Genomic DNA, 54,320 nt, shown 5'->3' with positions numbered 1-54,320 from the left:
AGATGATAGGCCGTGACCCCCTTTTCGATTTCCGGATCGTAGGGCGTCATGGGCTGCAAGGCGGCGCAGGCCGTCGCCAGCATCACGGCGGCAAGTAACGACGCGAAACGGGCGGGATGGAAAAGTTTTTTCACAACGGCATAGTCGTGTATGTATTTCATCGTCTTCCCCAAAGGCAGCGCCGGGGATGCTAGGACTTATACCTTTATTTTGGAAAGAGGCTTCTTGCCGCTGGGCATAGGTCTTCCGCAGGCGCCGCCATGCTGGAAGGCGGGGCGGGGTTTCCTTATGTTTGCAAGGCTGTTGTCTCGACCTTTTTGGGGACGTCGCGGGCCATGTGCGGACGCATGCTTCTCACCACGCCGGTGGCGGAAATCCAGAAGGTCTTCGGCTTTCCGGAGCGCCCGAACCTGAAGCCGCGCTGGAACGTCGCCCCGACGCAGGACCTCCCCGCCGTGAAGCGGGAGGAGGACGGGCGGCATCTGGTGCTGCTGCGCTGGGGGCTGGTGCCCTTCTGGGCGGACGACCCGTCCATCGGGGCGCGGCTGATCAACGCGCGGGGCGAATCGGTGGCGGAAAAGCCCTCCTTCCGCGAGGCGTTCCGCAAGCGGCGCTGCCTCGTGCCGACCGACGGCTTCTACGAGTGGAAGGCGGAGGGCAAGCGCAAGCAGGGCTACGCCATCCGCCGCCGCGACCGCGCGCCCTTCGCCTTCGCCGGCCTGTGGGAGCGGTGGAATGGACCGAAGGGCGGCCCGGCCCCCGACGCGCCGCTGGAGACGCTGACCATCGTCACCACCACGGCCAACGCGGTGCTGAAGCCGCTGCACGACCGCATGCCGGTGATCCTGGACGAAGCCGACTGGGACCTCTGGCTTGACCCTGCGGCTCCGGCCCCCGTGCTGGAAGGGCTGCTGAAGCCGGCGCCCGACGACCTGCTGGAGGCCTACGCCGTCGGCCCGCGGGTCAACAATGTGCGCAACGACGACGAAGACTGCGCGGCCCCGCTCGATGCCACCCCGTCCCTGTTCTGAAGGCCCGTATATTAGAGCCTTCTGGTTCTCGGTGGTGGTGCTGGTCACCCTCACAACCGGAACGGCTTATGCCCAGGGTGGCAAGACCAAAGGAAAGGTCGCCAGCACGCCCAACGAAACGTTAAAAGGCAAAGGCGCCGCCGTTGAAGGCGATCTGCTGACCGTCAACGGCACCCCCGTCCGGCTGATGGGCATCGACGCCCCCGATCCGGGGCAGAAATGCCGGAACCGGTACGGCCACGAGCTGGACTGCTTCCGCATCGCCACGGCGGTGCTGGCCAGTCTGGTCAAGGACGAGGAGATCACGTGCACCATCGCCGACAAGGATCGCACCGGTCTGAAGATGGGCGAATGCCGTGTGCGCGGCGTCGATCTGGGGGCCGCGATGGTCGCGCGCGGCTGGGCCTTCTCCTACAGCAGCCTGTCCCCCACCTACGCCCGCAGCGAGGACTATGCGCAGAGCAAGCGGCTCGGCCTGTGGGCGGGCAAGGTGGAAAAGCCGTGGCAATGGCGGTCACGCCAGCAGCGCGAGCGGGCTCGCTGACCTCTACCGAGAGGGGAAGGGAGCCTCGGCTTTTTTTCGGTTCGTCCCCGCCTGGGGGCATGATAGTGTTTCAGTGTGTTAACGGTTGATTAAGCAAACAGGTCGGCCGGCGCGTGGGGCGCCGGGTCCCGGCCGGGTCCACCACACGGCGCGGAAGAACGGGTCATGCGAGTCTACGCACGCCAACTGTACGATCATCTGCCCTACCTGCGCCGCTACGCACGCGCGCTGACCGGATCGACCGACGCCGGCGACGATCTGGTGACGCGCTGCGTGGAGGTCGCGGTGATGGCGCCGTCGCGGTTCGGGCTTGAAAAAGGGGCGCGGATTCCGCTCTACGCGCTCCTGAATCTGCTGTTCGACGACGAGGGGGAAGGGCGCCCGGCGCCGTCGCCCCATCCCATCGAACGCGCGCTCGCCACCTTGCCGGAAGGCGAGCGGCGCATGTATCTGCTGATCACCCTGGAAGGGCTGTCGGTGCCGGAAGCGGCCCAGGTCCTGGAGATTTCGGCGGCGGACGCCGCGGAACGGCTGACCGTCGCGCGCGACAAGGTGCGCAGCGCCCTGACCCAGCGGGTGCTGGTGGTGGAGGACAACCCGGTCCTCGCCATGGAGATCGGCGAACTGGTCACCGACATGGGCCATGTCGTCTGCGGCACCGCCGGCAACGAGCGCGACGCGCTGGAACTGCTTGAGGCCGAGAAGCCGACGCTGGCCCTGCTCGACGTGCGGCTGGCCGACGGCGGCAGCGGGGTGGAGGTCGCCCGGCGGCTGCGCCAGAAGCGCGCCATGCGGACCATCTTCGTCACCGCCTACGACGGCGATCTTGAAGAGGCGGACGCCCGCCACCTCGGCCAGATCGTGCGCAAGCCCTTCACCAACGACGCGATCCGCGACGCCATTTCGCGCGCCGTGTTCATGCCGACGCCGGTCGCGCTGGCCTGACGGGCGTTCGCCCCGGACAAATTTGCCCCAAATAAAAGAGAGGGCGGCCTTTTGGCCGCCCTTTTTGTTTCTGCTGCCAGGATGGGAGGGGTCAGACCGTCGTGCGCCGGCCGACCACCATGCGGTAGATGGCAAGGATGATGATGGCGCCCACGATGGCGCCGATGAAGCCAGCCCCCTCGCCGGCCCGGTACCAGCCGACCGCCTCGCCCAGGTAGGTCGCGACGAAGGCACCGGCAATGCCAAGCAGCGTCGTGATGATGAAGCCGCCCGGATCGCGGCCCGGCATCAGGAACTTGGCGATGATGCCGGCAAGGAAGCCGATGATGATCGTCCAAAGGATACCCATAACCAATCTCTCCCTGCTGTTGCGGGACCCTCTTCCCACTGACCCATAACGCGCGTGGCGGCGAATGGTTCTGCCCGGAAGGGGGAACCTTTGCGGATGACCCCATGTTGTCCCGGCGCCCTTCGGGGCCCGAATCAAGGGAGAGCAGGAATGAAACGCAACCACGCCAAGGCCGTGGCCGCCGCCGTCGTGGCGCTGTCGGTTTCCGCAATCGGCGGCGCCGCCCTGGCGCAGACTGCCACCACCACCGCACCGGCCGGCGCCGCCAAGGGGATCGGCGACACCTCCTCCTCGCTGGGGGGCAAGGTGACGACTTTGGGTGAGACGTCGACCGCAGCCGGATTCGCGCAGCAGGCCGCCTCCGGCGGCATTTTCGAGGTCGAGTCCAGCCGACTGGCGATGGACCGCTCCAGCGTCGAGGGCGTGCGTGGTTTCGCCAACAAGATGGTCCAGGACCACACGCTGGGGAACCAGCAGCTGATGGCGCTGTCGCGCGCGAACGGCATCACGCCGGAACCGGTCCTGACCGGCCACCAGCAGCAGATGATGACGCAGATGCAGGGCCTGTCGGGGCGCGATTTCGACCGGCAATATCTGGTCAACCAGGTCCTGGCGCATCAGGAGACCATCCGCCAGTACGAGGCGGCGCGCACCTCCACCGATCCGGGCATGCAGCCCTTCCGGGAATTCGCGGCGCAGGCGCTGCCGATGCTGCAGCAGCACCTTCAGCAGGCCCAGGCGCTCGCCGGCTCCGGCGTGCCGACCGCACAGCAGTAAGGGGCCTCTCGGCCCCCTCTCCTCCGTGAGGGGAGAGGGGGGCAGGGATAAGCGGTTACCAGCGCAGCATGCGGATGTTCTCGGCGTAGCGCTCCGGGCCGCCGGTGAAGGTGGCGGTGCCGGCGACCAGCACGTCCGCGCCGGCCTCGATGGCGATGCGGGCGGTCTCGCCGTTGATGCCGCCGTCGACCTGGAGGTCGATGGGCTTGCCCAGCGCGTCGATGCGCCGGCGCAGTTCGCGGATCTTCGGAAGCTGGCCGTTGATGAAGCTCTGCCCGCCGAAGCCGGGGTTCACCGTCATCACAAGCACGAGGTCCAGATCCTCAAGCAGGTAATCCACGGCCTCCAGCGGGGTGGCCGGGTTCAGCGACAGGCCGGCCTTCTTGCCCAGCGACTTGATGAGCTGGATCGTGCGGTGGACGTGCGGGCCGGCTTCCGGATGGACGGTGATGATGTCGGCCCCGGCCTCGGCGAAGGCCGCGATGTAGGGGTCCACGGGGGAGATCATCAGGTGCACGTCGAAGGTCTTCGCCGTGTGCGGGCGCAGCGCCTTCACGACCGCCGGGCCGATGGTGATGTTCGGCACGAAATGGCCGTCCATCACGTCGATGTGGATGTAGTCGGCGCCCGCCGCATCGACGGCGCGCACTTCCTCGCCCAGCCGGGCGAAATCGGCGGAGAGGATGGACGGGGCGATCTTGACCGGGCGCATGGGCATAGTCCTTTGGGCATGCGGAAAGGCGCCTTCCCATAACACGGCTCGCCCCGTGCCCCCAACCCCTTGTCCGGTGCGGGCTTGCGGATTCTCAGCGTTCCGGCTGAGAGCGCAGGCGGGTCATGCCGGCGCCTTGCCCAGATAGGCGCGGCAGCCGTCCAGCGAGATCAGTTGCGGGTAGTCCAGCTCCGGCACGCGGATGCCCAGCGCGTTTTCCAGCTTCAGGACGAAGTTCAGGAAGTCCACGGAATCGAAGTCGAACTGGTCGCGGAACGGGCGGTCGGGAACCAGCGCCGAGAGGTCGGCGTCGGGCGCCACGCCGGACAGGGCGTCCAACACCGCCCGCTCGATCCGGTCGCCCTCGATCCGGTCTCCTCCGATCCGGGCCATGGTCTTTCCTCCATTCGCGCCGCCGCTTCCTCCGGCGGCGTGCGCAAGGCATCATGCAGACGGGAAACCTGACCAAGCCATGACGAAAACGCAAGAAAAGCGAGAGCCATGGCGGAGGAACGTCGCATGCCGGTTCGCGAGTTGGAGGCCCTGTTCCGTCCGAAGGGCGTCGCCGTGGTGGCGGACGGCGACCCGCCGCTGGCCCGCGTCGCCGCGCGCAACCTCGCCGCCGGCTACGGCGGGGTGGTGCAGCGGGTGGAGGCGGCGGCCCTGCCGACGCTCGCCTCCGTTCCGGAACTGGTGGTCATCGCCGCATCGGCGGAGCGGTTGCCCGCGCTGGTCGCGCAGGCCGGGCAGGGCGGGGCGAAGGCCGCGCTGCTGCTGGGCGCGCACGGCGACGGGCCGGACCTGCGCAGGGCCTTGAAGGAGGCGGCGCGCGCCCACGGCCTGCGCCTGCTGGGGCCGGCCAGCCTGGGCGTGGCGATGCCCGGCAAGCGCTTCTGCGCCGGCGCCTTCCACCGTCCGCCGCCGAGCGGGCGTGTGGCGCTGGTGACGCAGTCCGGCACGCTGGCCGGCGCGGTCATCGACTGGGCGCAACGGCGCGGAACCGGCTTTTCCCACGTCGCGGTGCTGGGCGACGCGGTGGACGTCGAGGCGGCCGACCTGCTGGACTATCTTGCCGCGCAGGTCGACTGCCACGCCATCCTGCTGGTGCTGGACCAAGTGGGGGAGGCGCGCCGATTCGTCTCGGCGGCGCGGGCGGCGGCCCGGATGAAGCCGGTGATCCTGCTCCGCACCGGCCGGGCCGACGGCGGCGACGGCGTTTTCGACGCGGCCATTCGTCGCGCCGGCCTGCTGCGCGTGTCGGCGCTGGAGGATCTGTTCGACGCGCTGGAGGTGCTGGGCGTGTCCCACCCGATCCGCGGCGACCGGCTGGCCATCGTCGCCAACGGGCGCGGGGTGGGGCAGCTCGCCGCCGACGCCGTTTCCGATGGGATTGCGGATGGGTTGGGCCGCCTTGCCGCCCCGGCGGGGCTGTCCAACCCGCTCGACCTCGGGGAGGAGGCGGAGGGCGTCGCCTACGCCGCCGCGCTGTCGCGCCTGCGCGCCGATCCGGCGGTGGACGCGGTGCTGCTTCTGCACGCACCGACCGCGCTCGTCCCGGCGGGCGAGGTGGCACGCACCATTGCCGCGAGCCTCGACGCCACCAGCCGCACGCCGGTCCTGACGAGCTGGCTGGGCGAGCGCGACGCCGACCACGCCACCGCCGAGCTGGCGCGCCACCACGTCCCCGTTTTCGACACGCCCGACCGGGCGGTGCGCGCCTTCCGCCATGCCCTGGCCTTCCGCCGCAATCAGGCGCTTCTGACCGAAACCCCGCCCTCGGTGCCGGAGGACTTCACGCCGGACGTGACCGAGGCCCGGCGGGTGATCGACGGCGTGGTGGCCGCTGGGCGCACCGCGCTCAGCGCCCCGGAGACGGTCGCCCTGCTCGCCGCCTACGGCCTGCCGGTTGGGGATGTGGCGAGCGTGGCCGGCCACGACCTCGCCGTCAGCCTGCGCGAGGACACACGGTTCGGGCCGGTGCTGACGGTCGGGCACCTCGCCGCGCGCCTGCCCGGCGAGAGCACGATGGCCTTGCCGCCCCTGACCATGACGCTCGCCCGCGAGGCGCTGTTGCGGGTTCCCGCCGTGCAGTTGGCGCAGGAGGAGGGGCTGGACGGCGCCAGTTTGGACGCCTCCGCCCTGACTCTGCTGAAAATTGCGCAGCTCGCCGCCGACGTGGAGGAGCTGGCGCATCTGACCCTGGCCCCCGTGCGGCTGAGCGCCGCCGGGCTGAGCATCGGCGGTGCCTCGGCCCGCCTGATCGAGGGTGGGCGGCCGCGCACGCCCTTCACGATCCGGCCCTACCCGAAGCATTTGGAACGGCCGCTGCCACTGGCGGACGGCCGGACGCTGCTGATCCGCCCCCTGGTGCCGGAGGACGAGCCGGCGCTGAAGGCCCTGTTCAAGCGCCTGACCTCCGCCGAAATCCGCCTGCGCTTCTTCACGCAGAAGCAGGAACTGAGCCACGGTATCGCCGCCCGCATGACGCAGCTCGACTACGACCGGGAAATGGGGCTCGCCGTGACCGACCCCGGCCGGGCGGGCGTGGCGGCGGTGCATGGGGTGGTGCATCTCGCCCGCGCCGCCGACGGGGAGCGGGCGGAGTTCGCCATCATGCTGGCGCACGACATGGCGGGGCTGGGGCTCGGCCCCGTGCTGATGCGCCGCATCATCGACCACGCCCGCACCGCCGGCCTGACGGAGATCTTCGGCGAGGTGCTGCACGAAAACCGCGCCATGCTGCGCCTGTGCGAAGCTTTTGGCTTCAAGCGCCACAGCTCCAGGGACGACCCCGGCGTCACCCATGTGGTGCTGACGCTATGAGCGGCCCTACAGGCGATCGGGCCGCCTATTGGGCCGCCGAGGCGGCGGCGCTGGCCGCGCCCTGGGGCGGGATCAACATGGCCTGGGTGGCGGTGGACCGGCATGTCGCAGCGGGGCGGGGGGACCGCCCGGCGCTGCGCTGGGCCGGGCGCGACGGCGCCACGACGACGCTGACCTACGCCGAGCTGTCCGACGCCAGCGGGCGCTTCGCGGCGCTGCTGCGCGGGATGGGCGTGCGGCGGGGGGAGGTGGTGGCGACTCTGCTGCCGCGCCTGCCCGCGCTGTATGTGGCGGCGCTCGGCGCGCTGAAGGCCGGCTGCCTCTATGCCCCGCTGTTCGCCGCCTTCGGGCCGGAGCCGGTGCGGCTGCGTCTGGCGCTGGCCAAGGCGCGGGTGGTGGTGACCACGCCGGCGCTGTGGGCGCGCAAGGCCCCGGCGGACCTGCCGCAGCCCTGCGACGTGGTGATGGTGGACGAGGGCTGGGACGCGCGCCTGTCCGCCCTGGAGCCGTTTACCTGCGCGCCCACCGTGCCGGACGATCCGGCGCTGCTGCATTTCACCAGCGGCACGACCGGCGCGCCGAAGGGGGCGCTGCACGGGCACGGCGCCATCGTCGCTCAGCACGCCACCGCGCGCGACGCGCTGGGCCTGCGCCCCGGTGACGTCTTCTGGTGCACGGCCGATCCGGGCTGGGTGACCGGCACGGTCTACGGCATCCTGGCGCCGCTGGCCGTCGGGGCAACGGTGGTCGCGGACGAGGGCGACTTCGACCCCGCGCGCTGGTGCGCGCTGCTGGAGCGGGAGCGCGTGGCCGTCTGGTACACCACACCGACCGCGATCCGCCTGTTGATGCGCGCCGGCACGGACCTTGTGCGGCGCTACGACCTGTCCAGCCTGCGCCACATCGCCAGCGTGGGGGAGCCGCTGGACGCCGAGGCCGTCACATGGGGACAGCGGGCCTTCGGCCATCCCGTCCACGACACTTGGTGGCAGACGGAGACGGGGGCGATCATGCTCGCCACCCTGCCGGGTCAGCCGGTGGTGCCGGGAACGCTGGGCTTTCCCGTTCCGGGCATCGAAGCCGATGTGAGGGCGGAGCCCGGCGCGGCCGGCGAGTTGGTGCTGCGCCCGCCCTGGCCGTCGCTGTTCCAGGGCTATCTGAACGACGAGGCGCACACGCGCGCCGCCTTCGCCCATGATCCTGATGGCGTCTGGTGCCGCAGCGGCGACCTTGCCCGGCGCGATCCGGACGGGCGCTTCACCTTCGTCGGGCGGGTGGACGACATCATCAAGACCTCCGGCCACCTCGTCGGGCCGTTCGAGGTGGAGAGCGTCCTTCTGGAACACCCCGCCGTCGCCGAAGCGGCGGTGATCGGCAAGCCCGACCCGACGGCGGGGGAGGTGGTGAAGGCCTTCGTTGCGCTGAAGCCCGGCTTTTCGGAGGGCGAAGCCCTGTCCCGCGACCTGATCGCCTACGCGCGCCGCCGCCTCGGCCCGGCTCTGGCGCCGCGCGAGATCGCCGTTGCCGACCGGTTTCCGCACACCCGCAGCGGCAAGATTCTGCGCCGGCTGCTGAAGGCCCGCGAGCTTGGGTTGCCGGAAGGCGATCTTTCAACCTTAGAGAATGGCGGGAGATAAGCCGCGCCGTTCCGGGTTAAGGTGGGGCAGTTCCCGGCGACGCGAGCTCCGCATGGCCTTCTTCGTTCCCCCGACGCCCCGCCGTCCTTACGGGCACCGCCTGTTCTTTCCCGCCGCCGCGCTCTACGCCGCCCTCAGCGTGCCCCTGTGGGTGGCGGGTTATTTCGGCTGGCTTGGCCTCGGCTGGACGCCGGCGCTGCACGCGCACGAAATGCTGCTGGGCTACGCGCTGGCGGTGGTCGGCGGATTCCTGCTGACGCGGCCGTCGAGGATGGCGCTGAATCTCGCCTTCGCGGCGTGGCTGGCGGGGCGGGTCGCGGTGCTGGGGGGCTTCCCGCTGGCCGTCGCGGCGCCGGTGGCCCTGGCCTACCCGGTGGCGCTGTTCGTGCTGGCCGGCGTGCCCTTCATCCGCGCCTCCAAGAGCAGCCACAACATCCTGTTCGGCCCGGTGATCGGCGCCTTCGCGCTGGCCGAGGCGCTGTCCTGGTGGGGCGGGGACGGCGGGCGGGCGGGGGCGCTGCTGGCGCTGCACCTCGTCGGCACCCTGATGCTGGTGATGGGCGGACGGATCATCCCGTCCGCCACCGTCCAGGAGGTGCGCGGCCAAGGCGGCGCGCCGGTCGAGCGCGTGCAGCCCCGCCTGGAATGGGCCGGCGTCGCCGGGGCCGTCCTGGCCGCGCTGACCGTCGCGGCGGGGGCCGTGTCCGGGCCGCTCGCCTGGATCGGGGCGGCGGGCGCCGCCGTGGCCGGGCTGACCGCCTGGGCGCGGCTGGCGCGCTGGCGTACCGACGCCGTGCTGAAGCGCCCGGACCTGTGGAGCCTGCATCTCGGCTACGGCTGGCTCGGGCTCGGCTGGCTGTTCCTGGGGATCGAGCGGCTGGACCCGCTGTCCGGCGGGGCCGGCTGGCATGTGATGGGGGCGGGGGCGCTCGGCACGCTGGCGGCCTCCATGATGGTGCGCGCGACCTTGCAGCGGGAAGCGCTTCCGCCCGCCTTTTCCCGCCCGGCCACCGTCGGCGTGGCGCTGGTCAGCCTTGCCGCCGCCCTGCGCGTCGCGGCGGCGAGCACCGCGCCGGAATGGCTGATGCCCGCCGCGGCCGCCGCCTGGTCGGCGGCGCATCTGCTGGTGCTCTACGTGCTGCTTCGCGTGCCGAAGCGGCTGTGGGTTTAGCCGTCAGTACGATTCTCAATAATCTCGACCTGCGACATCTTCAGCCGGTAGGCGGGGCCGCCCGGCTTGCCGTAGCCGGCGGTGGCGCGGAACCGTCGCCATTCGCCATCGGGGGAGGCGCCTGGAATTTCCCACATGCTGCCGTCATCGGTCGAGTTGGAGCCGCGATCGTTCCAGATTTCCCCGCCCAACTCCACGGTTTCGAGGCAGTCGGGGTGGAAGCATGCGTACTGCTGAACATACCACCCCGGCTTGGTTTCGCCGGTGCTTTTATCGAACATATCGCCGACAGCCATGTAGCCGTTGGGAGGCACCGCCCGGTAGAGCTGGAAGAAGGAGTTGCTAATCTTGTCGACGTCCCAGACGCGCTGGAACGTCTTGCATTCCACCAGCGGTGCCGGACCGTGCCAATTGGGGTGAGGGCGGACGACCAGTTCCTTGGACCTCTCCTTTTCGCTGCGGTGTCCCTTCACGGCCAGCATGCCCATCCAGAACCAACCCGGAGGCACCACGGTCCGGTAGACGCTCAGGTCCATCTTGGCGCCGCTTCCCTTGTCCGTGCTGGTCCAACCGACCGAGATCAGCATGCCCTCCAGCATGCAGTCTTTTCGCCTCGGTTCGCGCCAGGTTCGAATCATTGGAATCTTTCCACACGTAAAAATGGTTATTCCAGAATATCACTCTTACAAAACAAAGAAAGTGCATTTCGTCAGCCCCGCGTCGATGGCGCCCATAACCGAAAAATTCGCGGAAACGCTGCTCAGCGTTCGACCGACGCCAGATCGTTCCCGTCCCAGTTCCCGCTGCGGAAGAAGGCCTCGATCCGCTCCATCCACGGGGCGATGTCGATGCCGTTGGACTCCAGCCAGCCCCGGTCGAAATAGGTCCCGGCGTAGCGTTCGCCCGGATCGCAGATCAGCGTCACGACGCTGCCCTGGCGTCCCTCGCGCACCATCTCGGCGATCAGTTGGAGCGCGCCGACGAGGTTGGTGCCCGTGGAGCCGCCGCAGGACCGCCCCAGCCGTTCGCGCAGCACCCAGACGGCGGCGACGCTGGCCGCGTCGGGCACCTTGATCATGCGGTCGATCACGCCGGGCTGGAAGGAGGGCTCGACGCGCGGGCGGCCGATGCCCTCGATGCGCGAGCCGCGGTCCACGGTGGCCTTGGGGTCGCGGCGCTGGAAGCCGTCGAAGAAGGCGGAATGCTCCGGGTCCGGCACGCAGACGCGCGTCGCCATCCGCCGGTAGCGCACGAAGCGCCCCATGGTGGCGGACGTGCCGCCGGTGCCCGCCGCGCAGACGATCCAGTCCGGAACGGGGTGGGGCTCCTGCGCCATCTGCTCGAAGATGGACTGGGCGATGTTGTTGTTGCCGCGCCAGTCGGTGGCCCGCTCGGCGTAGGTGAACTGGTCCATGAAGTGGCCGCCGCAGGCTTCGGCCAGCCGTTGCGCCTCCGCGCAGACCTCCGACGCGCGCTCCACCATGTGACAGCGGCCGCCGTAGAACTCGATCTGCGCGATCTTGGCCGGCGACGTGCCGCGCGGCACCACGGCGACGAAGGGCAGGTCGAGAAGCTGGGCGAAATAGGCCTCCGACACGGCGGTGGAGCCGGACGACGCCTCGATCACCGTCGTCCCCTCGCGCACCCAACCGTTGCACAGCGCGTAGAGGAACAGCGAGCGCGCCAGCCGGTGCTTCAGGCTGCCGGTGGGGTGGGTGGACTCGTCCTTGAAATACAGCGTGACGCCCGGCGCGGACGGGATCGGCAGCCGCAGCAGGTGCGTGTCGGCCGACCGGTTGAAGTCCGCCTCAATGCGGTGCAGCGCTTCGTTCAGCCAACTGCGGGCGGTGGGGGTAGCCTGTGTCATGGTGCCCTGTCCAGCGATGATAGGCACTCGAATAACCGGCTTTTCGACAAAAATCATCTGTGAAAAAGGTATGGGCTTTTTCGCTCTGCTTTCGCTTTATGCCCTCGCCCCCGCCTGCCGCAGCCAGCGGGCGACCAGGGCCAGTGCCACGCCCACACAGACCAGGGCGCCCGGCACCCACATGATGAGCCCCGCCAGCTGCTGGTCCTCCAGCGCCACCACCGCCCAGCCCATCCAGAACAACACCGCCCGCCGGCGCCGCCAGCGCCGGAACCCGACCAGATACAGCCCGGCGGACAGCGCCAGCGGCACCGCCGACCACAGGTCGATGCTCCAGCCGACGCCCCCGGCGGTTCCATGGGCGAAAACCGGTGCGGGCAGCAGCAAGCCGAGGGCGAGAAGGGCGGCGAGGCGCATCGGTGTCTCCGGACCTTTGGGCGCTTAACGGCGGGTCCGTTGCACGGTTCCGCCACCCTCTCCCCATGGTCTCCGCCCATGGCTTGACGCACCCCCGCTCCACCGCCGACACTTCGGGCCAACGCCGCCGAAGACGGCATGGATCAGAACGGCGCGCGCCGCGCGCCCGTCGGGAGGACCATGAGCGAAGACCTTACTCAGGCCCGCGTCGCGGGTGTCATCGGGCTCGGTTCCATGGGCATGGGCGTGGCGATGTCGCTGCTGCGCGGGGGCTTCCGCGTGATCGGCTGCGACGCCGAGCCTGCCAAGTGCATGAGCCTCGTCACCCAGGGCGGGGAGGCGGTGGGCTCCCCCGCCGAACTCGGCCGCCGGGTGGACCGCGTGATCGTGCTGGTCGCGACGGCGGAGCAGGTGGAGGAGGTGCTGTTCGGCCCGGACGGCATCGCCGCAACGCTGCCGAAGGGAGGCTGCGTGGTGCAGTCCGCCACGGTCCCGGCCGCCTTCGCGGAGGATGCCGGGCGGCGGCTCGCGGAGCTTGGCCTGCTGATGCTGGACGCGCCGGTCAGCGGCGGCCCGGTGCGGGCAGGCGAGGGGCGCATGACCATCATGGCCTCCGGTCCCGAGGAGGCCTTCGCGCGGGCGGAGGATCTGCTCGCCGCCGCCTCCGGCACGCTGCACCGGGTGGGGACGGAGCATGGCCAGGGCTCCGTGGTCAAGACCATCGCCCAGCTGCTGGCCGGCGTGCACGTCGCCGCAGCGGCGGAGGCGATGGCCTACGGCATGCGGGCCGGGGTCGATCCGCAGCGCATCCACGACGTCATCACCTCCAGCGCCGGCAACAGCTGGATGTTCGAGAACCGCGTGCCGCACATCCTCGCCGGCGACTACAGCCCGCACAGCGCGGTGGACATCGCCGTGAAGGACCTGGGCATCGTGGTTGACTCCGCCCGGCGCATGACCTTCCCGACGCCGCTGGCGGCGACGGCCTTGCAGATGTTCACTATGGCGGCGTCGGCCGGGCTGGGGCAGGAGGATGATTCCGCCGTCATCAAGATCTTCGAACGGCTGGCCGGCATCACGCTGCCCAAGGCCGACACGTCGCGGGAGGGCTGAGCCACCATGACCGAAAACATCAAGTCTCTCATCGTCACCGGCGGTGGCCGGGGCATCGGCGCCGCCGTCGCCCGCATGGCGGCGCAGCGCGGCTACGCCGTCACCTTCTCATACCTCGGCAACGCGGAGGCGGCGGAGGCCACCCTGGCCGCGATCCGGGAGGCCGGCGGGCAGGCCCAGGCCGTGCAAGGGGACGTGGCGCGGGAGGAGGACGTGCGCGCGCTCTTCGACGCCGCCGAGGCCCGCTTCGGCCGAACCGCCGGGCTGGTCAACAACGCCGGCATCGTCGGTCCCTACGGCCGCCTGGACGAGGCACCAGCGGAGGGCATCCGCCGGACCCTGGACATCGACGTGCTGGGCGCCATCCTCTGCGCGCGGGAGGCGGTGCGTCGCATGTCCACCCGCCATGGCGGTTCGGGCGGGGGCATCGTCAACGTCGGCTCCATGGCCGCGGTGCTGGGCTCCGCCAACGAGTTCGTGACCTACGCCGCCGCCAAGGGCGCGGTGGACAGCCTGACCGTCGGCCTCGCCCGCGAGGTCGCGAAGGAGGGCATCCGTGTCAATTGCGTGCGCCCCGGCCTGATCGACACGGACATCCAGGTGATCCCCGGCCACGGCAGCCGGCTCGACACGCTGGCCGCCACGCCGCCCGTCGGGCGCCCCGGCACGGCGGAGGAGGTGGCGGAAAGCGTGCTGTGGCTGCTGTCGGACGCGGCGTCCTACGTGACAGGCGCTTTGCTCAACGTGTCGGGCGGGCGGTGACGAGCATCACTTTTTCGGGCACTTCGCCATTTCGTCCTCGCTGATGGAGAAGGCGTAGGCGTCGGTGCCCGACAGGGTGACGTTGCGCAGCACGCAGGTCCGGCCCTTCTTGTCCTTCACCCGGACGTCCCAGGTGCCGGGCTTCACGTCGGTGAGCTTCAGGCGCTCGTCGGCCTCGACCGTCTTGTCCTTGTCGTTCAGCGCCTGGTTCTTGCCCCACTTGCCGGTGCCGGGCTCGGCCAGCTTCAGCTCCGTGATGGTTTCCGTGGTCAGGTTCCAGAACTTCAGCGTCTGAGCCTGGGCCTGGGCCTGGGCGGTTCCGGCGAGAGCAGCGGTGCAGAAAACGGTCAGGATGGCGGCGCGGAGCATGCACGGTCCCTTTTCGGGTGGTGGAGGCGTCAACCCTCAGCTTGAGCCTGGGCGCCCCCGGCCCGAAATTGGACATTGGTGCTAAGTGGCGGAGCCCCCCGCCGCTCACATCCGGATGTCCACCTGGAAAAGCTCCAGGTCCAGGCACTCCATCGGCGCGCGGCGCTGGTCCTTGCGCCGGGTCAGACGGTGGCTCGCCAGACGCTGGGCGGTGGCGCGGGCGAGGCGGGACGCGTAGCTCTTCAGTTTGGTGCTCATGTCCGTTCGTCTCCGGCGTGATGGAGCGTAAACGGGCGGGACCATGGCGGGGTTTCCGTGACAATTTCTATCTCACGCGAAATCTCCGCCCGGAACACGCCTTCGCGCCGCCTGTTCGCAAGGAACAATGGCAGGGAACGCTGATGGTGGGGAGGCGGTCATGGCTGACATCGTGAGGGCGGTCATCTTCGACGTGGATGGGACGCTGGTCGACTCGGTCGACCTGCACGCCCATGCCTGGGTCGAGGCGATCCGGCATTTCGGCTACCACGCGGATTTCGACGAGGTGCGCGTCCAGATCGGCAAGGGCGGCGACCAGCTCATGCCCGTCTTCGTGCCGGCCAAGGATCTGGAGCGCATCCAGGACGAGATGGACCATTTCCGGCACGACCTGTTCGCGCGCAAATACATGCCGAAGGTCCGCGGCTTCCGCCGGGTGCGCGGGCTGTTCCAGCACCTGCACGCCGACGGCCTGCGCATCGCGCTCGCCTCCTCCGCTAATGGGGACGAGCTGGAGCATTACAAGCAGGCCGCGGAGATTGAGGATCTGGTGGACGTGGAGACCTCGTCCGACGATGCCGACCGGTCGAAGCCGTATCCGGACATCTTCCAGGCGGCGTTGGACAAACTCGGCCTGCCGGCGGAGGAGGCGGTGGTGGTCGGCGACAGCCCGTGGGACGCCAAGGCGGCCGTCCGCGCCGGGCTGCCGGTGCTGGGGGTGCTGTGCGGCGGCTTTCCCGAACAGGATCTCCGCCGCGCCGGCTGCATGGAGATTTACCGCGATCCGGAGGACTTGCAGCGCCGCTTCGGCTCAAGCTTCATCGGCCGGCACAGCCCCAAGACGCTCGGCCAGATGGGCAAGGGTCAGCCGGGGCGCCCGTCGGCGCGCGGGGCCAGCAGGATGGGCGCGTAGACCCAGAGATACAGCGCGAAGGCCGCGATCCAGGCCGCCCCCGCCGCCTCCAGGGCATGCCAGGAGAGGTCGCCCGGCAGTTCCGGCGCCAGCACGCGCAGCGCCGCCGCCGCCGTCAGCAGCAGGTAGGCCGCCACCGTCGGGCGCGCCGCCACCAGCGGCCGGCCGGTGTGGCCCAGCGTGGCGCGGGTCATCACCGCCAGGATCATCGTGCTGAAGGCCCCGGCGGTCAGCGCGTGGATCCAGGCGGAGTCGGCCAGCACGCCGCCCAGCAGATGCGCGGCCTTGCAGGCCAGCGCGACCGGCACCCAGGCGTAGCCCAGATGCAGCACCCACAGGATCGGCTGGCCCAGCGTCTTCATCGGCTGCCAGCGCGACAGCCGCACGGCGTGCGCCACCGCCGCGACGAGGGCGAGCAGGCCGGCCAGCACGGAGTCCGGCAGCGCCAGATCGGCGGCGATCATCGCAAGCGTGGACACCAGCGCCACCCGCTCCAGCCAGGGCAGCGAGTCCACCGAAGCGTCGATGCCTTGAGCGCGCAGCGCGTTGCGGGTGAAGGCCGGCACGATGCGCCCGCCGATCACCGCCACCATCATCAGCACGACCCCGATCGCCAGCAACTCGCCCTGCTGGACGCCGTCCTCCGCCAGCCCCAGCCACTCCAGATGGAACAGCAGGTTGGCGCCGGTCATCAGGGCCAGCAGGCCGAGGAAGGCGGTGTTGCGCAGCTTGCCCGCCGCCACGAGCGGCTTCGCGAGCGCCAGTCCGAGCGCCGGGAAGAAGGCGAGGTCGATGGCCGCCGCGACCGGCAGCGGCACGCCCGTGAAGGGCAGAACCGCGACGCGGCCCGCCAGCCACAGCCCGACCAGCACGGCCAGCGGCGAGCCGGACAGGGCCTTGGTCCCGGTCCAGCTCGGCACGGCGGTCAGCAGGAAGCCCGCGACGGCCGCGCTTACGAAAGCGAACAGCATTTCGTGGGCGTGCCACGAACTCGCGGGGATGGCCTCGTCCGGCCAGACACCGGTCACCAGCACGGCGATCCACCCCGCCAGCAGGGCAAAGGCCGCGACCCCGGACAGCAGGAAGAAGGGCCGGAAGCCGTAAGCGAAGATCAGCGGCGTCGGCCGGGTCTCGGTCTGGCCGGCAACGGAACTGGACATGGCGTTTCCCGCGCGTTGGTGGGCATCGATCATGCCCCAACCCTGCGCCGTGACCGCTCCGTCGTCCTTGACCGACGTCAACCCAATTCCATCAAGGGTTTCCGCCCGCCAGAGCACGCTTCAGCGCGTCGCGGGCCGGGCCGTCCAGCACGGGCACGCCGTCGCGGGCCTCCAGCACGAAGGCGCCGGGGTCGGCCAGGGTCCGCAGCGCGAAGCCGACCACACGCGGCGGGCCGGACTCCAGGGGCGTGTCGTCGTAGATCGGAGAAAAGCTGCAACCCAGCAGCGTTGCGCGCAGCATCAGCGCCTCGTCGGAAGAGGCGCCGGTGGCCGGGCTGTTGATGCCGAACAGAAGCCGCTCCGCCTCGCCGTCGGTGACCAGCCCGCGTTCCAGCAGGATCTCCACCATCGGGGAGGTGGTCATGACGGGGGCTGCACGCCCCTTCCAGCAGAAGCGGCCGTCGTCCCAGCCCACGTCGAGGCATCGGTAAATCATGTGCGGGTCGGCGCCGCCGGGCGAGCCCGCGACGATGTAGTTCACCCGCAGCAGACCGTTCCAAGCGCCGGCCGGTGCGACGATGCACGAAACTCCGCGCCGGGTCAGGCGCAGATAGGTGTCGTTGATGCCCGAGGGCTCGAAATCGAACAGCATAACTGGCTCACCTTGGTACCGGGTCCCCGTTCCCCACGAACGAAGAAGGTGAGCATCGGTTCCCGCATGGCAACATGACCATGCGGGTGGTGTCCTTTTGCGCTGGTTCGGAAGAGGTAAGGCGATCTCAGGCCTTCGGGCGGAACGCCTTGCAAACCGCCGGATCCGTGTCGATCCAGGCGCCGCCGATCAGGTCGAGGCAGTAGGGAATGGCCGGGAACACGGCCATCAAACAATCGTGAATGGCCGACGGCTTGCCCGGCAGGTTCACGATCAGGCTGCTGCCGCGGATGCCGGCCGTCTGGCGGGACAGGATGGCCGTCGGCACCACGGCGAGGCTGACGGAGCGCATCAGCTCCCCGAAGCCCGGCATCATCTTCTGGCAGACCTTCTCGGTCGCCTCCGGCGTCACGTCGCGCGGCGCGGGACCGGTGCCGCCGGTGGTGACGATCAGGTCGCAGTGCTCCCAGTCCGCCAGTTCGATGAGGGTGGTGACGATTTCTTCCAACTCGTCGGGGATGACGCGGACCACCGGCTCCCAGGGGGAGGTGATGATCCGGTCCAGCTCCGCCCGGATGGCGGGGCCGCCCTTGTCCTCGTAGATCCCCCGGCTCGCCCGGTCGGAAACCGTGACGATGCCGATCCGAGGGGGACCGATCCGAAGGGGGCGGTCCTTGCCGGGGGTGGTCATGACGATGGCCTCAGTTGTTCGGGCCGAGGAACACGGACTTGTAGGCGTCCTTGTCCCCGTTGGTCGTGTCGGTGAGCTGGAAGGTCACCGGGACCGAGGTGGAGTTCACCGACGCGCGCGGCGCGGTGACGTAGACGCGGTAGGTCGCCACGCTGTCCGGCGCCGCCGAGATGTGGGTGGAGCGGTCCGTCGTCTCCGCCTCGTTCTCGCCGACGACCTTGACCTCGGCACCCGCGATGCCGCCGGCCACCAGGGCGTAGGAGCGGCTCTGGCGGGTCTTGTTGGAGACCTTGAAGGTGTAGGCGTTGCGGATCGACCCGTCCTGGAGCGTCACGAACAGCGGCGCGCGGTCGCGCTGGACGGCGATGTCCAGCCGGGGGCGGAGCGCGTAGGTCCAGGCCATGGCGCCGGCGATCACCAGCATCAGCAGGCTGTAGATGATCGTGCGCGGACGCACCGCGCGCCAGACGTAGGGCTTGCCCTGCGCGCGGGCGTCCTGGGACGCCAGCGTGTCGAAGCGGATCAGGCCGGTCGGCAGGCCCTGCTGGGTCATGATGCTGTCGCAGGCGTCGGCGCACAGGCCGCAGTTGATGCAGTCCGCCTGCTCGCCCGTGCGGATGTCGATGCCGGCCGGGCAGACCTGCACGCACTGGCCGCAGTCGATGCAGTCGCCGAAGCCCGCCGCCTTGCGCTCGTCCCAGTTCTGCGACTTGCGCTTCGGGCCGCGCTTGTCGCCGCGCATGGTGTCGTAGGTGACGACGAGGCTGTGCTCGTCCAGCATGGCGGTCTGGATGCGCGGCCACGGGCACATGTAGTAGCACATCTGCTCGCGGGTCCAGCCGGCCATGATGTAGGTCATGCCGGCGAACAGGCCGTAGAAGACGACCGCCTCGTAGGAGGCGTTGAAGGTCAGCAGGTCGACCGCCAGCTGCGGCGCGTCGGTGAAGTAGGCGACGAAGCCGAAGCCGGTGACCAGGCTCAGCGCCAGCCAGCCGGCGTGCTTGCCGGCCTTGCGCAGGATCTTCTGCGTGGTCCAGGGGGCGTTTTCCATGCGGATGCGCTCCGCCCGGTCGCCTTCGAAGAAGCGCTCGATGGCGACGAACAGGTCGGTCCACACGGTGTGGGGGCAGGCGAAGCCACACCAGACGCGGCCGGCCAGCGAGGTGGCCAGGAACAGCCCCAGCGCCGCGACGATCAGGATGCCCGTCAGGTAGTAGATTTCCTGCGGCCAGATCTCGATCCAGAACACGAAGAAGCGCGGCGTGGTCAGGTCCAGCAGAACCGCCTGGGCCGGGGCGTCGGCGCCACGTTCCCAGCGGATCCAGGGGGCGATGAAGAAGATCGCCAGCAGCACCCACCACGTGATCGTCTTCAGCCGGCGGAACCGCCCGGAGACGGCCTTCGGGTGAATCGTCTTGTGGCTCTCGTAAAGCGGAATTTTCGCCGGCTTGACTAGGCTTCCGTCGGGCATGTCGCGTGCCTTGGCTCCGGATGGGGTCGCGGACGGCACAATAAGCGACGCTGTCCGGCCGCCGATTGATCGTAATCAAGGGTCGGCCGGTTTCGGAAAAGCCTCAAACCTCATAAGGACTTTTCTGCGGCGCGACTGTCCGCCCGGATTTGCGCGACGGTAATACTTCGCCTTGGCCTTTCGCTCAAGCTTCGTTTTGCAGCGCGGACGCCGTGACCCGGCCCGAGGGGGAGGGGCGGGTGACGATGTAGACCGCCACCATCGCCATGCAGGCGCCGGACACGGCCATGACGAAGACCTTGCCGCTGGTCAGCGCCACGATGATCCAACTGACGCTCATCCCGGCCAGCGCCGCGACCTTCGCCCGGCGGGGGATGGCGCCCTCCGCGTGCCAGTCGCGCAGCAGCGGGCCGAAGCGCGGGTCGCTGTAAAGGCGGTCGCGCAGCGCCGGGCTGCCCTTGGCGAAGGCCCAGGCGGCCAGCAGGAGGAACGGCGTGGTCGGCAGAAGCGGCAGCACCGTCCCGGCAAGGCCCAACCCCACCGCCGCGTAGCCCAGCGCCATCCACAGCCGGCGGCGGAACGGCGAACGGTCCAGGGCGGGGGTGTCGGCGTCGGGGGTGGTCATGCGCGGCTCCGGGATCAGAACGTGGGACGAAACTTATGCCCGTCACACCGCCAGGACCAGCGCGGCGTAGCGCGCGCCCTTGCCCAGCGTGACCAGAGCCAGGAAAATCCGGAAGTCCACCCGCAGAATACCGGCCACCAGGGTCAGCGGGTCGCCAATCACCGGCATCCAGGCCAGCAGCAGCGACCACAGGCCGAAGCGCTGGTACCAGCGCGTGGCGCGGTCCACCATGCCCGGCGTGACCGGAAACCAGCGCCGGTCCTGGAAATGCATCAGGTAGCGCCCGAGCGCCCAGTTCGCGGCGGAGCCCAGCACGTTCCCCACCGTCGCCACGCCCAGCAGCGCCCAGTGGCCGTAGTTGCCGCTGGCGTGCATGCCGGCCAGCAGAAGCTCCGACTGCGCCGGAAAGACGGTCGCGGCCAGGAACGCGGTCATGAACAGCCCGCTGTAGGCGGCAATCTCGGCCATTTCGGTTTCCGTCTTCCGTTTCCAACCCGCCGATAGAACAGCGAACATACCGAAGAATGCGCGAGCCGGAGAATGCGTGAGGAAGAACCGCGGCTCCTCGCCTTATCATGGGCGCGGGCGTGGATTTCGTGTATTGTCCGCTCAACCAGCCCGTGCTTGACGTTCGTCGTATGCTCGGGAAGCCCTTGGGGAGGATGCGCGCATGGCGGGTGCCGGTCTGGCCCGCTTCGATCCCGATGGACGCCTGATCTGGGCGAACCCGGCCTTTCGCGCGGCCCTCGGCGGTGCGCCGGGGGCGGCCATGGCGGCGCTTCTCGACGGCGTCGCCCCACGGGATGCGGCGACTCGGCTGCGCGCCGGCCAGTCCGTGACGGTGACGGCCGCCGACGGCCGCCGCTTCACCCTCGCCCCGGCGGAGGGGGAGGAGGGGGAAACGGTCCTGACCCTGCTTGGCGCGGGAACGGCCGAGGCGGAGCCGGAGGCCGGACCGGACCTCACCGCCAACCGCGCCATGTTCGAGACCATGTTCGACGCGATGTCCGACGCGGTCAGCGCCTTTGACGCGGATATGCGGCTGGCCGTCTGGAACCGACGCTATGCGGAGATGTTCCGCCTGCCGCCGGAGATGGTCGTGTCCGGGCGCCCGATGGCCGATCTGATCCGCTTCACGGCGGAGCGCGGCGACTACGGCCGCGGTCAGCCGGACGGGATCGTGGCGGAGCGGATGGCGCTGTGCCGGCGCGCCGATGCCTTCGCCTACCGGCTGACGCGGTCCGACGGGTCGATCCTGGACGCGCGCCATTCGCCGCTGCCGGGCGGCGGCTTCCTGCGCGTCTACACCGACGTCACCGACCGCGCCCGCGCCGATGAGGCGCAGGGCCAGATCATGCAGGCCATCTCCTTCCCGCTGGTGGTGACGCGCGTGTCGGACGGTCTGGTGCTGACGACGAACCAGCACGCCAGCTCGCTGTTCGGCATCCCGCTGGAGCAGGTGATCGGGCGCGTCAACGCCTATGACCACTACAGCGACCCCGAGGAGCGCGACCGCCTGATCACGCTTCTGCGCGAGGGGGGCGGGCGCCTCGACGGCTTCGAGACGCGCATGCGGACCGCCGACGGGCGGGAGCTGTGGGTGATCCTCTCCGCCCGGATGTTCCGCTATCAGGGCGAGACGGCGCTGCTCGCCTGCGTCAACGACATCTCCGCCCGCAAGCGCGCGGAGCAGGAGCTGGAGGCGCAGTGGACCCAGACCAGCGCCGTGCTGAACGGGCTGAGCCAGGGCGTCATGGCCTTCGACCGCGACCTGCGCCTGACCGCCTGGAACCAGCGGGCGCTGGAGCTGCTGGACATGGAGCGCGGCTTCCCGCACTTCCACCGTCCCTTCGCGGAGATGGTCGGGCATGTCGGCGAGCGCGGAACCTACAGCCGGCGCGACGAGGCGGCCCTGGTCGCCGAGATGGTCGCGAACGTCTGCGCCACCGGCGAGGAGTTGCGGGAGGAGCGCGCCCGCACCGACGGGCTGGTCGTGGAGAGCCTGACCACCGCGCTGCCGGACGGTGGCTTCGTCACCACCTTCACCGACGTCACCGAGCGCAAGCAGGCCGAACGGGAGCTGGCCGCCAGCCGAGAGCTGTTCGAACTCGCCATCCGGGCCGCGCGCGAGGGCATCTCGCAATGGGACCTGCGCACCGGCCTCGTCTGGTTCTCGCCGCAATGGTGGGGGCTGCTCGGCTATGGCGAGGACGAGATGGACAACTCCATGGAGCGCTGGAAGGAGCTGATCCTGCCGGAGGACCGGGAGACGGCGCTGCGCATGGTCACCGACTTCGCCGAGGGGGTCATCGAAGAGTGTCAGATGCTCCAGCGCTACCGGCACCGGCAGGGGCACACCGTCCATCTGGCGGCGCGCGCGATCCGGGTGCTGGGGGCGGACGGCCGGGCGCTGCGCATCGTCGGGTCCTACACCGACGTGACGGAGCGCATCCGCGCCGAGGAGCAGGTGCACGCCGCCAAGGAGGAGGCCGAGCGCGCCCTGCGCGACCTGAAGGAGGCGCAGGCCCACCTGATCCAGTCGGAGAAGATGGCGGCGCTGGGCTCCCTGGTGGCCGGCGTGGCGCACGAGATCAACACGCCCATCGGCATCGCGCTGACCGGCGCCTCACTGCTGGCCGAACGCATCCGCCACATCCGCCGCGATTTCGAGGCGGGGCAGATCCGCAAGCCGGACTTCGCCGACTTCCTGGAGACGGCGGGGGAGGCGACGCAGCTGATGCTGATGAACATCGACCGCGCCGCCCAGCTGATCCAGAGCTTCAAGCAGATCGCCGTCGATCAGGCGAGCGAGGAGCGCCGCGCCTTCGACCTGCGCGACTACATCCACGAGGTGCTGCGCAGCCTCGGCGTGCGTATCAAGCGCGCCGCCCACACGGTGGAGGTGGACTGCCCGGAAGACCTGATGATCGACGGCTATCCGGGCGCGCTCAGTCAGGTGCTGACCAACTTCGTGATGAACTCGATCATCCACGGCTTCGAACCGGGGCAGCACGGCACCCTGCGCGTCACCGTGAGGCCGGTGGGCGAGGAGGAGGTGGAGCTGGTCTATTCCGACAACGGGCGCGGCATCCCGCCGGAACTTCAAAGGAAGGTGTTCGACCCCTTCTTCACGACCAACCGCAGCTCCGGCGGCAGCGGTCTGGGGCTGAACATCGTCTACAACATCGCCACGCGCACGCTGAAGGGCCGCATCGCGCTGGACAGCGCCCCCGGCCGCGGCACCACCTTCACCCTGCGCTTCCCCCGCGTGGTCCCGGCGGAGCTGGTGCCGGCGTAAAAAGCCCCTCTCCCCCGGCAGGAGGAGAGGGGCCGTTGGTGGTGCTTACTCCGCCTCGACCCAGGCGATCCGCAGGATGTTGGTGTTGCCGGGGGTGCCGAAGGGAACGCCGGCGGTGATGACCAGCCGCTGGCCTTCCAGCGCCAAGCCATCCTCGTGGGCGCAGCGGGCGGCCTTCTGGACCATTTCGTTGAAGTTGCTCACATCGGCCGAATGGACGCTGTGCACGCCGTAGGCGATTTGCAGGCGCCGCGCCGTTTCCAGGCTGGAGGTCAGGCACATGATCGGCACTTCCGGCCGCTCGCGCGCGGCGCGGAGCGTGGTGGAGCCGCTGGTCGTGTAGGTCACGATCGCCGCCGCCTGGATGGTGTGGGCGACCTGCCGCGCCGCCGCGGTGATGGCATCGGCGGCGGTGTGCTGCGGGTCCGGGTGCTGGGCGTCCATGACCGTGCGGTAGAGCGGGTCGGTTTCCACCCGGCGGGCGATGCGGTCCATCATCGACACCGCCTCGATCGGGTAGGATCCGGAGGCCGTTTCCGCCGACAGCATCACCGCGTCCGCGCCGTCATAGACGGCGGTCGCGACGTCGGACGCCTCCGCGCGGGTCGGGGCGGGGGCGGAGATCATCGATTCCAGCATCTGCGTCGCGACGACCACCGGCTTGCCGGCGCGGCGCGACTCGCGGATGATCCGCTTCTGGATGCTGGGCACGTCCTCCGCCGGCAGTTCCACGCCCAGGTCGCCGCGCGCCACCATGATGCCGTCCGACAGCTCGATGATCTGGTCGAGGTGCTGGATGGCCTGCGGCTTTTCCAGCTTGGACAGCAGGGCGGCGCGGCCGTCGATCAGCTTGCGCGCCTCCGCCACGTCCTCCGGCCGCTGCACGAAGGACAGGGCGACCCAGTCCACCCCCTGGTCGAGCGCGAAGGCGAGGTCGGTGAGATCCTTTTCGGTCAGCGGCGACAGCGGCAGCACCACGCCCGGCACGTTGACACCCTTGCGGTCCGACAGGCGGGTGCCGGACAGCACGACGCAGTCGGCATGCTCCGCGCTGCAATCGACGACGCGCAGCCGCACCTTGCCGTCGTCCACCAGCAGTTCGGCCTCGGGCTCCAAGGCCGCGAAGATTTCCGGATGGGGCAGGCCGACACGGGTGGTGTCGCCGGGCTCCCGCGACAGGTCCAGGCGGATTTTGTGGCCGGCGCCGACCGAGATCGGCCCGCCGGCAAAGGTGCCCAGCCGCAGCTTCGGCCCTTGCAGGTCGGCCATCACGCAGATGGGATGGTCGAGTTCGGACTCCAGCGCGCGGATGGCGGCGAGGCGCTGGCCGTGGTCCTCGTGCGAGCCGTGGCTGAAGTTCAGCCGGAACACGTCCACGCCCGCCTCGAACAGGCTGCGGATCATCTCCGGCGAAGAGGACGCCGGTCCCAGCGTGGCGACGACTTTGGTGAGGCGGAAGCGGCGGATCGGGCTGCCTTTGCGGTTCATTGCTTGTGCCTTCTGGAGTCTGGCCGTCTGGGATCTGGCCTGCGGGGGAGGAGGGGGCGGCCGCCGGCGGACGGCGGCCGGAATGTCCAGCGCTTCGAACAAGCGCGGGCCGGCGTTGTTGCCGGTCTTTCCGCGCATCGTGCGCCTCGCATGGCCACTCCCTTCGTTTGCGGGGCGCCTCTGCCGGGCGCCTGCGCTCATCTCAAAAGGTGTGGCGGTGCTTGTCAACCGTGGGAAATCCACCCGGACTGAGCGGGTATCCGGAAGGCCCCTTGCAAGGTCTGCAAATAACCTTGACAAGGCTTCGGCTTTTTCTATAGTCGGCCCCTCTCGCGAACCCGCCGGGTTTGCGAGGGACATTTTGCGTCCCGAGGTCGGGTCTGCCGTCATCGGGATTCAATCGGTGTGTAGGTGGCCCACGAGGGCTGCCGTTGAGATATCGAGGAGAGCAGCGTGGCGCGTATCGCTGGCGTCAACATCCCCGCGCAGAAGCGCGTGGAGATCGGGTTGACCTACATCCATGGCATCGGCCCGTTCAAGGCCAAGGAAATCTGCGCGAAGCTCGCCATTCCGGCCGAGCGTCGCGTCAACCAGCTCACGGACGACGAGATCCTCAAGATCCGTGAGACCATCGACGCCGAGTATCAGGTCGAAGGCGACCTGCGTCGCTCCGTCGCGATGAACATCAAGCGTTTGATGGACATGGCCTGCTACCGCGGCCTGCGTCACCGCAAGGGCCTGCCGGTCCACGGCCAGCGCACCCACACGAACGCCCGTACCCGCAAGGGTCCGGCCAAGCCGATCGCCGGCAAGAAGAAGTAAGAGGACGTACCAACCATGGCTAAGCCCTCCGCCGCTTCGCAGCGTCTTCGCCGTCGTGAGCGCAAGAACATCACCTCCGGCGTCGCCCACGTGAACGCCTCCTTCAACAACACCATGATCACCATCACCGACGCGCAGGGCAACACGATTGCCTGGTCGTCGTCGGGCACGATGGGCTTCAAGGGCTCGCGCAAGTCGACTCCGTACGCCGCCCAGGTGGCCGCCGAGGACGCCGGCCGCAAGGCTCAGGAGCACGGCATGAAGACCCTCGAGGTCGAGGTGAAGGGTCCGGGTTCGGGCCGTGAGTCGGCGCTGCGCGCCCTCCAGGCCATCGGCTTCCAGATCACCTCGATCCGCGACGTCACGCCGATCCCGCACAACGGCGTTCGCCCGCCGAAGAAGCGTCGCGTCTGATTTCGCTTTAGACTCCGCTCCCGCGGGGGTCAACCGTTCCGGGACAGACGCCGCAGCCATCGCGGCGCCATCGGATGGGAACGGTCGGCCGCCGCGGGATTGCGTTCAACGATCCGATGGCATGAGGTAGACCCGTGGCTCTTCAGAAGAACTGGCAGGAACTGATTAAGCCGAACAAGCTGGACATCCAGCCCGGTGACGACGCCGACCGCGTGGCGACCGTCGTGGCCGAGCCGCTGGAGCGCGGCTTCGGCCTGACTCTCGGCAACGCGCTGCGCCGCGTTCTGCTGTCCTCGCTTCAGGGTGCCGCCGTCACGTCGATCCAGATCGACGGCGTGCTGCACGAGTTCTCCTCGATCCCCGGCGTGCGCGAGGATGTGACGGACATCGTCCTCAACATCAAGTCGATGGGCCTGCGCATGGGCGGCGACGGCCCAAAGCGCATGCGCCTGCGCGCCGAAGGCCCCGGCGAGGTGAAGGCCGGCATGATCGAGACCGGTGCGGACATCCAGGTGATGGACCCGGATCTCGTGATCTGCACGCTGGACGCCGGCGCCCGCCTGAACATGGAACTGACGGTCGAGACCGGCAAGGGCTACGTCCCGGCCAGCCAGAACCGTCCGGAAGACGCCCCCATCGGCCTGATCCCGGTGGACGCCCTGTTCTCGCCGGTCCGCAAGATCTCCTACAAGGTCGACAACGCCCGCGTCGGGCAGGTCACCGACTATGACCGCCTGTCGATGGTCGTCGAGACCAACGGGTCCGTGAAGCCGGACGACGCGGTGGCTCTGGCCGCCCGCATCCTGCAGGACCAGCTGCAGCTGTTCATCAACTTCGAGGAGCCGACCCACGCGGTCGCCGAGGAGAAGCACGAGGAGGTTCCGTTCAACAAGAACCTGCTCCGCAAGGTGGACGAGCTGGAACTGTCGGTCCGTTCGGCCAACTGCCTCAAGAACGACAACATCGTCTACATCGGCGATCTGGTGCAGAAGACGGAAGCGGAAATGCTCCGCACCCCGAACTTCGGCCGCAAGTCGCTGAACGAGATCAAGGAAGTGCTGGCTCAGATGGGCCTGCACCTCGGTATGGAAATCCCGAACTGGCCGCCCGAGAACATCGAAGAGCTGGCCAAGCGTCTGGAAGAGCCGTACTAAGCAAGCGTTTTTCCCCCTCCCTAACCCTCCCCCGCTTTCGCGGTGGAGGGGACCGATCTCCCTCTCCCGCGAAGCGGGGGAGGGTCGGGGAGGGGGCAGGTTTCCCCAAGGTCTACCCGGCCCGCCCCCGTGCCGTACCACCCGCTTCGCGGATTGGGCGGCGGGGTTCACCACCGGCTCCCCGAGGGGGGCCACGCCATGAAGGAGGACTGCCATGCGTCACGGCGTTTCCGGACGTAAGTTCAGCAAGACCACCAGCCACCGTAAGGCCATGTTCTCGAACATGGCGAACGCGCTGATCAAGCACGAGCAGATCAAGACCACCCTGCCGAAGGCGAAGGATCTGCGCCCGATCGTCGAGCGTCTGATCACGCTCGGCAAGAAGGGTGGCCTGGCCAACCGCCGTCTCGCCTTCGCGCAGCTGCGCGACGACGCGATGGTCACCAAGCTGTTCACGGTCATCGCCGATCGCTACAAGGACCGCCAGGGTGGCTACACCCGCGTCCTGAAGGCCGGCTTCCGCTACGGCGACGCCGCCGCCATGGGCGTCATCGAGCTGGTCGACCGTGACCTGGCCGCCAAGGGCCTGGACTCCGGCCCGGTGGAAGTCGCGGAAGAGACCGAGGCCCAGGCCTAAGTCGCTCGCGACCCGATGAAATCCTATCGTTGCCGTTGCCCTTACGGCCTCGGCGACCGATATAGGTGATCGACCGGCCCTCCCTCCGGGTTCATTCCCGGGGGGAGGGTTTCCGGTTTCTGGGTTCCGTCACTTCCGGGGGAGCGCCGCGCGCGCGGTATGCTGAGACCTCTCTACAATCGGATTTTGCAGCTCTCCGCGCGGAAGGATGCCGTGTGGTGGATGGCTGCGGTGTCGTTCGCGGAAAGCTCCTTCTTTCCGCTTCCGCCGGACGTGATGCTGGTGCCGATGTGCCTGTCGGAGCCGAAGAAGCTCTGGCGCTACACCAACATCTGCGCGCTGGCCTCGCTGATCGGGGGGATGTTCGGCTATGCGGTCGGCTACTACCTGTTCGAAAGCATCGGCCGGCTGATCATCGACTTCTACAACGCCCAGGACAGCTTCCAGCGGTTCCAGGACATGTTCGCCGAATTCGGCCCCTGGTTCCTGATCCTGAAGGGCGTGACGCCGATCCCCTACAAGCTGCTGACGATCACCGCGGGGTTCGCGCATCTGGACCTGACGGTCTTCGTGCTGTGCTCCATTGTCGCGCGCTTCTCGCGATTCTACATGATCGCGATTTTGCTGCACTTCTACGGGCCGCAGGTGCGCGACATCATCGAAAAGCGGCTGATGCTGGTGACCACCGTGCTGCTGGTGATCGTCATCGGCGGGCTGCTCAGCTTCAAGTTCGTGTAGGGCGCCTTCGAAAAACGACCAGCGCCCCACACGACGGGGCCGGTCAGTCCGGCATGCCCTGGTCCTGCGAGTCGCGCCGGGACGGGGGCATGGCGGCGCGCTCGCGCCGGTCGCGGAGCACGATGACGGCGATGGCCGCGGCCATCGCGATGCCGCCCAGCGCGGGCACCAGGATTTCGCCGAAGCTGACCTCCGGCATGGCGAGCATGCGGACGACAAGCAGCAGAAGGCCGCCAATGAGCAGGGCCGCGAAGACCGCGACCGAACTGCGTCGCCGTGGAGTCTGTCCTCCGCTGGTGGGGGCCATTTGAATCATTCCCTTATCGCTTGCGTTCCCGGCATAGTGGGCGGTGTGCCCGCGGCCGATCCGGCCTGATCCGATCCGGACCGGCCGCCAACGACCTTCCGCCAACCTCCTTGGCCGCGCAAGAACAATGGGAGCCTAGCCGAGATGTTCCGTCCGATCACCATCCTGGGGCCGGCCCTGGCCCTCGCCCTGGTCGCGCTGTCCGCCTGTTCGGACGGTCCGGCGCGGCGGTCCGGTCCGACGACCGCCGGCGCCCCGGCCCCGACGGCCACCACGGCCGCCCCCGGCACGCCGCGTCCGGCCGCTCCGGCGAACCGGGGCGCCGACGACCAGTCGTTGCGCCTGGGCGGCAGCGCCGGCAGCGACGACAGCTGCCGCGCCCAGTGCGAGCGCAGCAACAATTCCTGCATGGACTCGGTCGCCGCGCGTGCGCAGAGCGGCGCGGAGCGTCCGGACCGCTTGGCGCCCTTCACCCCGACCGACAACTGCCAGTATTCGCTGCGCCAGTGCTATCAGCGCTGCGGGGCGGCGACTCGCTGATCCCACGATGAGCAAACGCGGCGACCAGGGAAGCGGAGGGCTGTTCGAGGCGGGCGCCCCGCGCCCGCTGGCCGACCGGCTGCGGCCGCGCAACCTCGGCGAAGTCGTCGGGCAGGAGCATCTGCTGAAGCCCGACGGCCCGCTCGGCCGCATGGTCTCGGCGCGGCGGCTCGCCTCCATGATCCTGTGGGGGCCGCCGGGCTGCGGCAAGACGACCATCGCCCGCCTGCTGGCGCAATCGACCGACCTGCATTTCGAACCGCTGTCGGCGGTCTTTTCCGGCGTGGCCGACCTGCGCAAGGTCTTCGACGCCGCCAGGGCGCGCCGGGCGGCGGGGCAGGGCACGCTGCTGTTCATCGACGAAATCCACCGCTTCAACCGGTCGCAACAGGACGGTTTCCTGCCCTATGTGGAGGACGGAACCGTCACGCTGGTCGGCGCCACGACCGAGAATCCGTCCTTCGAGCTGAACGCGGCGTTGCTGTCGCGCGCCCAGGTCTTCGTGCTGAACCGCCTGGACGACGCCGCGCTGGAAAAGCTGCTGACGCGGGCGGAGGCGGAGATGGGCCGCCCCCTGCCGCTGGAGCCCGACGCGCGCGCCGCGCTGAAGGCCATGGCGGACGGCGACGGCCGCTTCTGCCTGAACCTGTGCGAAGAGCTGTTCGCTTTGCCAGAAGGCACGGTGCTGGACAACAACGGGCTCGCCACCACCATCCAGCGCCGCGCGCCGATCTACGACAAGGCGCAGGAGGGGCACTACAACCTCATCAGCGCGCTGCACAAGTCGCTGCGCGGCTCCGACACGGACGCGGCGCTCTACTGGTACGCGCGCATGCTGGAGGGCGGGGAGGACCCGCGCTACATCGCCCGCCGCCTCACCCGCTTCGCCGTGGAAGACATCGGGCTGGCCGACCCCAACGCGCTGACGCAGGCCATCGCCGCCTGGGAGGCCTACGAGCGGCTGGGCAGCCCGGAGGGCGAACTGGCCATCGCGCAGCTGGTCGTCTATCTGGGCACCGCGCCCAAGTCGAACGCGGCCTACACCGCCTACAAGAGCGCGGTGCGCGCGGCGAAGGAGACCGGCTCCCTGATGCCGCCCAAGCACATCCTGAACGCGCCGACCAAGCTGATGAAGCAGATCGGCTACGGCAAGGGTTACGAATACGACCACGACACGGCGGATGGATTCTCCGGCCAGAACTATTTCCCGGACGGCATGGCCCGGCGGGAGTTCTACCAGCCGGTGGAGCGCGGCTTCGAACGCGAGATCAAGAAGCGCCAGGACTACTGGGCGCGGCTGAGGGAGCGGAAGACGACGGGCGAGGGCTGAGCGGACTTCACAGCGCCGCTTGCGCCACCGTCTCCGCGACTGGTGTCTCCGTGACTGGTGTCTCTGCCAATGACATGGGGCGCAGGTCTGCCGGCAGCTTGCCGTAGCCCGGCCACACGCGGTCCAGCCCTTCCGCAATGATGGCGAGGCAGGCGTCCACCGCCCCGGCGTCGAGCTTCGCCCCGCGCAGCGCGCGGATCTCGGCCTCCGCCGCTTCGACGCCCAGGGCGGGGCGGTAGGGGCGGTGGGAGGTCATGGCCTCCACCACGTCGGCAACGGCGACGATCCGCGCCTCGACGGCGATGGCGTCGCCGCGCAGGCCTTGCGGGTAGCCGGTGCCGTCCAGCCGCTCGTGGTGCTGGCTGACCACCGCGTGGATCGCCGATTCGAAGTCGATTTTGCCGACGATGGTGCCGCCGATGCGTGCGTGGCTCTTGACGAGGTTGAACTCGTCGGCGCTGAGGCGGCCCGGCTTCGACAGGATTTCCGCCGGGATGCCGATCTTGCCGACATCGTGCAGCAGAGCGCCGGTCCGGATCGCCGCCACCCGGTCCTCCGCCAGCCCCATCCGGCGCGCGATCGCCACGGACAGGGCGGCCACCCGCTCCTGATGGCCGGCGGTGTAGGGGTCGCGCTGGCTGAGCGTGTGGGACAGCGCCTCCACCGACTGGTCCAGCAGCAGGGTGAGGCGCCGCGTGGCCTTCACCCGTTCCGCGTCCGCCTCGTTCCGGCGCTTCATCTCCCGGCCCAGCAGCCAGCGCAGGGCCAGCGCCGTGGTCGCGATGAAGAACAGCCCCTTCAGGATCTCGAACGAGCTTTGCGCCGCGATGTTGCTGCCGAAGAGTTTGCCGGTCGCTTCGCTGCCCAGCAGGATCCACAGGCCGCCCGCAATGGCGTAGGCCCCGGAAACCCTGTTGGCGAGAGAACGGTCCTGCATGGCGGAACAAGCCCCGGTGGCCGTATGGCGGCTATGACTGTCGGAAAGGATGTTTCCGCATTGTCGCGCAGACTTGAGCCCGTCACCAGCATCATTTTTTATGCAATCGGCGGGATCGCGCATCGCACCAGGCCTGCGCGCCGCGCCGGACTCTGACAGGGAGTTGATATCCTTTTGGAAAACGCCGACGGACAGCCTCCCGCATTTTCCCGGTTCATCGCCATCGACTGGTCCGGCGCCCGTGGCAAACGCTACGCCGGCGTCGCCGTTGCGGAATGCGCGGCCGGCGCGGCGCCGCCCCGGATCGTCGCGTCTGCCAACGGCTGGTGGTCGCGTTCGGCCGTGTTCGCGTGGCTTCTGGAGTCGGTGGCTCGCGGCCCGGCACTGGTCGGCATCGACTGCGCCTTTTCGCTGCCCTTCGCGGTCGCCCGGCGCTATTTCGCCGATCCGGACGCCGCGACGGTGTTCGATCTGTGGGACCGGGTGGAGGAGGTCGCCGCCGCCGAGCCGGACTTCGCGGGCGGCGCCTTTGCCGAGCATCCCGATTACGGCGCCGATTTCTGGCGCTCTGGATTGCAGCCCGACTGGTACAAGGACCCGCACCGGCTGACCGAGCGGATGTGCCGCGCCGACGGCTATGGCAGCCCGCAGAGCCCCTACAAGCTGATCGGGTCGAAGCAGGTGGGGAAGGGCGCTCTCGCCGGCATGCGGATGCTGCGCGCGCTGAAACAGGCCGCGCCGGATCGCGTGGCGGTCTGGCCCTTCGACGCGACAGGGCCGGGCCGGGCCGTCTTCTGCGAGATCTACCCGCGTCTGTTCCTGAAGCGCGCCGGCTTCGGCCTGCGCAAGATCCGCGATGCGGCGGACGTGGACGCGGCGCTGGGCTTCCTGGACTCGGAACCGGCCCGCTTGCCGGTCTCCGTCACCGACCACGACGCAGACGCGCTCGTCTCCGCGGCTGGGCTTCGCTGGCTGGCCGCCCGCCCCGAGGTCTGGAGCCCGCCCGCCATGGACACCCGCGCCCGCCGCCAGGAAGGCTGGATCTTCGGCGTGGGGGATCGCCGGGCATAGCACCCCTCGCCCAGCCCCGCTGGGAGAGGGAGGGGCCCGCCGCAGGCGGGAGGGTGAGGGCAAGGTTTTAACGAGATTCCTGATGAAGCGTAGGATGGATTTTTGGGTAAACCTTGCCCTCACCCTCCCACGCCTTCGGCGCGGGTCCCTCCCTCTCCCGCCGGAGGCGGGCGAGGGGTTGTTAGGTCAAGCCGGCTTCGCCGAGCAGGCGGTAGAACTCGCGCAGCGCGCCCTGCTGGGCGCGGTGGTCGGGCAGGTCCTCGACGTATTTGTGTTCGAAGTTCGGCTGGCGCAGGTGCGAGACGACCCGCTGGCGGACCATGTCCAGCGCCCGGCGGCTGCGCAGAGTTCCCGGCGCGCAGAGCTGGATCAGGCGGTTGGCCCGGTGGCGCAGCGCGTCCTCCGGGTTGTCGAGCTGCTCCACCACCCGGCAGTTGACGATGTAGGCGACCAGCAGGTTGTCCACATTTTCCGCCACCTGTCCGCGCAACGGCTCCTCCAGGGCCGACTCCAGAACCTGGCCGTAGAGCGCCGTCAGGGCGTCCAGGATCTCTTTGGGCGGCTGGTCGCGGTCCACGAACCACACGAAGCTGGCCGGGCCGCCGGTCAATTTTTCCAGCGCCGCCCCGATGTCGTCGGCGTGCTGCCGTCCCAGGTCCGAATCGGCCAGCGCGATGAGGAAGCGCACCTGATCCTTGCCGTCGGGAATGCGGGCCAGGATCTCGGTGATCGCCTGCCGTCGGCCGGTGGCGCCGCCCGCCTCCAGAAAGCGGAGGTAGCGCAGCACCAGCGACTCCGCCATCGGCCCGCCGCCGGTCAGCCCGTCCGGGGCGAGGGTGCGCCGAAGCACCGTCAGGAAGGCGTCCTTCTCCTTCGTCGAATCGTGGCGGTAGAGCGGGTGGGTGCCCCTGAGTTCCCGGCGCACGAGGTCGAGGATCACCAGCCGCGTCTCGTCCAGATCGTGGAAGGCCAGAAGCTCGTTCAGTTGCACGGCGCGGTCGTCCTCCGCCCGGCCGCCCGGCGACAAGCGGCCGCGCGACAGGTCGATCAGGTTGCACAGCGCCTCGACCAAGCTGCCCTGGTCGCCCAAAAGCTGTTGCGCCACGGAGGGCGCGCCCATCACGTCGGCGATGGCGCCGTCCAGCAGGGTCAGCGGCTCGTCCGCCAAGCCGCCGTCCTCGCGCACCAGCTCGCCCAGGAACTCCAGCTTGGCGAGCCAGTTGCGCATCTGCACGGTTTCCCGCGACAGCACGACGCGGGCGAGGAAGTCGCGCTCCTCCGGCGGCAGCTTGGCGTTCAGCGCGTCGAACATCGGGCGGAAGCCGGTTCGGGTGATCGCCGGCAGGTCCTTGCGCGCCGCGGCGGCGCGCGCCCGTTCCGCGACGGTGTGGAGCAGGCTGTTCAGCTCCTCCCGCCGGGCGCGTCCATCGGTCCGGGCCTTTTCCGCCTGCAAGGCCGCCACCCGGCCGACCGCTAGTTGGGCGAGGTTGTCCTTGGCGAGCAGCCGCTTCAGTTCCGCGTGGTGGTGCAGCACCTCGGTCGGCGTCACGACGACGCGCTCGACATAATTGCGCAGGATGCGGTTGAAAATCATGCGGCTCTGCAGGCCGTAGCACTGGTCCGGCGTGACGCAGACAGCCGGCGCCTCGTCGATGGGAGCGATGGTGATCCGGGTGGAGATGGGGCGGAATTCCGCGTGGACTTCCGTCTCGACATGGCGGCCGTCGGGGCGCCGCCGGTCGCGCACCACGCGGATCCCCTCGACCCGGCCGCCGGACAGGATGCGCCTGCCGTAGGCCAGCGCCTCCGCCTCCGCGTCGAAGCGGCTGTCCAGGACCCAGTGGTCCAGCTTGTAGATTTGCACTTCGAAACTGTTGGCCGCGCGCGCCATGGCCCCTTGCCCCGACCTTGCGAGCCTCGTCGCGTGCACAAATCCGACATTTTGCAACCAAAATCAACGCTGTTTTCCAATGATTGCCGGCCCCGATAATCGGGCGGCTGTGGTTTGCGCAGGGGAGACGGGCACCCCCTGCGGGGCTTTTCCGTTTGCATGGGACTGGGGTGTGGGGTATTGACCCGCTCCGTATGTCCGACGCTCGCGCCGATGGCCGCGAGGTCGTGCGCCTGCCCATTTTCGACGAGACGACGCTGGCCATGCCCGCAGACACCATCAGCTCCGCCCTGTTGCCCGCCGGCCTGCACGACGTGCTGCCGCCCGAGGCGGCGCACGAAGCGGCGGCGGTGGAACGCCTGCTGGCGGAGTTCACCGCGCACGGCTACCAGCGCGTGAAGCCGCCGCTGGTGGAGTTCGAGGAGAACCTGCTGTCCGGCTCCGGTGCGGCTATGGCGAAGCAGACCTTCCGCCTGATGGACCCGCTGTCGCAGCGCATGATGGCGGTGCGCGCCGACATCACGCCGCAGATCGCCCGCATCGCCACGACACGGCTGAAGAACGAGGCCCGCCCGCTGCGGCTTTGCTATTCGGGGCAGGTGCTGCGCGTGAAAGGCTCGCAGCTTCGCCCCGAACGGCAGTTCACCCAGGTCGGCGTGGAGCTGATCGGCCCGCTGGAGGCCGAGGCGGACGCCGAGGTGATCCTGCTCGCCGCGCACGCGCTGGAGGGGGTGGGGGTCCGGCACCTGTCCGTCGATCTCTGCGTGCCTACCATGGTGCCGCTGGTGTGCCGCGGCCTCGGCCTTGCCGAGGGGGAGACGGCCCGCCTGCGTGCCGCGCTCGACCGCAAGGACGCCGCCGCCGTGGCGGCGGTCGGCGGTCCGGCGGCGGCGCTGCTGCAAACGCTGATGGGCGCTTCCGGCCCGGCCGAGCGCGCCATGCAGGTGCTGGCCGGCCTGTCGCTTCCGGAAGACGCCGAGAAGGACCGCCGCCGCCTGACGGAGGCGCTGCGCCTGCTGCGCGCCGCGCGGCCGGACCTGACGATCACCGTCGATCTGGTCGAGCATCGCGGCTTCGAATACCAGACGGGGCTGAGCTTCACCCTGTTCGCGCGCGACGTGCGCGGCGAACTGGGGGCGGGCGGGCGCTACCGCGCCGGCCGTCCGGAGGAGGCGGAAGAGGGCGAGCCGGCGACCGGCTTCACTCTCTACATGGACACGCTGCTGCGCGCCGTTCCGGCACCGGCGGCGGCCAAGCGCGTTTATGTGCCGCATGGCACTTCCTGGGCCGTGGCGGGCAAGCTGCGCGCCGAGGGCTGGGTGACCGTGGCGGGGCTCGCCCCGGCGGCCGACCCGGACGCGGAGGCCCGGCGCCTGAACTGCGGCCACCGTCTGGCCGACGGTGCCGTGAAGGCCCTGGAGTAGGCTGAACGGACTTTTCCTGCCTCCTCCGAGCGCGGAGGGGGCGATGCACGGATTTCTTTTTCTGCGGAGACACACATGGCCAACGTGGCGGTGGTCGGCGCCCAGTGGGGCGACGAGGGCAAGGGCAAGATCGTCGACTGGCTGTCCAGCCGGGCCGACGTGGTGGTGCGCTTCCAGGGCGGTCACAACGCCGGCCACACGCTGGTGATCAACGGCGTGACGTACAAGCTGAGCCTGCTGCCTTCGGGCGTGGTTCGGCCGGGCAAGCTGTCGGTCATCGGCAACGGCGTCGTCTTCGACCCGTGGGCCTTCATCCGCGAGGTGACGGCGATCAAGAGCCAGGGCGTGGACGTGTCGCCGGCCACCCTGAAGGTCGCCGAGAACGTGCCGCTGATCCTGCCCGTGCACGGCGCCATCGACCGCGCCCGTGAAGAGGCGCGCGGCGCCGGCAAGATCGGCACCACCGGCCGCGGCATCGGCCCGGCCTATGAAGACAAGGTGGCCCGCCGCGCCATCCGCCTGTGCGACCTGTCCGACGAGGCCGTGCTGAAGGAGAAGGTGGACGCGCTGCTCGCCCACCACAACCTGCTGCTCCGCGGCCTGGGTGCGGAGGAGATGAAGCCGGCCGACCTGCTCGACCCGCTGCGCGAGATCACCCCGCAGGTGCTGCCCTACGCCGCCGTCGTCTGGAAGACGCTGGACGAGCTGCGCCGCGCCGGCAAGCGCATCCTGTTCGAGGGCGCGCAGGGCTCCATGCTCGACATCGACCACGGCACCTACCCGTACGTCACCTCCTCCAACACGGTGGCGGGCAACGCGGCGGCCGGCAGCGGCATGGGGCCGCGCGCGGTCGGCTACGTGCTGGGCATCTGCAAGGCCTACACGACGCGCGTCGGCTCCGGCCCGTTCCCGACCGAGCTGTTCGACGACATCGGCGAGCTGATCGGCCAGCGCGGCAAGGAGTTCGGCGTGGTCACCGGGCGCAAGCGCCGCTGCGGCTGGTTCGACGCCGTGATGGTCCGCCAGGCCGTGAAGACCGGCGGCATCGACGGCATCGCCATGACCAAGCTGGACGTGCTGGATGGCTTCGACGAGATCAAGGTCTGCGTCGGCTACCGGCTGGACGGGCAGGAGCTGGACTATTTCCCGGCCAACGCCGGCGCCCAGGCCCGCGTGGAGCCGATCTACGAGACCTTCGAGGGCTGGAAGGACAGCACCCAGGGCGCCCGCTCCTGGGCGGAGTTGCCGGCCCAGGCCGTGAAGTACGTCCGCCATGTGGAAGAGCTGATCCAGGCCCCGGTGGCGCTGCTCTCCACCAGCCCCGAGCGCGACGACACCATCCTGATGAACGACCCGTTCCAGGATTGACGGAAGCCCTTGCAGCCCCTCTTCCGCTTCCGGCGGGAGAGGGGCTCATGGTTCCTTTTCCACTCGTTAAGGGTTTGTTTGCCCTTTGTGCGCCACCTAGGACGTGCACACGCACGCAGTCCCGGGGAACCGCCAGCCAATGCCATCCGATGCCATGAGCGCCGCCGCCGCGGATCGGATGATGGCGAACGCCGAACCGGTCAAGCTGGGCGAACGGTACGAGATTCTGCCCAACGCGCCGATCCCGCTGCTGAACGGGGTCGGGGGCAACGCCTTCACGGCGCGCTCGCTGCGCGACAAGCGGACCGAGCCCTACGCGATCATCTGCCACGGCGCGACCCTGCCGCGCACCGACATCGCCTCCACCGTCGCCAGCCTGGACAATCAGGTGCACATGCGCCTGCTCGACTGGGGCGTGGTGGACTGGCCCGCCGACCACGGGCGGCGCTATTGCCTGATCTTCGAACGGCCGGGCGGCCGCCGGCTGATGAGCGGCCTCAACGAGCCCTCCGAGCCGATTCCCGAAGACCACCTGACCCGCCAGATCGTCCATCCGCTGGTGTCGGCGCTGAAGGAGCTGTCGAGCCGCGGCGTGGTGCACGGCGCCATCCGGCCGAACAACCTGTTCCAGCGCGACCTCGCGACCGGCAGCCTGATGCTGGGCGAATGCGTGTCCACGCCGCCCGGATACGGCCAGCCGGTGCTGCTGGAAACGGTGGAGCGCGCCATGGCCTCGCCCGCCGGGCGCGGCAACGGCACGATGGCCGACGACCTCTATTCGCTGGGCGTGACGCTGCTGCTCCTGCTGCTGGGCCGCAACCCGGTGGCCGGGCTGGACGACGAAGCGATCGTCCAGGCGAAGATCGAGCGCGGATCCTACCCGGCGCTGGTCGGCCAGATGCGCCTGCCGCTGGCCATCAACGAGGTGATTCGCGGCCTGCTGGTGGACGATCCCAAGCAGCGCTGGACCCTCCAGGACCTCGACCTCTGGGTGGCGGGGCGCCGCCTCAGCCCGAAGCAGCCGCAGGTGCCGCGCCGCGCCGCCCGGCCGCTGGAGTTCCAGGGGCAGGAATACTGGCACTGCCGCACGCTGGCCCGCGCCTTTTCCAAGCATGTGGCCGCCGCCGCCACGGTGATCGAGGGCGGCGAGCTGGACAAGTGGCTGCGCCGCTCCATGGGCGACGACGCGCGGGCGGAGGCGGTCGGCAACGCCATTCAGACCGCCTCGACCGGCAAGGCCGGCAGCATGTCGGAACGGCTGGTGGCGCGCGTCTGCATGGCGCTCGACCCCACGGCGCCTCTCCGCTACCGCGGCAAGGCGATGATGCCGGACGGCATCGGCACCATGCTCGCCGACGCCTTCCTGCGCGGCGAATCGCCCCAGCCGGTGGCGGAGGTGCTGGCCAACCAGCTTCCCATGTTCTGGGTCAACGTGCAGTCGGACTTCAAGCCGGAGTTCGTGCCGATGGTGCAGAACTTCGACCAGATCCGCGCCTTCCTGGACCGCACGCCGCATGGGCTGGGCGTGGAGCGGGTGCTGTACGAGATGAACCCGACCATGCCCTGCATCAGCCCGCTGGTCGCCAAGCAGATCCCCACCAGCCCGGCGGAGCTGCTGCGCGCGCTGGACTGGGTGGGGGCCGGCGGGGAGCGCCACAAGGAACCCATCGACCGCCACATCGCCGCCTTCCTGGCCGTGCGCCACAAGCGGACGGAGGAGGTGCTGTACGGCCAACTCGGCTCCAGCGTCGAAACGCTGCGGCGGACCATCGCCATGCTGACCATCCTGGCGGACGTGCAGGCCCGCACCGGCACGGACGGGCTGTCGCATCTGGCGGCCTGGGTGGTGGCTCTGCTGGAGCCGGCCTTCCGCCGCTTCCACAGCCGCCCGCAGCAGGAAGCCGTGCGCAAGCAGGCCGACTCCGCCGCTCACAACGGCCGGCTGGGCGAGCTGCTGAAAATCGTGGACGACCCGGAATCGCTGCGCCACGACAAGCTGGAGTTCGAGGCAGCCCAGATCGCCTACCGGGAAGCCGACACGGAAATCAACAAGCTGCGCCAGATGATCGGCGACCGTCAGGTCATCATCGAATCGACCGGGCGCCAGGTGGCCGCCATCGTGTCGAGCCTGCTGTCGACCCTGCTGGTCGCCGGCATCATCCTGTTCTTCGCCTTTTGACGGCTGGAGGGGACGCGCATGGCCCGCGGCGGGAAGAAGAAACGCAAAGGCAGCATGCTGACGCTGATCCTGCTGATCATTCCGGCGGGACTGGTGGTGTTGCCGACCTCCATCCTGTTCGGCGTCGGCATGATCCCGACCATCGTCGCCTACATCACCGACCGCGATCCGGAGAAGTCCGCGCCGATCACCGTCGGCGGTCTGAACTTCTGCGGCTGCATGCCCTTCGCCATCGACCTGTGGAAGCACAACCACACGATCATGGCGGCGGGGAAGATCTTCACCGATCCCGTGGCGTGGCTGATCATGTACGGGGCGGCGGCCATCGGCTGGGCGCTCTATTACGGCATCCCGCCGACGGTGGCGAATTTCGAGGTGATGCGCGCGGAGAAGCGCGTGGACGCGCTGAAGCAGACGAAGGTCGCCCTGGTCCAGGAATGGGGACCGGACGTGGCCGGCGAAACCTTCGACGAATCCGGCGGCCCCCTGCCGGGCGAGGAGCCGTTTGGGGCGTAACCGACAGAACCCCCCTCTCCCGCCCCCGGCGGGAGAGGGGTTTGAACGGCCTCACCCCGCCAGCTTCTGCTCCAGGGCGGCGTTCTTGATGGCCTTCTGGAGCTTTTCGAAGGCGCGGACCTCGATCTGGCGGACGCGCTCGCGGCTGATGCCGTATTTCTGCGAGAGGTCTTCCAGCGTGGTCGGGTTGTCGCGCAGGCGGCGCTCCATCAGGATGTGGCGCTCGCGCTCGTTCAGGCTTTCCATGGCATGGGCCAGAAGCTTGCGGCGCTTGCCAAGCTCCTCGCTCTCGGCGAGCGAGATTTCCTGGTTGGCCGTCTCGTCCACCAGCCAGTCCTGCCACTCGCCCTCGCTGTCGGCGCGCAGCGGCGCGTTCAGCGAATGGTCGGGGGCGCTCAGGCGGCGGTTCATGTTGACGACGTCCTGCTCCGGCACCTCAAGGGTCGTGGCGATCTGGCGCACCTGCTCGGGCGACATGTCGCCTTCCTCGATGGCCTGCATCTGGCCCTTCAGGCGGCGCAGGTTGAAGAACAGCTTCTTCTGCGCGGCCGTGGTGCCCATCTTCACGAGCGACCAGCTGTGCAGGATGTATTCCTGGATGGCGGCGCGAATCCACCACATGGCGTAGGTCGCCAGCCGGAAGCCGCGGTCGGGGTCGAAGCGCTTGACCGCCTGCATCATGCCGACATTGCCTTCGGAGATCAGTTCCGACAGGGGCAGGCCGTAGCCGCGGTAGCCCATGGCGATCTTCGCCACGAGCCGCAGGTGGCTGGTGACCAGCTTGTGCGCGGCCTCCGAATCCTCGATCTCCTGCCAGCGCTTGGCCAGCATGTACTCCTCCTCTGCCGCCAGCATCGGAAACTTGCGGATTTCCTGGAGGTAGCGCGAGAGGTTGCTTTCGGAACTGATGACCGGAACGCTGGATAGTGTCGCCATGCTTCGCCCTCTCCGACGGTCGTTGTTCGTGCCTTCTGCCGGGCACCCGACCGTTCAACTGTGCTGTGCCGCTCCGCCCGAAGCCCCGAACCGAAGCTGGAGCGTGGGCGGCCGATAACGCGAGAATAACCGACTTCCGTAGATGGGTATAGTCTTTTTAAAGCGATTCTAAGGTAGCGATCAGACGCTCCATATCCGGGGGCAGGCCGGCCTGGAAGCGCACGGGCTCGCCGCGCGTCGGGTGGACGAAGGTCAGCGCCGTGGCGTGCAGCGCCTGCCGTGGAAAGCCAACAAACAGGCCGCGATGCGGTTCCGGAATGGCCGAGGCGTGCTTGCCGCCGGGCCGCCCGGCCCGTCCCTTGCCGTAAAGGGGATCCCCCACGACGGGATGGCCGATATGCGCCATGTGCACGCGGATCTGGTGGGTGCGCCCGGTTTCCAGCACGCATTCGACCAGCGCCAGGGCGGTGCCGAAGGCCTTCACCACGCGGTAGCGGGTGGCGGCGTGCTTCCCGCCGTTGCTCACCACGGCCATCTTCTTGCGGTCGGCGGTGCTGCGGCCGATGTTGCCCTCGATTCGGCCCTCTTTGGGCGAGGGGACGCCCCAGACGAGCGCCAGATAGGTCCGGCTGAGCGACCGGCCGGAGAACTGCTCCGTCAGCGCGTGGTGCGCGCGGTCGTTCTTGGCGACCACCATCAGGCCGCTGGTGTCCTTGTCGAGTCGGTGCACGATGCCCGGCCGCTTCACGCCGCCGATGCCCGACAGGCTGTCGCCGCAATGGGCGAGCAGCGCGTTCACCAGCGTGTTGTCCGGGTTGCCGGCGGCGGGGTGGACCACCAGACCGGCGGGCTTGTCGATCACCAGAACGTCCTCGTCCTCGTAGACCACGTCCAGGGGGATGTCCTGGGCTTCGGGTTGCGCAGGTTCAGCTTCGGGGATGAAAACGTCGAAAGTTTGGCCGGGTTTGACCCGCAGGGAGGGGTCCGTTATCGTCCGCCCGCCCTCGCGCACGCATCCCTGCTCCAGAAGCGCCTGGACGCGCGAGCGCGACAGGCCGGGCAGCCCCGCCGCCAGAACCTTGTCGAGCCGGTCCCCGGCGCAGTCGGCCGGGACCTCGTAGGCGAGCGGACCATCCGCGCCCGCGTCGTTGTTGCCCGTGTCGTTGTTGCTGATCTCGGTGCGCTCGGGCATCGTTCGGCCAAACTCCTTAACATCCGCGCGAGAGTGGACCCCAAACCGTGAAGTTCCTCAAGGCACTCATCGTCATCATGGGCGTGTTGATCATCGTTGGCTTCGCCGTGATCGGCGCGGAACTCTACAAGCGCATGAACGACCCCGAACGCCGCGCCGCCGCCGACGCCGAACGCGTCGTCCCCGCGGCGAAGGCGGAGGAGGTCGGGCTCGACCTGCCGGCGGGTGCGCGCATGAGCGACCCGGTGCCGGTCGGCAACCGCGTCCTGTTCCGCGTCACCGTGCCGGACGGCGCTGACCGCCTCTACGTCATGGACCCGCGCAACGGCGCCATCACCACCACCGTCACCACCGGAAAGGCAGCGTCCGCGCGATGAGCTACGACTTCCGCAGCGACAACGTGGCCGGCGCCGCGCCGGAGATCATCAACGCCTTGGCCGCCGCCTCCATCGGCTCCGCCAACCCCTACGGCGACGACGCGCTGACCGCCAGCGTCACGCAGCGCCTGTCGGCGACCTTCGAGACGGAGGTCGCGGTCTTCCCGGTCGCCACCGGCACGGCCGCCAACGCGCTGGCCCTGTCGGCGCTGGTGCCGTCCTACGGGGCGGTCTACTGCCACGAGGACAGCCACATCAACACCGACGAGTGCGGCGCGCCGGAAAACTTCACGGACGGTGCCAAGCTCGTGGGGCTGGCGGGGGAGGGCGGCAAGCTGTCGCCCGATGCCCTGTCGGCGGCGCTGGGCCGGGCCGGCATCGGCGTGGTGCACCGGGTCCAGCCCGCGGCGCTCAGCCTGACCCAGGCGACCGAGGCCGGCACGGTCTACCGTCCGGAGGAGGTCGCGGCCCTGGTCGACGTGGCGCACGACCACGGCATGGCGGTGCATATGGACGGCGCCCGCTTCGCCAACGCCATCGCCCGGCTGGGCTGCGCGCCGGCGGACGTAACCTGGAAGGTCGGCGTGGACGTGCTGGCGCTGGGCGGCACCAAGGGCGGCTGCCTTGCGGCGGAGGCGGTGGTCTTCTTCAACCCCGCGCTGGCCGAGGATTTCGGCTTCCTGCGCAAGCGCGGCGCGCACCTCGTCTCCAAGATGCGCTTCCTGTCGGCGCAGCTCGACGCGTGGCTGGCGGACGACCTGTGGCTGCGGCTGGCCCGCCACGCCAACACGATGGCTGATCGTCTGGCGCAGGGCCTTGCCGCCCTGCCAGGGGCGGAACTGGCCCACCCTGTGGAGGCCAACGAGATCTTCGTGCGCCTGCCCGCCGCCGTGGCGGACGGGCTGGAAGCGGCGGGCTTCCGCTTCTACCGCTGGGACGGCACGCTGCTGCGTCTGGTCACCGCCTTCGACACGCCGCAGGCCGCCGTGGACGGCTTTCTGGAAATCGCAAAAAAGCTGTCAGAAAAAGCTTGATCGCGAACGGCTGGTTCGCTACAAACCCGCCCACGCCGACGACGCGCTGTCGTCAGACGACGAATGAACTGTCCCCTTCGTCTAGAGGCCTAGGACATCGCCCTCTCACGGCGGTAACAGGGGTTCGAATCCCCTAGGGGACGCCATTCGCAAGGATGGCTGATACAGACAGCGCGGCGCCCGATGAAGGTCCCCTTCGTCTAGAGGCCTAGGACATCGCCCTCTCACGGCGGTAACAGGGGTTCGAATCCCCTAGGGGACGCCATCCTCCGGCACAACGAGCAACGGCCCGCCAACTTGGCGGGCCGTCGTCGTTTGGGGCTGTTTTCTCTTATCGTTTCGCCGTCGCGCGCGACCGGGGTGAACTGCTCAACTCGGCGACTTCCTCCTGCTTCGCGGTGACGAGGCCGGCGGAGCGGACGACGTTCGGGTCGTGGGGGTGGTGGCGGCGCGGGTAGACGCTCTGCACCTTTTCCACATAGTCCTGCGTCTCGCGGTAGGGCGGGATGCCCTTGTATTGCAGGACGGCACCTTCGCCCGCGTTGTAGCCGGCCAGGGCCAGCGGAACGTTCCCGTCGAAGTAGGCCAGAAGCCAGCGCAGGTACTTCATGCCGCCGCGCAGGTTCTGTTCCGGGTCGAAGGGCTTGGTCACGCCGAACCGTTCCGCCGTCTCGGGGATCAGCTGCATCAGCCCCATGGCGTTCTTGTCCGACACCACATCCACGCGGTAGCCCGATTCCACCGCGATGACCGCCAGCACCAGATCGGGGTCGAGCCCGTAGGTGGGGGCCATCTTGGTGACCATGCTGCGGATTTCCTTGGGCGGCATGCGGATCACGCCCCAGCGGATGCTCGGCGGTTCGCAGCGGTCGGGGGCCTTGCCCTTGCCGGCGGACGCCTTCACGGCCTCCTGCGAGTCCTCATGGCCGAGCGCCGCAGCCCGCCGCAGCCAGGCGCGGCCAAGCTCCTCGTCGCGCGTCACGGTGCCCTTGCCGGCCATGTGCATGCGCCCGGCGCGGTAGGCTGCCTCGGCGTAATCCTGCCGCGCCGCGCGGCAGTAGAGCGACAGGGCCAGACGCTCGTCGCGGTTCACGCCTTTGCCGACCTCGTAGCGCAGACCCAACTCATACTGGGCGCGGGCGCTGCCCTTGGTCGCCAGGGCCTCCAGCGCGCGGATCGTGCCTCCATCCGCGCCGGCCAACGCCGCCGTGGGGGCGCCGGCCAGCAGCGCCGCGACCACAAGCCCACACCATCGGGCGCGCTCTTCCCCATTTGGGGAAAGCCTTCGGTCTTTGGGTGTATGCGGGATGCGTGCGCCGCTACTGCCAAGGTCGGAATGTTCGGCGAAGGTGCAAACGGGTAATGTCTTTTGCAGGCGGGAACGCAGCGCCGAAAGAAACAAAAACACTGCTACGGGACGGAAACGCCTACGAAAGGATAATGAAGAACCGCTGTCGGCGGCCTCAGGGAGGGGTGAATACCACGGTTCATCGCGGGCGATACGCCTTGCACTCCCGCAAAAAGCATTGGAGACCGGCTGGCCGACGCCAGTCGGTCTTTTTCTTTTTGGAAAAGTCATGCTACCTCCCGAATGTGCGGGATGAATACGCTTCTCGCCAGTAAAAGTTCCGGTCCCGTTTGGGCAATGCGTGGCATGTAAGAGGTAATCTCGCCAAATTGTGTGAGTGCCTAGCCTTTTTCCCAACTGGCAGCCCGTCCGTTCGGTCATTACGTACTCAAGGGCCAGCGATTGTCTTTGGGAAATCCGGTGATTCTCCGGGCGCAAACGGCGCAGAACGGGGGCCGGCCTGATGCTTCCAGCGTTTCTGGTGCGCTTGAGGCTTTCGGTACTTAGGGAGGCAGCGTTCCACCGATGGCGAACCACGTCGCGAGTTCCTTGCGCCATCCGGCGTGCGACCCCGCGCCGCTCGATCCCGTTGCGCTCGACCCCGTCGATGACGGTTCGCGCGTGGACGACGGCGAGCTGGACGCCGAGGCCGAGGCCGAAGATGGCGCGGAGGTCGACGCGGAGGTTTCCGGCGCTCCACCGGTGCCGCCCGATCCTGCGGTCATCGCCCAGATCGAGGCGGAAATTCCCCGCTTGCGCCGCTTCGCCCGCGCCATGGTGCGCGATGCGACGCTGGCCGACGACCTCGTCCAGGAATGCCTGGAACGCGCCCTGTCCCGCCTGCATCTGTGGCGGCCGGGAAGCAACCTGCGCGCCTGGCTCTTCACGATTCTGCGCAACCTGCACATCAACGGCATCCGCCGGCGTCAGACCGTGGTCGACATCGACGGGGAAGCGCAGGCCAGCATCGGGGCCGCGCATGGCGGCCAGTTCGTGCGGCTGGAACTGCGCGACCTGAAACGCGCCCTGGGCATGCTGCCGACGGAGCAGCGCGAGGTGGTGCTGCTGATCGGGCTGGAGGGAATCTCCTACGGCGAGGCGGCGGACATCCTCGGCATTTCCATCGGCACGGTGAAGTCCCGCCTGTCGCGCGGGCGGAGGGCGCTCCGCCAGCTGATGGAAGGCCGCACCCCGGGCTCGGACGACGAGGACTGAGCCCCTTTTCCCCTTTCTTTTTTGCCGGGCGCACACAAGAAGCCGGCAACGCTCGGGGGGGGAGCGTTGCCGGCAGGTGCGAGGCTAACATCGAGAGGCTTGGGGTACTCGCGCGTCCGGCCCGTAGAGAAAAGGCGGGCCGGACGCGGGCGCCATGCGGGGGAAAATCACCCGGCCTTCCCGTGAAGGCCGGGTGCTGGGTCTAGCGGCGCCGCACCAGGCCCAGAATCAAGCTCGCGGCAAACAAGACCAGGAACAGGAAGAACAGGATTTGCGCAATGCCGGATGAGGCCGACGCAATCCCGCCGAAACCGAGAGCGCCGGCGACCAGCGCGATGACGAAGAAAACCAGTGCCCAATAGAGCATCCTACCCTCCCTCGCTCGGCCCGAAGCGCATGACAGCTCGTCCGACGCGCAGTCTGAAGAACGGCCACTCTGTGAAGAGCGATTTGTACTGTCCAGAACACTGTCTGGAGCGGAAGGTTCCCGGACGGTGCGTCCGTAAAGGACTTTTCTTGGGTAGCCCTTGTTCCAAACGGATAGCGCCCTCTCCGGCACCGCAGACTTGACCGCAACAAGACGGGGCCGGGCGCTGTTGTCGGGGCGAGAGCCCGCATCGGGAAGGTGCGGGTGCGGAGCGCTGCGCCGGATGCCCCCGGCGACGGCGCTCGATCCGTGAGGAGAGGAAAACGATGAACGCGAAGCTTTCCCTGGCCGTGCTGGCCGCCACCCTGGCGGCCGCGCCTGCGGCGATGGCCCAGACCTACGGCAACACCTACCAGAACAACACCTACCAGAACGACGCCTCCCGCTCCGGCTACGAGCGGTCGAGCCCGTCGGGTCTGCCGACCACCAGCCCGGCGGTCCGCAGCCTGCCGGCGGAGCAGCCCGATCCGTGGGACAACAACCGCTCCGGCGCTTCGCAGACCTGGAACAGCCCGGGGTCGCGCGCCGGCACCAGCGGCAGCAGCATGGGAAGCACCATGGGCAGCAGCGGGGCCTACGGCTCGACCGGCTCGGCCGGCACCTACGGTTCGACCGGGAGCTATGGCTCCACGGGGACCATGGGTTCCACGGGCACCATGGGCTCCACGGGCGGCATGGGCTCGACCGACAACCGCCAAGTCCTGATGAACGTCGATCCGAACGTGGCGCAGCGCGCCGGGCGTGGCCAGAACCGCACCGAACTGATGCAGACCTCCCTGCTGAACTACTTCAGCGCGGCGGGCTTCACGTCCGTGCGCGACTTCCGCAAGCAGGGCCAGAACTATGTGGCCGAGGCCCAGGACCAGAACGGCCGCTGGACCACGGTGGAGCTTGACCCGCGCACCGGCACCATCGCCTCCGTTCGCTGAGGCGGGGACGGTCAGTCCATCAGGTGTGACCATGTGCCGGCGAGGCGGCCGAAGCCCGCCGGCACCGTGGTCTCGTACAGGGGCAACGGCTGGCGCAGCCGTTGCCCCGCGTCGCGGCCCAGCGTGCCCACCGTCACGTCGGTGGTTCCCCCGACCGGGATCGAGCCCGACGGCCCGAAGGGCACCACCAGCGACAGTCCTTGTTCCAGCCGCCCGCCGAAGCGGCTCTGCCCGCCGTCCGGCCCTTCGGTCCAGGTCAGGTGGGCGGACAGGCGGACGCCGCCGTCGAAGGCGCGCATCAGTTCCAGCGTCCCGCCCCAATCCCCGCCGAGATACCGCCCCACGCGCAGCGCCGTCGTGGTCGCCGCACCGGGCGCCTCCCAATAGAGGCTCGCGTGGCCGGTCGTCCGTCCGCTGTCGGGGGCGAGGCGGAGCGGATCGCCGGGCGGGCGCTTCCACACCCGGTTCAGGTCCAGCCCGGCGGCCCAGCGCGCCTCCAGCGGGTGATAGAGCGCTTCGCCGCCGATGCCGCCGAACATTTCTTCGAATTGGCCGATGGACAGCCGCGTGGCCCAGCCCGGCGCGGGGTTGGCGAGCCACGCGGCGTAGAGATGCTCCAGTTCAAGACGCTGGGCCGCGTAGAGCGGCAGGTCGCTGCGCACGGGCTGCTCCGCCGGGACCGCGTTGGTGTCCAGCAGGCTGAGGTTGCCCGACAGGTTGGCGCGCAGCCCCGTGCCGAGGACGAGGCCGCGGGCCGGCTCCGTCATCAGCACCGCGTCGGTGAAGGTGCGCTGGACGAAGGGGGCGCCCTGCTCGAACAGGCTGATCTCGGCGGTGGGGTGCAGCGTGAGGCTCCACCGCATGGGCCAGTCGGGCGCGGGGCCGGCGGTGGGAGCGACCTGGGCGGTGTGCCAGATCTCTTCCGCGCTGCCGCGCTTGTTGGCGGCGCGCTCAACGTCGCGGCGGAGCAGGGTGACGGCCGCGCCCTCCAGCCCGGCGTTGCCGGTGGCGATGGTCAGTTGCTCCACCTCCGCCGGAACCGCATCGGCCAGCAGGCGGGCGGCGCGCCCGGCCTCCTGCGCCAGCGGCATGGTGCCGGTGCCCGCCGGGTCGAGCCACAGGGCGGCGCGGTCGCCGGCCACCAGCGCGGAGCGGGCCGGCAGGCCGTGGGCGCGGGCCAGGGTGGCGACGTCCTCGGCGGGGAGGGCGCTTTCGCGGGGCGGGCGCGGGCCGACGGCGGGCGGCGGCGTGGTGGCCGTCTCTTCGCTCTTCTCGCCAGGGTCGAAGCGGGCGGTCAGGCGCAGCATGGCGCGCTTGCCTTGCTCGACGCCGGCGCCGAGTTCCACCCAGGGCAGGGGGCGGTAGGCCAAGCCGGCGTTGACGGGCAGGCCGGGCTGGAACAGCGGGTCTTCCTGCTGCTGGGCGCGGAAGCTGTCGCCGCTGTACTCCAGCTTGACGCTCAGACCTTCCACGGGGGAGTGCCACTCCACCCCGCCGAACAGCGCCGTGCGGTCGCCGGTGAACCATGCCCGCGGGCCGCGCGCGCCGGGCTGCGTCGGGTCGCGGTCGCGCTGGAACCGCCCGCCAAGGAAGCGCAGCGGGTTCTTGAAATGCCCATAGTCGCCAAGCCCGCCCCAGCCGAGCCCCAGGCTCAGGTCCAGGTTCCACCAGCGGCGGGAGGCGACCAGATACTCCCCGGCAAAGCGGCCCTTGCCGGGCAGGTCGAAGCCGGACCCCGTCACGTCCCGCCCGCCGACCGCCAGCGCCGGCCACCACTCCCCCTCCCGCAGCAGACGGAGCTTCGCGTCCACGCCGGGGTCGCTGATGCCGTACCAGTTCGGGTACAGCGTGTTGCGCAGGGTGACCTCAAGGTTGGGAAGAAGCTGCGCGCCGACGGCGATGTGCCGGTGCAGGTCGCCCAGCAGGGTGAAGGTGCCGGTGACCGTTCCGTCCGGCAGCGCGCGCGCGGTGGGGGTTTGCAGCAGCCCGGCCGTCCCCCAATCCGACAGAGTGGGCGCAAGCCCCTCCGCCCGCGCGGTGACGGTGCTCAACAGCAGGGCTAAGGCGGCGGCCGGTGTCTTCACGCCATGGTGGTGGTGATCGGGACGGGGTTCCGATCCATGGCACTGTCATGCGTATGAATGCAACCGGATTGTCCGCAAAGGCGCACTTAAGCCCTCTCCCATCCCCTCCCTCTCCCGCTGGGGACGGGCGAGGAGTAACCACGCTCCTGCGTTGGGCGGCGTTGGGCCGATTTGCAGCCTCTGCACAACGATGTGTGTGCGTATCAATCGGCGTTGTGCTCTTCGGGCGCAAATCCGCCGTTGATGGTTTGAGCGTAGCGGATGCGTGGAAACGAAGCAAGAACGCGCAATGCTTCCCGCAGGGCCATGGCACTTGGAGACTGATTTCCATTCATAGGATCACCGTCATCCCCGCGAAGGCGGGGATCCAGCCTTTTCAGCCGCTTATGTGCGAAGTTTTCTGGATCCCCGCCTTCGCGGGGATGACGAGTGTCATAGAAGAGGAACGTCTTCTCCATATGCGATGGCCCTGATGCTTCCCGTCAGAACGCACCCTTCTGTTCGCGGCGGCGGTCGAGCGCCACGTCGAACTGGCGCAGCAGCTTGTGCATCATCTCGAAATAGAGCTTGCGCGACGGGTTGTTGCGCATGCAGCGGGCGTCCAGATGCGCGACGCTGGTCAGGGCCGACACGCAATAGCCCAGCAGCCAGTAATGGGTGCGGATCTTGCGCAGATAGTCGCGGAAGGGCTCCGGTTCGCCGGCCATGAAGGCGGTGAAGCTGGCTTCGTAGTCGGCCAGGATCTTCCGGATGTCCATCAGCGTGGTTTCCAACGCCTTGCCCACCTTCTCGACATGCATCAGCAGTTGAGTCTCGTAGGGCTTGTGCATGCGGATGTCGACCGGCAGGCAATCCTTCGACTTCAGCCAGTTCAGGACGATCCGCGCCCGCGGCGCGATGCGGCGGAGCTGGTATTCATAGAAGGTCGTGCCCTTCCAGGCGCTGAAGATGGAATCGGCCTCGCCGCGTTCGATGCCGAAGGCGGAGACGAACAGGCCGGCTTCCTCCAGGTCGGGGTTCCAGATCGCTTCCAGGAAGCGCTCGATGCTCTGGCTGTTGGCGTTGCCGCCTTCGATGGCCTTGCGGACGATGGGCTCGATGCGCATGCGGATCAGCCGGCGGATCTGCTGGTCCTCCGCGTCCTCGATCATCCAGTGACGCGGATCGGCGCTGACCTTCTCGACCTCGAAGCAGGCTTTCAGCAGGAAGGGGTCCAGCGAGGGGACGCTGTCGATCAGGGCGAGCGTCCGCAGGTCGGCCGCCGCGTCCTTGTCGCCGTCGTCCGTCAGGCCGAACTGCTCGTTCAGCAACAGGTCGGCGTTGCGCGACCGCAGGTAGATGGCGATGCCGCCACCTTCGGTGTTGTCCACGCTGTGGGGGATGTAGATGCCGGTTTCGACCGGCCGCACGCCGTATTCGTCCTCATCCTCCGGATCGAGGATCGGGTTGATGTAGTCGTCGGTGCGCTCGTCGAAATTGGGGTATTTGAACAGGATGGCGTTGTTCAGCCCCTGGGCGCGGAACAGGCGCGACTCCGCGGGAATCTTCCGGGTCAGCGCGATCATGTTCATCGACACGCTGGAGCCGCCGAACAGGATCTGCTCCAGGATCGGGGACACCGAATCCGACTGCCGCCGCGCTCGCATCGACACTTCACTCCACACCCTGGCTCGGGCGCGGAAGATAGCGGGCGCGGGAAACAAGCAAAAGTGGCTTTGCAGCCTACGAACGATTAAAAATGGCGGGCGCGCCGACCGAATGTTGCGCGCCCGCCATTTTCGCGATTGCCCGGCCTTGCGGTTACTCGGACTTGGCCGCGCCGCCCAGCGAGTTCAGCAGTTGGCCGACCTCGGCCGCCGCGTCCACCGCCACCATGCCCACGGTGTGGTAGCCGGCGTCCACATGCATCACCTCGCCGGTCACGCCGGCACCCAGGTCGGACAGCAGGAACAGGCCGGCGCCGCCGACCTCGCCGATGGTGACGTTGCGCTTCAGCGGGGCGTTCAGCTCGTTCCACTTCAGGATGTAGCGGAAGTCGCCGATGCCGCTGGCCGCCAGCGTCTTGATCGGGCCGGCGGAGATGGCGTTGACGCGGATGTCCTGCCCGCCCAGATCGACGGCGAGGTAGCGCACGCTGGCCTCCAGCGCCGCCTTGGCCACGCCCATCACGTTGTAGTGCGGCATCACGCGCTCCGCACCATAATAGGACAGGGTGACGAGGCTGCCGCCGTTCTTCATCAGCGGCACGGCGCGCTGCGCCACCGCGGTGAAGGAGTAGCAGGAAATGTCCATCGTGCGGAGGAAGTTGCTCCGCGTCGTGTTGAGGTAGAGACCGTCCAACTCGCTCTTGTCGGAAAAGGCGATCGCATGAACCACGAAGTCCAGCGAGCCCCACTCCTTCTCGATGGCGGCGAAGGTCGCGTCGATGCTGGCCTCGTCCGTCACGTCGCAGGGAACGACGATGGGCGCCTTGACCTGCTCGGCCAGCGGCTTCACGCGCTTCAGCAGGGCGTCGCCCTGGTAGGTGAAGGCCAGCTCGGCGCCGTGCTGCGCCAGCGTGGAGGCAATTCCCCAGGCGATCGAACGGTCGTTCGCCACGCCCATGATCAGGCCGCGCTTGCCGTCCATGAGCGGCTTCGGGTTGGACATCCGTACCTCGTTAATCAAGAGTATGCTTTGAAAAGTTGGCCGCATCCTACACGAAAGCCCGGGCCGGTCAAACCAGGGCGGGAGGTCGCGCATGATCGAACCTGAACGATCCCCCCAGGGAACGCCCCGCAAGGGGCCGCCGGGCCGCCTGCGCGAGGTGGGCGGGTTCATCGCCTACTCCGCGATGCGCTTCTACAACGACAACTGCTTCCAGACGGCGGCGTCGCTGACCTACACGTCGCTGCTGGCGCTGGTGCCGCTGATGACCATCGGCTTCGCCATCTTCTCGGCCTTCCCGGCTTTCAACGCCCTGCAGTCGCGCATCCAGACGCTGCTGTTCAAGAATCTGGTGCCGGAGAACAGCGACGCCATCCTGCAATATCTGGCGGCCTTCATGGCCAACGCCGGCCAGATGCCGGTGTTCGGGATCATCGGGCTGGCCTTCTCGTCGGTGCTGCTGATCTGGACGATCGAGGGGTCGTTCGCCACCGTCTGGCGGGTGCGGGAGCCGCGCTCCTACGTCACGCGCATCCTGTCCTTCTGGGCGGTGGTGTCGCTGAGCCCGCTGTTCGCCGGCGCCAGCCTGTCGCTGTCCAGCACGCTGTGGACGGTGCTGCAGTTCGCCCATTTGGAATCCTACGCCGACCCGCTGGTGGGCATCGGCGCGGTGCTGCCGTTCCTGCTGCAACTGATCGGCTGCACGCTTCTGTACATCATCATCCCGAATCGGGAGGTTTACTGGTTGGACGCCGCCTGCGGCGGGGCGGTCGCCTCGGTCCTGCTGGAGGTGTCGAAGGCGGGATTCGCCTGGTACATGCGGGAGTTTCCAGCCTACCAGACCATCTACGGCGCGCTGGCGACGGTGCCGATCTTCCTGTTCTGGCTGTACATCGCCTGGTCCACGGTGCTGTTCGGCGCGGTCGTCACCGCCTCACTGCCCGAATGGCGGGCCGGCAAGATCACGCGCGGCGGGCCGGAGGGGCTGCTTCCCGCCCAGCGGCTGGGGCTGGCGCTGGCCGTGTTGCACGAGCTGATGGACGCCAGCCGCCTGGGCGTGGGCCTGCGCCGGCGGACTCTGGTCGGCCGGGTGCCGGTCGGGACCGTGCTGATCGACGGCATCCTGGAGCAGCTGCGCGACGCCCACTGGGTCGCCCACACCACCCGCGACGCCTGGGTGGTCACGCGCGACCTCGGCGAATCGACGCTGTTCGACCTGATGAAGGCGCTGGGGATCGGCTTGCGCGGCTCCGTGCGCGGGCTTGGCGGGTTGGAACTGCCCTGGCAGGAGCGCACCGCCCAGCTTCTCGAACAGGCGGAGAAGAGCCAGGAGGACATGCTGGGCGTGCAGATCAAGGACCTGCTGTCCGACACGCCGCTGACGGCCGACGCGCCGAAGGGGGAGGGCGTGCCCGCCGTGCCGTTCCGCGCGGGGAGGCGGTGAGGGGGCATTTCTGAACCCTGCTTGCAACTTTTCCGTCATTCCCGCGAAGGCTCTCAGCGGATTTTCAATCCGCCTGACGCCGTCAGCGCTGGCTTCGCCAGCGCGAGAGGCGGGAATCCAGCATGAGCCGCTTTCAGCGGCGATATGAGTCAAGGACTGACTCATATGACGCCCAGACGGGCGTCTGGATCCCCGCCTTCGCGCATAGGCGCTGACTTTAAGAACGACCACCTTTCCATCGTCATCCCCGCGAAGGCGGGGATCCAGAAGGCTTCGCACATAAGTGA

General features: G+C 69.0%; 55 protein-coding genes and 2 tRNA genes (1 of these 57 running past the window's edge). 30 read left to right on the top strand and 27 right to left on the bottom strand.

Going from position 1 to position 54,320, the window contains the following annotated elements:
* Window positions 1–161, bottom strand: partial view of a hypothetical protein gene (locus ACSVC7_RS16090; protein WP_448203111.1) — the beginning only. 451 nt of this gene lie to the left of the window's left edge; 161 of the gene's 612 nt are visible here — the first part of the coding sequence; its start codon is at window positions 159–161; the stop codon falls past the left edge of the window.
* Window positions 162–335: 174 nt separating this feature from the next.
* On the opposite strand from ACSVC7_RS16090, the gene ACSVC7_RS16085 reads away from it, so the two are divergent.
* The 3 genes from ACSVC7_RS16085 (at window position 336) to ACSVC7_RS16075 (ending at window position 2,520) form a co-directional block, all read left to right on the top strand.
* Window positions 336–1,031 carry an SOS response-associated peptidase gene (locus ACSVC7_RS16085; RefSeq protein WP_448203110.1) on the top strand — a complete coding sequence of 232 codons (696 nt, stop codon included), beginning with the start codon at window positions 336–338 and terminating at the stop codon, window positions 1,029–1,031.
* A 37-nt stretch (window positions 1,032–1,068) separates the two neighbouring features.
* On the top strand, window positions 1,069–1,575 hold the full coding sequence (locus ACSVC7_RS16080; protein ID WP_448203109.1) for a thermonuclease family protein: 507 nt from the start codon (window positions 1,069–1,071) through the stop codon (window positions 1,573–1,575).
* Between the two features lie 165 nt (window positions 1,576–1,740).
* Window positions 1,741–2,520, top strand: a complete 780-nt coding sequence (locus tag ACSVC7_RS16075) for a PhyR family response regulator anti-anti-sigma factor (protein WP_448203108.1) — start codon at window positions 1,741–1,743, stop codon at window positions 2,518–2,520.
* A 91-nt stretch (window positions 2,521–2,611) separates the two neighbouring features.
* Here the strand turns inward: ACSVC7_RS16075 and ACSVC7_RS16070 are convergent, their stop codons facing one another.
* Window positions 2,612–2,869, bottom strand: coding sequence for a GlsB/YeaQ/YmgE family stress response membrane protein (locus ACSVC7_RS16070; protein ID WP_448203107.1), 258 nt, complete (start codon window positions 2,867–2,869; stop codon window positions 2,612–2,614).
* Window positions 2,870–3,019: 150 nt separating this feature from the next.
* Here ACSVC7_RS16070 and ACSVC7_RS16065 point away from each other — a divergent pair, with 150 nt between their 5' ends.
* Window positions 3,020–3,646, top strand: a complete 627-nt coding sequence (locus ACSVC7_RS16065; protein WP_448203106.1) for a DUF4142 domain-containing protein — start codon at window positions 3,020–3,022, stop codon at window positions 3,644–3,646.
* 55 nt (window positions 3,647–3,701) lie between these two features.
* On the opposite strand, the gene rpe is transcribed toward ACSVC7_RS16065, so the two are convergent.
* Both rpe and ACSVC7_RS16055 read right to left on the bottom strand, forming a co-directional pair.
* The gene (rpe, locus tag ACSVC7_RS16060) at window positions 3,702–4,358 is read right to left on the bottom strand and encodes a ribulose-phosphate 3-epimerase (protein ID WP_448203105.1); all 657 of its coding nucleotides are present in this window, start codon (window positions 4,356–4,358) and stop codon (window positions 3,702–3,704) included.
* 123 nt (window positions 4,359–4,481) lie between these two features.
* Window positions 4,482–4,751: an acyl carrier protein gene (locus tag ACSVC7_RS16055; RefSeq protein ID WP_448203104.1), complete on the bottom strand. Its 270-nt coding sequence runs from the start codon at window positions 4,749–4,751 to the stop codon at window positions 4,482–4,484.
* A 108-nt stretch (window positions 4,752–4,859) separates the two neighbouring features.
* On the opposite strand from ACSVC7_RS16055, the gene ACSVC7_RS16050 reads away from it, so the two are divergent.
* The 3 genes from ACSVC7_RS16050 to ACSVC7_RS16040 are packed head-to-tail and all read left to right on the top strand — an operon-like array spanning window position 4,860 to window position 9,989.
* Complete coding sequence (locus ACSVC7_RS16050) at window positions 4,860–7,181, top strand: bifunctional acetate--CoA ligase family protein/GNAT family N-acetyltransferase (protein ID WP_448203103.1); 2,322 nt, start codon at window positions 4,860–4,862, stop codon at window positions 7,179–7,181.
* On the top strand, window positions 7,178–8,818 hold the full coding sequence (locus ACSVC7_RS16045) for an AMP-binding protein (protein ID WP_448203102.1): 1,641 nt from the start codon (window positions 7,178–7,180) through the stop codon (window positions 8,816–8,818). Before ACSVC7_RS16050 ends, ACSVC7_RS16045 begins: the two co-directional genes overlap by 4 nt.
* 52 nt (window positions 8,819–8,870) lie before the next feature.
* The gene (locus tag ACSVC7_RS16040) at window positions 8,871–9,989 is read left to right on the top strand and encodes an NnrS family protein (RefSeq protein ID WP_448203101.1); all 1,119 of its coding nucleotides are present in this window, start codon (window positions 8,871–8,873) and stop codon (window positions 9,987–9,989) included.
* On the opposite strand, the gene ACSVC7_RS16035 is transcribed toward ACSVC7_RS16040, so the two are convergent.
* From ACSVC7_RS16035 to ACSVC7_RS16025, 3 genes are all read right to left on the bottom strand, one after another.
* A complete protein-coding gene (locus ACSVC7_RS16035; protein ID WP_448203100.1) occupies window positions 9,986–10,588 on the bottom strand; it encodes a Vps62-related protein in 603 nt (200 codons plus the stop codon). The genes ACSVC7_RS16040 and ACSVC7_RS16035 overlap by 4 nt on opposite strands.
* A 161-nt stretch (window positions 10,589–10,749) precedes the next feature.
* The gene (locus ACSVC7_RS16030) at window positions 10,750–11,856 is read right to left on the bottom strand and encodes a PLP-dependent cysteine synthase family protein (protein ID WP_448203099.1); all 1,107 of its coding nucleotides are present in this window, start codon (window positions 11,854–11,856) and stop codon (window positions 10,750–10,752) included.
* 96 nt (window positions 11,857–11,952) lie between these two features.
* Window positions 11,953–12,273, bottom strand: coding sequence for a cytochrome c oxidase assembly protein (locus ACSVC7_RS16025; RefSeq protein WP_448203098.1), 321 nt, complete (start codon window positions 12,271–12,273; stop codon window positions 11,953–11,955).
* Between the two features lie 180 nt (window positions 12,274–12,453).
* Between ACSVC7_RS16025 and ltnD the strand changes: the two genes are divergently transcribed.
* Together ltnD and ACSVC7_RS16015 are read left to right on the top strand one after the other, a co-directional pair.
* The gene (gene ltnD, locus ACSVC7_RS16020; protein WP_448203097.1) at window positions 12,454–13,386 is read left to right on the top strand and encodes an L-threonate dehydrogenase; all 933 of its coding nucleotides are present in this window, start codon (window positions 12,454–12,456) and stop codon (window positions 13,384–13,386) included.
* 6 nt (window positions 13,387–13,392) lie between these two features.
* On the top strand, window positions 13,393–14,148 hold the full coding sequence (locus ACSVC7_RS16015; RefSeq protein WP_448203096.1) for an SDR family oxidoreductase: 756 nt from the start codon (window positions 13,393–13,395) through the stop codon (window positions 14,146–14,148).
* Between the two features lie 6 nt (window positions 14,149–14,154).
* Here ACSVC7_RS16015 and ACSVC7_RS16010 read toward each other — a convergent pair whose 3' ends face one another.
* Both ACSVC7_RS16010 and ACSVC7_RS16005 read right to left on the bottom strand, forming a co-directional pair.
* Window positions 14,155–14,517, bottom strand: coding sequence for a hypothetical protein (locus ACSVC7_RS16010; protein WP_448203095.1), 363 nt, complete (start codon window positions 14,515–14,517; stop codon window positions 14,155–14,157).
* A 105-nt stretch (window positions 14,518–14,622) separates the two neighbouring features.
* Window positions 14,623–14,775, bottom strand: a complete 153-nt coding sequence (locus ACSVC7_RS16005) for a hypothetical protein (protein ID WP_448203094.1) — start codon at window positions 14,773–14,775, stop codon at window positions 14,623–14,625.
* A 160-nt stretch (window positions 14,776–14,935) separates the two neighbouring features.
* Here ACSVC7_RS16005 and ACSVC7_RS16000 point away from each other — a divergent pair, with 160 nt between their 5' ends.
* Complete coding sequence (locus tag ACSVC7_RS16000; protein ID WP_448203093.1) at window positions 14,936–15,688, top strand: HAD family hydrolase; 753 nt, start codon at window positions 14,936–14,938, stop codon at window positions 15,686–15,688.
* Here ACSVC7_RS16000 and ACSVC7_RS15995 read toward each other — a convergent pair.
* The 6 genes from ACSVC7_RS15995 to ACSVC7_RS15970 all read right to left on the bottom strand — a co-directional run bounded on the left by ACSVC7_RS15995 (window position 15,640) and on the right by ACSVC7_RS15970 (window position 20,755).
* Entirely contained in the window at window positions 15,640–16,848 is a 1,209-nt protein-coding gene (locus tag ACSVC7_RS15995) for an NnrS family protein (RefSeq protein ID WP_448203092.1), read from the bottom strand. The two genes, ACSVC7_RS16000 and ACSVC7_RS15995, sit on opposite strands and share 49 nt — an antisense overlap.
* A gap of 91 nt (window positions 16,849–16,939) precedes the next feature.
* Window positions 16,940–17,500, bottom strand: coding sequence for a hypothetical protein (locus ACSVC7_RS15990; protein ID WP_448203091.1), 561 nt, complete (start codon window positions 17,498–17,500; stop codon window positions 16,940–16,942).
* A 127-nt stretch (window positions 17,501–17,627) separates the two neighbouring features.
* Window positions 17,628–18,191, bottom strand: a complete 564-nt coding sequence (mog, locus tag ACSVC7_RS15985) for a molybdopterin adenylyltransferase (protein WP_448203090.1) — start codon at window positions 18,189–18,191, stop codon at window positions 17,628–17,630.
* A 10-nt stretch (window positions 18,192–18,201) separates the two neighbouring features.
* A complete protein-coding gene (gene ccoG, locus ACSVC7_RS15980; protein WP_448203089.1) occupies window positions 18,202–19,662 on the bottom strand; it encodes a cytochrome c oxidase accessory protein CcoG in 1,461 nt (486 codons plus the stop codon).
* Between the two features lie 184 nt (window positions 19,663–19,846).
* Entirely contained in the window at window positions 19,847–20,287 is a 441-nt protein-coding gene (locus ACSVC7_RS15975) for a YbaN family protein (protein WP_448203088.1), read from the bottom strand.
* Between the two features lie 42 nt (window positions 20,288–20,329).
* A complete protein-coding gene (locus ACSVC7_RS15970; protein WP_448203087.1) occupies window positions 20,330–20,755 on the bottom strand; it encodes a YqaA family protein in 426 nt (141 codons plus the stop codon).
* 202 nt (window positions 20,756–20,957) lie between these two features.
* Here ACSVC7_RS15970 and ACSVC7_RS15965 point away from each other — a divergent pair, with 202 nt between their 5' ends.
* Window positions 20,958–23,585, top strand: a complete 2,628-nt coding sequence (locus ACSVC7_RS15965) for a PAS-domain containing protein (RefSeq protein ID WP_448203086.1) — start codon at window positions 20,958–20,960, stop codon at window positions 23,583–23,585.
* A gap of 45 nt (window positions 23,586–23,630) precedes the next feature.
* Here the strand turns inward: ACSVC7_RS15965 and pyk are convergent, their stop codons facing one another.
* Entirely contained in the window at window positions 23,631–25,073 is a 1,443-nt protein-coding gene (gene pyk, locus ACSVC7_RS15960) for a pyruvate kinase (protein WP_448203085.1), read from the bottom strand.
* 453 nt (window positions 25,074–25,526) lie between these two features.
* Between pyk and rpsM the strand changes: the two genes are divergently transcribed.
* The 5 genes from rpsM to ACSVC7_RS15935 all read left to right on the top strand — a co-directional run bounded on the left by rpsM (window position 25,527) and on the right by ACSVC7_RS15935 (window position 28,838).
* Window positions 25,527–25,895, top strand: a complete 369-nt coding sequence (gene rpsM / locus ACSVC7_RS15955; RefSeq protein WP_448203084.1) for a 30S ribosomal protein S13 — start codon at window positions 25,527–25,529, stop codon at window positions 25,893–25,895.
* 15 nt (window positions 25,896–25,910) lie between these two features.
* On the top strand, window positions 25,911–26,309 hold the full coding sequence (gene rpsK / locus ACSVC7_RS15950) for a 30S ribosomal protein S11 (RefSeq protein WP_448203083.1): 399 nt from the start codon (window positions 25,911–25,913) through the stop codon (window positions 26,307–26,309).
* 134 nt (window positions 26,310–26,443) lie between these two features.
* Window positions 26,444–27,463, top strand: coding sequence for a DNA-directed RNA polymerase subunit alpha (locus tag ACSVC7_RS15945; protein ID WP_448203082.1), 1,020 nt, complete (start codon window positions 26,444–26,446; stop codon window positions 27,461–27,463).
* A 214-nt stretch (window positions 27,464–27,677) separates the two neighbouring features.
* The gene (rplQ, locus tag ACSVC7_RS15940; protein WP_448203081.1) at window positions 27,678–28,100 is read left to right on the top strand and encodes a 50S ribosomal protein L17; all 423 of its coding nucleotides are present in this window, start codon (window positions 27,678–27,680) and stop codon (window positions 28,098–28,100) included.
* A 222-nt stretch (window positions 28,101–28,322) separates the two neighbouring features.
* Window positions 28,323–28,838 (top strand): YqaA family protein, encoded by a 516-nt coding sequence (locus ACSVC7_RS15935; RefSeq protein ID WP_448203080.1) that lies wholly within the window; start codon window positions 28,323–28,325, stop codon window positions 28,836–28,838.
* Between the two features lie 43 nt (window positions 28,839–28,881).
* Here ACSVC7_RS15935 and ACSVC7_RS15930 read toward each other — a convergent pair whose 3' ends face one another.
* Window positions 28,882–29,145, bottom strand: a complete 264-nt coding sequence (locus ACSVC7_RS15930; protein ID WP_448203079.1) for a hypothetical protein — start codon at window positions 29,143–29,145, stop codon at window positions 28,882–28,884.
* 144 nt (window positions 29,146–29,289) lie between these two features.
* Between ACSVC7_RS15930 and ACSVC7_RS15925 the strand changes: the two genes are divergently transcribed.
* Together ACSVC7_RS15925 and ACSVC7_RS15920 are read left to right on the top strand one after the other, a co-directional pair.
* Entirely contained in the window at window positions 29,290–29,685 is a 396-nt protein-coding gene (locus tag ACSVC7_RS15925) for a hypothetical protein (protein ID WP_448203078.1), read from the top strand.
* A 7-nt stretch (window positions 29,686–29,692) separates the two neighbouring features.
* Window positions 29,693–31,015, top strand: coding sequence for a replication-associated recombination protein A (locus ACSVC7_RS15920; RefSeq protein WP_448203077.1), 1,323 nt, complete (start codon window positions 29,693–29,695; stop codon window positions 31,013–31,015).
* A 7-nt stretch (window positions 31,016–31,022) separates the two neighbouring features.
* Here ACSVC7_RS15920 and ACSVC7_RS15915 read toward each other — a convergent pair whose 3' ends face one another.
* A complete protein-coding gene (locus ACSVC7_RS15915; protein WP_448203076.1) occupies window positions 31,023–31,952 on the bottom strand; it encodes an HD-GYP domain-containing protein in 930 nt (309 codons plus the stop codon).
* A 174-nt stretch (window positions 31,953–32,126) separates the two neighbouring features.
* On the opposite strand from ACSVC7_RS15915, the gene ACSVC7_RS15910 reads away from it, so the two are divergent.
* The gene (locus tag ACSVC7_RS15910; RefSeq protein WP_448203075.1) at window positions 32,127–33,023 is read left to right on the top strand and encodes a hypothetical protein; all 897 of its coding nucleotides are present in this window, start codon (window positions 32,127–32,129) and stop codon (window positions 33,021–33,023) included.
* A gap of 181 nt (window positions 33,024–33,204) precedes the next feature.
* Here the strand turns inward: ACSVC7_RS15910 and ACSVC7_RS15905 are convergent, their stop codons facing one another.
* Window positions 33,205–34,914, bottom strand: coding sequence for a hypothetical protein (locus ACSVC7_RS15905; protein ID WP_448203074.1), 1,710 nt, complete (start codon window positions 34,912–34,914; stop codon window positions 33,205–33,207).
* A 263-nt stretch (window positions 34,915–35,177) separates the two neighbouring features.
* On the opposite strand from ACSVC7_RS15905, the gene ACSVC7_RS15900 reads away from it, so the two are divergent.
* The 4 genes from ACSVC7_RS15900 to ACSVC7_RS15885 all read left to right on the top strand — a co-directional run bounded on the left by ACSVC7_RS15900 (window position 35,178) and on the right by ACSVC7_RS15885 (window position 40,401).
* Window positions 35,178–36,338: an ATP phosphoribosyltransferase regulatory subunit gene (locus tag ACSVC7_RS15900; protein ID WP_448203176.1), complete on the top strand. Its 1,161-nt coding sequence runs from the start codon at window positions 35,178–35,180 to the stop codon at window positions 36,336–36,338.
* 75 nt (window positions 36,339–36,413) lie between these two features.
* Window positions 36,414–37,706 carry an adenylosuccinate synthase gene (locus ACSVC7_RS15895; RefSeq protein WP_448203073.1) on the top strand — a complete coding sequence of 431 codons (1,293 nt, stop codon included), beginning with the start codon at window positions 36,414–36,416 and terminating at the stop codon, window positions 37,704–37,706.
* Between the two features lie 139 nt (window positions 37,707–37,845).
* Window positions 37,846–39,885: a protein kinase family protein gene (locus ACSVC7_RS15890; protein ID WP_448203072.1), complete on the top strand. Its 2,040-nt coding sequence runs from the start codon at window positions 37,846–37,848 to the stop codon at window positions 39,883–39,885.
* Between the two features lie 18 nt (window positions 39,886–39,903).
* Entirely contained in the window at window positions 39,904–40,401 is a 498-nt protein-coding gene (locus tag ACSVC7_RS15885) for a hypothetical protein (protein ID WP_448203071.1), read from the top strand.
* A 51-nt stretch (window positions 40,402–40,452) separates the two neighbouring features.
* On the opposite strand, the gene rpoH is transcribed toward ACSVC7_RS15885, so the two are convergent.
* Window positions 40,453–41,337 carry an RNA polymerase sigma factor RpoH gene (gene rpoH / locus ACSVC7_RS15880; RefSeq protein ID WP_448203070.1) on the bottom strand — a complete coding sequence of 295 codons (885 nt, stop codon included), beginning with the start codon at window positions 41,335–41,337 and terminating at the stop codon, window positions 40,453–40,455.
* A gap of 157 nt (window positions 41,338–41,494) precedes the next feature.
* On the bottom strand, window positions 41,495–42,529 hold the full coding sequence (locus tag ACSVC7_RS15875) for an RluA family pseudouridine synthase (RefSeq protein ID WP_448203069.1): 1,035 nt from the start codon (window positions 42,527–42,529) through the stop codon (window positions 41,495–41,497).
* A gap of 47 nt (window positions 42,530–42,576) precedes the next feature.
* Between ACSVC7_RS15875 and ACSVC7_RS15870 the strand changes: the two genes are divergently transcribed.
* The 4 genes from ACSVC7_RS15870 to ACSVC7_RS15855 all read left to right on the top strand — a co-directional run bounded on the left by ACSVC7_RS15870 (window position 42,577) and on the right by ACSVC7_RS15855 (window position 44,205).
* Window positions 42,577–42,906 (top strand): hypothetical protein, encoded by a 330-nt coding sequence (locus ACSVC7_RS15870; RefSeq protein ID WP_448203068.1) that lies wholly within the window; start codon window positions 42,577–42,579, stop codon window positions 42,904–42,906.
* Complete coding sequence (locus ACSVC7_RS15865) at window positions 42,903–43,940, top strand: threonine aldolase family protein (RefSeq protein ID WP_448203067.1); 1,038 nt, start codon at window positions 42,903–42,905, stop codon at window positions 43,938–43,940. Before ACSVC7_RS15870 ends, ACSVC7_RS15865 begins: the two co-directional genes overlap by 4 nt.
* 70 nt (window positions 43,941–44,010) lie before the next feature.
* Window positions 44,011–44,086: transfer RNA gene (locus tag ACSVC7_RS15860), tRNA-Glu, on the top strand.
* Window positions 44,087–44,129: 43 nt separating this feature from the next.
* Window positions 44,130–44,205, top strand: a tRNA-Glu gene (locus ACSVC7_RS15855).
* Window positions 44,206–44,271: 66 nt separating this feature from the next.
* Here the strand turns inward: ACSVC7_RS15855 and ACSVC7_RS15850 are convergent.
* Entirely contained in the window at window positions 44,272–45,180 is a 909-nt protein-coding gene (locus ACSVC7_RS15850) for a transglycosylase SLT domain-containing protein (RefSeq protein WP_448203066.1), read from the bottom strand.
* A gap of 633 nt (window positions 45,181–45,813) precedes the next feature.
* Here ACSVC7_RS15850 and ACSVC7_RS15845 point away from each other — a divergent pair.
* Window positions 45,814–46,503, top strand: coding sequence for a sigma-70 family RNA polymerase sigma factor (locus ACSVC7_RS15845; RefSeq protein ID WP_448203065.1), 690 nt, complete (start codon window positions 45,814–45,816; stop codon window positions 46,501–46,503).
* 202 nt (window positions 46,504–46,705) lie between these two features.
* Here the strand turns inward: ACSVC7_RS15845 and ACSVC7_RS15840 are convergent, their stop codons facing one another.
* Window positions 46,706–46,870 (bottom strand): DUF1328 domain-containing protein, encoded by a 165-nt coding sequence (locus ACSVC7_RS15840; protein WP_209765735.1) that lies wholly within the window; start codon window positions 46,868–46,870, stop codon window positions 46,706–46,708.
* Window positions 46,871–47,196: 326 nt separating this feature from the next.
* Between ACSVC7_RS15840 and ACSVC7_RS15835 the strand changes: the two genes are divergently transcribed.
* Window positions 47,197–47,859, top strand: coding sequence for a hypothetical protein (locus ACSVC7_RS15835; RefSeq protein ID WP_448203064.1), 663 nt, complete (start codon window positions 47,197–47,199; stop codon window positions 47,857–47,859).
* 11 nt (window positions 47,860–47,870) lie between these two features.
* On the opposite strand, the gene ACSVC7_RS15830 is transcribed toward ACSVC7_RS15835, so the two are convergent.
* The 4 genes from ACSVC7_RS15830 to fabI form a co-directional block, all read right to left on the bottom strand.
* Window positions 47,871–49,943 (bottom strand): YjbH domain-containing protein, encoded by a 2,073-nt coding sequence (locus tag ACSVC7_RS15830; RefSeq protein ID WP_448203063.1) that lies wholly within the window; start codon window positions 49,941–49,943, stop codon window positions 47,871–47,873.
* 203 nt (window positions 49,944–50,146) lie between these two features.
* Window positions 50,147–50,401, bottom strand: coding sequence for a hypothetical protein (locus ACSVC7_RS15825; RefSeq protein ID WP_448203062.1), 255 nt, complete (start codon window positions 50,399–50,401; stop codon window positions 50,147–50,149).
* Window positions 50,402–50,425: 24 nt separating this feature from the next.
* On the bottom strand, window positions 50,426–51,589 hold the full coding sequence (locus ACSVC7_RS15820) for a hypothetical protein (RefSeq protein ID WP_448203061.1): 1,164 nt from the start codon (window positions 51,587–51,589) through the stop codon (window positions 50,426–50,428).
* 154 nt (window positions 51,590–51,743) lie between these two features.
* Window positions 51,744–52,592, bottom strand: a complete 849-nt coding sequence (gene fabI / locus ACSVC7_RS15815; protein ID WP_448203060.1) for an enoyl-ACP reductase FabI — start codon at window positions 52,590–52,592, stop codon at window positions 51,744–51,746.
* A 91-nt stretch (window positions 52,593–52,683) separates the two neighbouring features.
* On the opposite strand from fabI, the gene ACSVC7_RS15810 reads away from it, so the two are divergent.
* The gene (locus tag ACSVC7_RS15810) at window positions 52,684–54,033 is read left to right on the top strand and encodes a YihY family inner membrane protein (RefSeq protein ID WP_448203059.1); all 1,350 of its coding nucleotides are present in this window, start codon (window positions 52,684–52,686) and stop codon (window positions 54,031–54,033) included.
* Window positions 54,034–54,320 lie beyond the last annotated feature (287 nt).

The organism is Azospirillum mesophilum (genome assembly GCF_053470405.2).
The sequence above is the reverse complement of the archived record's forward strand: the minus strand, read 5'-3'. Positions and strand labels throughout refer to the sequence as shown.

Bases quoted from the DNA above. Each gene is read 5' to 3' on its own strand.
- ACSVC7_RS16085 (WP_448203110.1), top strand. From the start codon at position 336: ATGTGCGGACGCATGCTTCTCACCACGCCGGTGGCGGAAATCCAGAAG.
- ACSVC7_RS16075 (WP_448203108.1), top strand. From the start codon at position 1,741: ATGCGAGTCTACGCACGCCAACTGTACGATCATCTGCCCTACCTGCGC.
- ACSVC7_RS16070 (WP_448203107.1), bottom strand. From the start codon at position 2,869: ATGGGTATCCTTTGGACGATCATCATCGGCTTCCTTGCCGGCATCATC.
- ACSVC7_RS16065 (WP_448203106.1), top strand. From the start codon at position 3,020: ATGAAACGCAACCACGCCAAGGCCGTGGCCGCCGCCGTCGTGGCGCTG.
- rpe (WP_448203105.1), bottom strand. From the start codon at position 4,358: ATGCGCCCGGTCAAGATCGCCCCGTCCATCCTCTCCGCCGATTTCGCC.
- ACSVC7_RS16055 (WP_448203104.1), bottom strand. From the start codon at position 4,751: ATGGCCCGGATCGGAGGAGACCGGATCGAGGGCGACCGGATCGAGCGG.
- ACSVC7_RS16050 (WP_448203103.1), top strand. From the start codon at position 4,860: ATGGCGGAGGAACGTCGCATGCCGGTTCGCGAGTTGGAGGCCCTGTTC.
- ACSVC7_RS16045 (WP_448203102.1), top strand. From the start codon at position 7,178: ATGAGCGGCCCTACAGGCGATCGGGCCGCCTATTGGGCCGCCGAGGCG.
- ACSVC7_RS16040 (WP_448203101.1), top strand. From the start codon at position 8,871: ATGGCCTTCTTCGTTCCCCCGACGCCCCGCCGTCCTTACGGGCACCGC.
- ACSVC7_RS16035 (WP_448203100.1), bottom strand. From the start codon at position 10,588: ATGCTGGAGGGCATGCTGATCTCGGTCGGTTGGACCAGCACGGACAAG.
- ACSVC7_RS16030 (WP_448203099.1), bottom strand. From the start codon at position 11,856: ATGACACAGGCTACCCCCACCGCCCGCAGTTGGCTGAACGAAGCGCTG.
- ACSVC7_RS16025 (WP_448203098.1), bottom strand. From the start codon at position 12,273: ATGCGCCTCGCCGCCCTTCTCGCCCTCGGCTTGCTGCTGCCCGCACCG.
- ltnD (WP_448203097.1), top strand. From the start codon at position 12,454: ATGAGCGAAGACCTTACTCAGGCCCGCGTCGCGGGTGTCATCGGGCTC.
- ACSVC7_RS16015 (WP_448203096.1), top strand. From the start codon at position 13,393: ATGACCGAAAACATCAAGTCTCTCATCGTCACCGGCGGTGGCCGGGGC.
- ACSVC7_RS16010 (WP_448203095.1), bottom strand. From the start codon at position 14,517: ATGCTCCGCGCCGCCATCCTGACCGTTTTCTGCACCGCTGCTCTCGCC.
- ACSVC7_RS16005 (WP_448203094.1), bottom strand. From the start codon at position 14,775: ATGAGCACCAAACTGAAGAGCTACGCGTCCCGCCTCGCCCGCGCCACC.
- ACSVC7_RS16000 (WP_448203093.1), top strand. From the start codon at position 14,936: ATGGCTGACATCGTGAGGGCGGTCATCTTCGACGTGGATGGGACGCTG.
- ACSVC7_RS15995 (WP_448203092.1), bottom strand. From the start codon at position 16,848: ATGTCCAGTTCCGTTGCCGGCCAGACCGAGACCCGGCCGACGCCGCTG.
- ACSVC7_RS15990 (WP_448203091.1), bottom strand. From the start codon at position 17,500: ATGCTGTTCGATTTCGAGCCCTCGGGCATCAACGACACCTATCTGCGC.
- mog (WP_448203090.1), bottom strand. From the start codon at position 18,191: ATGACCACCCCCGGCAAGGACCGCCCCCTTCGGATCGGTCCCCCTCGG.
- ccoG (WP_448203089.1), bottom strand. From the start codon at position 19,662: ATGCCCGACGGAAGCCTAGTCAAGCCGGCGAAAATTCCGCTTTACGAG.
- ACSVC7_RS15975 (WP_448203088.1), bottom strand. From the start codon at position 20,287: ATGACCACCCCCGACGCCGACACCCCCGCCCTGGACCGTTCGCCGTTC.
- ACSVC7_RS15970 (WP_448203087.1), bottom strand. From the start codon at position 20,755: ATGGCCGAGATTGCCGCCTACAGCGGGCTGTTCATGACCGCGTTCCTG.
- ACSVC7_RS15965 (WP_448203086.1), top strand. From the start codon at position 20,958: ATGGCGGGTGCCGGTCTGGCCCGCTTCGATCCCGATGGACGCCTGATC.
- pyk (WP_448203085.1), bottom strand. From the start codon at position 25,073: ATGAACCGCAAAGGCAGCCCGATCCGCCGCTTCCGCCTCACCAAAGTC.
- rpsK (WP_448203083.1), top strand. From the start codon at position 25,911: ATGGCTAAGCCCTCCGCCGCTTCGCAGCGTCTTCGCCGTCGTGAGCGC.
- rplQ (WP_448203081.1), top strand. From the start codon at position 27,678: ATGCGTCACGGCGTTTCCGGACGTAAGTTCAGCAAGACCACCAGCCAC.
- ACSVC7_RS15935 (WP_448203080.1), top strand. From the start codon at position 28,323: ATGGCTGCGGTGTCGTTCGCGGAAAGCTCCTTCTTTCCGCTTCCGCCG.
- ACSVC7_RS15930 (WP_448203079.1), bottom strand. From the start codon at position 29,145: ATGGCCCCCACCAGCGGAGGACAGACTCCACGGCGACGCAGTTCGGTC.
- ACSVC7_RS15925 (WP_448203078.1), top strand. From the start codon at position 29,290: ATGTTCCGTCCGATCACCATCCTGGGGCCGGCCCTGGCCCTCGCCCTG.
- ACSVC7_RS15920 (WP_448203077.1), top strand. From the start codon at position 29,693: ATGAGCAAACGCGGCGACCAGGGAAGCGGAGGGCTGTTCGAGGCGGGC.
- ACSVC7_RS15915 (WP_448203076.1), bottom strand. From the start codon at position 31,952: ATGCAGGACCGTTCTCTCGCCAACAGGGTTTCCGGGGCCTACGCCATT.
- ACSVC7_RS15905 (WP_448203074.1), bottom strand. From the start codon at position 34,914: ATGGCGCGCGCGGCCAACAGTTTCGAAGTGCAAATCTACAAGCTGGAC.
- ACSVC7_RS15900 (WP_448203176.1), top strand. From the start codon at position 35,178: ATGCCCGCAGACACCATCAGCTCCGCCCTGTTGCCCGCCGGCCTGCAC.
- ACSVC7_RS15895 (WP_448203073.1), top strand. From the start codon at position 36,414: ATGGCCAACGTGGCGGTGGTCGGCGCCCAGTGGGGCGACGAGGGCAAG.
- ACSVC7_RS15890 (WP_448203072.1), top strand. From the start codon at position 37,846: ATGCCATCCGATGCCATGAGCGCCGCCGCCGCGGATCGGATGATGGCG.
- ACSVC7_RS15885 (WP_448203071.1), top strand. From the start codon at position 39,904: ATGGCCCGCGGCGGGAAGAAGAAACGCAAAGGCAGCATGCTGACGCTG.
- rpoH (WP_448203070.1), bottom strand. From the start codon at position 41,337: ATGGCGACACTATCCAGCGTTCCGGTCATCAGTTCCGAAAGCAACCTC.
- ACSVC7_RS15875 (WP_448203069.1), bottom strand. From the start codon at position 42,529: ATGCCCGAGCGCACCGAGATCAGCAACAACGACACGGGCAACAACGAC.
- ACSVC7_RS15865 (WP_448203067.1), top strand. From the start codon at position 42,903: ATGAGCTACGACTTCCGCAGCGACAACGTGGCCGGCGCCGCGCCGGAG.
- ACSVC7_RS15845 (WP_448203065.1), top strand. From the start codon at position 45,814: ATGGCGAACCACGTCGCGAGTTCCTTGCGCCATCCGGCGTGCGACCCC.
- ACSVC7_RS15840 (WP_209765735.1), bottom strand. From the start codon at position 46,870: ATGCTCTATTGGGCACTGGTTTTCTTCGTCATCGCGCTGGTCGCCGGC.
- ACSVC7_RS15835 (WP_448203064.1), top strand. From the start codon at position 47,197: ATGAACGCGAAGCTTTCCCTGGCCGTGCTGGCCGCCACCCTGGCGGCC.
- ACSVC7_RS15825 (WP_448203062.1), bottom strand. From the start codon at position 50,401: ATGGAGAAGACGTTCCTCTTCTATGACACTCGTCATCCCCGCGAAGGC.
- ACSVC7_RS15820 (WP_448203061.1), bottom strand. From the start codon at position 51,589: ATGCGAGCGCGGCGGCAGTCGGATTCGGTGTCCCCGATCCTGGAGCAG.
- fabI (WP_448203060.1), bottom strand. From the start codon at position 52,592: ATGTCCAACCCGAAGCCGCTCATGGACGGCAAGCGCGGCCTGATCATG.
- ACSVC7_RS15810 (WP_448203059.1), top strand. From the start codon at position 52,684: ATGATCGAACCTGAACGATCCCCCCAGGGAACGCCCCGCAAGGGGCCG.